Annotated in this window: 44 protein-coding genes; 32 read left to right on the top strand and 12 right to left on the bottom strand. The window is 56.5% G+C overall.

All coding sequences use genetic code 11. From position 1 onward, the window contains the following. The coding region (locus RRY12_09585) for a TolC family protein (GenBank protein MEG2184919.1) at window positions 1–596 on the top strand (596 nt) is incomplete at its 5' end. Between the two features lie 38 nt (window positions 597–634). Here the strand turns inward: RRY12_09585 and RRY12_09580 are convergent. Then, the gene (locus RRY12_09580) at window positions 635–1,540 is read right to left on the bottom strand and encodes a DMT family transporter (GenBank protein ID MEG2184918.1); all 906 of its coding nucleotides are present in this window, start codon (window positions 1,538–1,540) and stop codon (window positions 635–637) included. Window positions 1,541–1,728: 188 nt separating this feature from the next. Here RRY12_09580 and RRY12_09575 point away from each other — a divergent pair, with 188 nt between their 5' ends. The 3 genes from RRY12_09575 to mnmA all read left to right on the top strand — a co-directional run bounded on the left by RRY12_09575 (window position 1,729) and on the right by mnmA (window position 5,384). Beyond that, on the top strand, window positions 1,729–3,651 hold the full coding sequence (locus tag RRY12_09575) for a diguanylate cyclase (protein ID MEG2184917.1): 1,923 nt from the start codon (window positions 1,729–1,731) through the stop codon (window positions 3,649–3,651). Window positions 3,652–3,713: 62 nt separating this feature from the next. Next, window positions 3,714–4,301 (top strand): hydrolase, encoded by a 588-nt coding sequence (locus tag RRY12_09570; protein ID MEG2184916.1) that lies wholly within the window; start codon window positions 3,714–3,716, stop codon window positions 4,299–4,301. 24 nt (window positions 4,302–4,325) lie between these two features. Beyond that, on the top strand, window positions 4,326–5,384 hold the full coding sequence (mnmA, locus tag RRY12_09565; protein MEG2184915.1) for a tRNA 2-thiouridine(34) synthase MnmA: 1,059 nt from the start codon (window positions 4,326–4,328) through the stop codon (window positions 5,382–5,384). Window positions 5,385–5,405: 21 nt separating this feature from the next. Here the strand turns inward: mnmA and RRY12_09560 are convergent, their stop codons facing one another. From RRY12_09560 to RRY12_09550, 3 genes are all read right to left on the bottom strand, one after another. Beyond that, window positions 5,406–6,398 carry a Fic family protein gene (locus RRY12_09560; GenBank protein ID MEG2184914.1) on the bottom strand — a complete coding sequence of 331 codons (993 nt, stop codon included), beginning with the start codon at window positions 6,396–6,398 and terminating at the stop codon, window positions 5,406–5,408. 76 nt (window positions 6,399–6,474) lie between these two features. Beyond that, window positions 6,475–7,464 (bottom strand): UDP-glucose 4-epimerase GalE, encoded by a 990-nt coding sequence (galE, locus tag RRY12_09555; GenBank protein ID MEG2184913.1) that lies wholly within the window; start codon window positions 7,462–7,464, stop codon window positions 6,475–6,477. Window positions 7,465–7,578: 114 nt separating this feature from the next. Then, complete coding sequence (locus RRY12_09550) at window positions 7,579–8,355, bottom strand: MetQ/NlpA family ABC transporter substrate-binding protein (protein MEG2184912.1); 777 nt, start codon at window positions 8,353–8,355, stop codon at window positions 7,579–7,581. Between the two features lie 427 nt (window positions 8,356–8,782). Between RRY12_09550 and RRY12_09545 the strand changes: the two genes are divergently transcribed. From RRY12_09545 to RRY12_09525, 5 genes are all read left to right on the top strand, one after another. Further along, complete coding sequence (locus RRY12_09545; protein MEG2184911.1) at window positions 8,783–9,346, top strand: biotin transporter BioY; 564 nt, start codon at window positions 8,783–8,785, stop codon at window positions 9,344–9,346. Further along, window positions 9,333–10,301, top strand: a complete 969-nt coding sequence (gene bioB / locus RRY12_09540; GenBank protein MEG2184910.1) for a biotin synthase BioB — start codon at window positions 9,333–9,335, stop codon at window positions 10,299–10,301. The genes RRY12_09545 and bioB overlap by 14 nt, the downstream gene beginning before the upstream one ends. After that, window positions 10,294–10,977, top strand: a complete 684-nt coding sequence (gene bioD / locus RRY12_09535) for a dethiobiotin synthase (GenBank protein MEG2184909.1) — start codon at window positions 10,294–10,296, stop codon at window positions 10,975–10,977. Before bioB ends, bioD begins: the two co-directional genes overlap by 8 nt. An 11-nt stretch (window positions 10,978–10,988) precedes the next feature. Continuing rightward, window positions 10,989–12,329: an adenosylmethionine--8-amino-7-oxononanoate transaminase gene (gene bioA / locus RRY12_09530; protein ID MEG2184908.1), complete on the top strand. Its 1,341-nt coding sequence runs from the start codon at window positions 10,989–10,991 to the stop codon at window positions 12,327–12,329. A gap of 114 nt (window positions 12,330–12,443) precedes the next feature. Further along, entirely contained in the window at window positions 12,444–14,054 is a 1,611-nt protein-coding gene (locus tag RRY12_09525) for a gamma-glutamyltransferase family protein (protein MEG2184907.1), read from the top strand. Here the strand turns inward: RRY12_09525 and RRY12_09520 are convergent. Both RRY12_09520 and RRY12_09515 read right to left on the bottom strand, forming a co-directional pair. After that, a complete protein-coding gene (locus tag RRY12_09520; GenBank protein ID MEG2184906.1) occupies window positions 14,051–14,491 on the bottom strand; it encodes a DUF188 domain-containing protein in 441 nt (146 codons plus the stop codon). The two genes, RRY12_09525 and RRY12_09520, sit on opposite strands and share 4 nt — an antisense overlap. Before the next feature lie 2 nt (window positions 14,492–14,493). Beyond that, window positions 14,494–14,862 carry a hypothetical protein gene (locus tag RRY12_09515; protein ID MEG2184905.1) on the bottom strand — a complete coding sequence of 123 codons (369 nt, stop codon included), beginning with the start codon at window positions 14,860–14,862 and terminating at the stop codon, window positions 14,494–14,496. An 86-nt stretch (window positions 14,863–14,948) separates the two neighbouring features. Between RRY12_09515 and yfcE the strand changes: the two genes are divergently transcribed. The 13 genes from yfcE (at window position 14,949) to rpsI (ending at window position 25,661) form a co-directional block, all read left to right on the top strand. Next, a complete protein-coding gene (gene yfcE / locus RRY12_09510; GenBank protein MEG2184904.1) occupies window positions 14,949–15,521 on the top strand; it encodes a phosphodiesterase in 573 nt (190 codons plus the stop codon). 22 nt (window positions 15,522–15,543) lie between these two features. Next, complete coding sequence (locus RRY12_09505) at window positions 15,544–16,350, top strand: GAF domain-containing protein (protein MEG2184903.1); 807 nt, start codon at window positions 15,544–15,546, stop codon at window positions 16,348–16,350. Continuing rightward, window positions 16,350–17,174: a PHP domain-containing protein gene (locus RRY12_09500; protein MEG2184902.1), complete on the top strand. Its 825-nt coding sequence runs from the start codon at window positions 16,350–16,352 to the stop codon at window positions 17,172–17,174. The genes RRY12_09505 and RRY12_09500 overlap by 1 nt, the downstream gene beginning before the upstream one ends. A gap of 73 nt (window positions 17,175–17,247) precedes the next feature. Beyond that, on the top strand, window positions 17,248–18,282 hold the full coding sequence (locus tag RRY12_09495; GenBank protein MEG2184901.1) for a GntG family PLP-dependent aldolase: 1,035 nt from the start codon (window positions 17,248–17,250) through the stop codon (window positions 18,280–18,282). After that, window positions 18,282–19,643 carry a TldD/PmbA family protein gene (locus RRY12_09490; GenBank protein ID MEG2184900.1) on the top strand — a complete coding sequence of 454 codons (1,362 nt, stop codon included), beginning with the start codon at window positions 18,282–18,284 and terminating at the stop codon, window positions 19,641–19,643. Before RRY12_09495 ends, RRY12_09490 begins: the two co-directional genes overlap by 1 nt. Then, window positions 19,621–20,997: an N-acetylmuramoyl-L-alanine amidase gene (locus RRY12_09485; GenBank protein MEG2184899.1), complete on the top strand. Its 1,377-nt coding sequence runs from the start codon at window positions 19,621–19,623 to the stop codon at window positions 20,995–20,997. The genes RRY12_09490 and RRY12_09485 overlap by 23 nt, the downstream gene beginning before the upstream one ends. A gap of 73 nt (window positions 20,998–21,070) precedes the next feature. Continuing rightward, the gene (locus RRY12_09480) at window positions 21,071–21,937 is read left to right on the top strand and encodes a hypothetical protein (GenBank protein ID MEG2184898.1); all 867 of its coding nucleotides are present in this window, start codon (window positions 21,071–21,073) and stop codon (window positions 21,935–21,937) included. Then, window positions 21,934–22,698, top strand: coding sequence for a ribonuclease PH (rph, locus tag RRY12_09475; GenBank protein ID MEG2184897.1), 765 nt, complete (start codon window positions 21,934–21,936; stop codon window positions 22,696–22,698). The genes RRY12_09480 and rph overlap by 4 nt, the downstream gene beginning before the upstream one ends. Further along, window positions 22,689–23,294, top strand: coding sequence for an RdgB/HAM1 family non-canonical purine NTP pyrophosphatase (rdgB, locus tag RRY12_09470; GenBank protein MEG2184896.1), 606 nt, complete (start codon window positions 22,689–22,691; stop codon window positions 23,292–23,294). Before rph ends, rdgB begins: the two co-directional genes overlap by 10 nt. A gap of 62 nt (window positions 23,295–23,356) precedes the next feature. Further along, a complete protein-coding gene (gene secG / locus RRY12_09465) occupies window positions 23,357–23,584 on the top strand; it encodes a preprotein translocase subunit SecG (protein MEG2184895.1) in 228 nt (75 codons plus the stop codon). Between the two features lie 12 nt (window positions 23,585–23,596). Then, complete coding sequence (locus tag RRY12_09460; GenBank protein MEG2184894.1) at window positions 23,597–24,640, top strand: nicotinate phosphoribosyltransferase; 1,044 nt, start codon at window positions 23,597–23,599, stop codon at window positions 24,638–24,640. 166 nt (window positions 24,641–24,806) lie between these two features. Continuing rightward, window positions 24,807–25,241 carry a 50S ribosomal protein L13 gene (gene rplM, locus RRY12_09455; GenBank protein MEG2184893.1) on the top strand — a complete coding sequence of 145 codons (435 nt, stop codon included), beginning with the start codon at window positions 24,807–24,809 and terminating at the stop codon, window positions 25,239–25,241. Between the two features lie 18 nt (window positions 25,242–25,259). After that, the gene (rpsI, locus tag RRY12_09450; GenBank protein ID MEG2184892.1) at window positions 25,260–25,661 is read left to right on the top strand and encodes a 30S ribosomal protein S9; all 402 of its coding nucleotides are present in this window, start codon (window positions 25,260–25,262) and stop codon (window positions 25,659–25,661) included. A 157-nt stretch (window positions 25,662–25,818) separates the two neighbouring features. On the opposite strand, the gene RRY12_09445 is transcribed toward rpsI, so the two are convergent. Further along, a complete protein-coding gene (locus RRY12_09445) occupies window positions 25,819–26,382 on the bottom strand; it encodes a flavodoxin family protein (GenBank protein ID MEG2184891.1) in 564 nt (187 codons plus the stop codon). 169 nt (window positions 26,383–26,551) lie between these two features. Here RRY12_09445 and queD point away from each other — a divergent pair, with 169 nt between their 5' ends. The 8 genes from queD to recG are packed head-to-tail and all read left to right on the top strand — an operon-like array spanning window position 26,552 to window position 33,906. After that, the gene (gene queD, locus RRY12_09440) at window positions 26,552–26,923 is read left to right on the top strand and encodes a 6-carboxytetrahydropterin synthase QueD (protein MEG2184890.1); all 372 of its coding nucleotides are present in this window, start codon (window positions 26,552–26,554) and stop codon (window positions 26,921–26,923) included. Then, window positions 26,916–27,689: a GTP cyclohydrolase FolE2 gene (gene folE2 / locus RRY12_09435; GenBank protein MEG2184889.1), complete on the top strand. Its 774-nt coding sequence runs from the start codon at window positions 26,916–26,918 to the stop codon at window positions 27,687–27,689. Before queD ends, folE2 begins: the two co-directional genes overlap by 8 nt. Next, the gene (locus RRY12_09430) at window positions 27,689–28,882 is read left to right on the top strand and encodes a class I SAM-dependent rRNA methyltransferase (GenBank protein MEG2184888.1); all 1,194 of its coding nucleotides are present in this window, start codon (window positions 27,689–27,691) and stop codon (window positions 28,880–28,882) included. Before folE2 ends, RRY12_09430 begins: the two co-directional genes overlap by 1 nt. A gap of 3 nt (window positions 28,883–28,885) precedes the next feature. After that, window positions 28,886–29,527, top strand: a complete 642-nt coding sequence (locus RRY12_09425) for an HAD-IA family hydrolase (protein ID MEG2184887.1) — start codon at window positions 28,886–28,888, stop codon at window positions 29,525–29,527. Window positions 29,528–29,533: 6 nt separating this feature from the next. Beyond that, the gene (locus RRY12_09420) at window positions 29,534–30,469 is read left to right on the top strand and encodes an HlyD family efflux transporter periplasmic adaptor subunit (GenBank protein ID MEG2184886.1); all 936 of its coding nucleotides are present in this window, start codon (window positions 29,534–29,536) and stop codon (window positions 30,467–30,469) included. Further along, the gene (locus RRY12_09415) at window positions 30,463–31,197 is read left to right on the top strand and encodes a YggS family pyridoxal phosphate-dependent enzyme (GenBank protein ID MEG2184885.1); all 735 of its coding nucleotides are present in this window, start codon (window positions 30,463–30,465) and stop codon (window positions 31,195–31,197) included. Before RRY12_09420 ends, RRY12_09415 begins: the two co-directional genes overlap by 7 nt. Further along, window positions 31,198–31,836 (top strand): DivIVA domain-containing protein, encoded by a 639-nt coding sequence (locus tag RRY12_09410; protein ID MEG2184884.1) that lies wholly within the window; start codon window positions 31,198–31,200, stop codon window positions 31,834–31,836. Between the two features lie 21 nt (window positions 31,837–31,857). Then, window positions 31,858–33,906, top strand: a complete 2,049-nt coding sequence (gene recG / locus RRY12_09405) for an ATP-dependent DNA helicase RecG (protein ID MEG2184883.1) — start codon at window positions 31,858–31,860, stop codon at window positions 33,904–33,906. 128 nt (window positions 33,907–34,034) lie between these two features. Here the strand turns inward: recG and RRY12_09400 are convergent, their stop codons facing one another. The 3 genes from RRY12_09400 to pepF form a co-directional block, all read right to left on the bottom strand. Beyond that, on the bottom strand, window positions 34,035–34,631 hold the full coding sequence (locus RRY12_09400; GenBank protein MEG2184882.1) for a nitroreductase family protein: 597 nt from the start codon (window positions 34,629–34,631) through the stop codon (window positions 34,035–34,037). 139 nt (window positions 34,632–34,770) lie between these two features. After that, entirely contained in the window at window positions 34,771–35,703 is a 933-nt protein-coding gene (locus tag RRY12_09395; protein MEG2184881.1) for an MBL fold metallo-hydrolase, read from the bottom strand. 69 nt (window positions 35,704–35,772) lie between these two features. Continuing rightward, entirely contained in the window at window positions 35,773–37,626 is a 1,854-nt protein-coding gene (gene pepF / locus RRY12_09390) for an oligoendopeptidase F (GenBank protein MEG2184880.1), read from the bottom strand. A 173-nt stretch (window positions 37,627–37,799) separates the two neighbouring features. Between pepF and RRY12_09385 the strand changes: the two genes are divergently transcribed. Together RRY12_09385 and RRY12_09380 are read left to right on the top strand one after the other, a co-directional pair. Further along, window positions 37,800–38,981: a MalY/PatB family protein gene (locus RRY12_09385; GenBank protein ID MEG2184879.1), complete on the top strand. Its 1,182-nt coding sequence runs from the start codon at window positions 37,800–37,802 to the stop codon at window positions 38,979–38,981. A gap of 15 nt (window positions 38,982–38,996) precedes the next feature. Beyond that, complete coding sequence (locus tag RRY12_09380) at window positions 38,997–39,782, top strand: fumarylacetoacetate hydrolase family protein (GenBank protein ID MEG2184878.1); 786 nt, start codon at window positions 38,997–38,999, stop codon at window positions 39,780–39,782. 94 nt (window positions 39,783–39,876) lie between these two features. Here RRY12_09380 and RRY12_09375 read toward each other — a convergent pair whose 3' ends face one another. After that, entirely contained in the window at window positions 39,877–40,593 is a 717-nt protein-coding gene (locus RRY12_09375) for a response regulator transcription factor (GenBank protein ID MEG2184877.1), read from the bottom strand. Next, window positions 40,586–41,934, bottom strand: a 1,349-nt coding sequence (locus tag RRY12_09370) for an ATP-binding protein (GenBank protein ID MEG2184876.1), incomplete at its 5' end; no start/stop codon positions are given. The genes RRY12_09375 and RRY12_09370, both read right to left, overlap by 8 nt.

Below are 41,934 nucleotides of genomic sequence, written 5' to 3'. Positions count from 1 at the left end.
TTGCCGACGATGCCGGCTTTGACGTGAATACGGCCGGCGCGGACGTAGAGACCGCCTTTGAACGCCGGCAGGAACTTCGCGTCTACGCGCTGCTTGCAAAACAGGCTGAAAAGCTGGCGCGCGCGGCAAAGGGGCAAACGCTTCCGCAGGTGATAGGCTCCATAGGCTATGTGGCGGCCGACGATAAATTTTTTCCAACGGAGCAAAGCGAGCCGATAGCGGCTCTCGGCGCCTACTGGAACCTCTACGACGGCGGCGAAATGCGCGCGAAGACGGCTGAGGCCAAGGCAAAGGCTCAGGAGATGCTTTTTCTGCTTGAAGATATGAAAAACGGGATACGCATGGAAGTGACGCAGGCGGAGCTTAACATCCGCTCAGCGCAGAGCCGTCTTGAAACGGCGAGGAGGCAGCTCGCGTCGTCGCGCGAGGACTACCGCATCGCAGTGCGCCGCTACGACGAAAAGGTCGGCACGAACCTGGATACGCTGGACGCGCGCCTTGCGCTGACGGACAGCATGAGCGAAGTGATAAACGCCGTCTACGACATAAAAACCGCCGAAGCGGACCTCATCTACGCGGTCGGCGAACGGCGGTAAGCAGGGCAAATATAGCAATCAGTGATCAATAAGGTACTTTATACAGAAACGTCCTTCGTCTGTTGGGGACGTTTCTTTGTTAGAAGAGGCAGCGCTTCGACCGCAAGAACTCCGGCCATTATGAGCGAGGAGGCTATAAATATCCTCCACGTCATCGGCTCGCCTATGAAGATGACTCCGATGAGGCTCCCAAAGACGCCGGAGGTCGAAAGCAGTATCGCCGTGTGCGTTGATGTAGTGTATTTTTGCGCCGCCGTTTGAAGCACCAGCGTAAGCGCAAAGCCGATGGTCCCAGCGTATACTATCGCAGCCCAAACGGCGAAAGAAAGGTTTACGGGAAAAGGCTCAAAAAAGAGCGCGGCAACCGATGTGAAAATCAGGCAACCCGCCGCCTGCCAGCATGAAAGTCCGAGCGGATCTGAGTCCTTCACAAACCGCTGAACGAGCATTATATAGAAGCTGACGAAGCACATGGCAAGAAAAGAAAGCGCGTCCCCGGTGTTGACAGACATGTTGCCGTCAAGCACCAGCCCAGCCATTCCAAGGCAGCAGAGGACGACGGCCGCTATCACGTGCCATCCAGGAAATTTTCGCGTAAGCACCCACACAGTGAGAGGCACAAAGACTACGGACATTGAGATTATAAAAGACTGATTGCCGGCTGTGGTGTACAAAAGCCCGACCGCGCCCGCAAGATAGGCGAAGCTGAAAGCGGCGCCCGTGAAGACGCCTGAGAGCCGCTGTTTGGGTGACATGGCAAAGGCCCTGCGTCCGAAAAGCAGCATCATGGCCGCCGCCGCCGTCATAAAGCGCAGCGCGCAGAACCAAAACGGCGTGATGCCGGAGAGCGCGTCGCGCATCACAACATTGGTGGCTCCCCATATAAGCGCCACCATCAAAATTGCGATGTCGCCCATGATCATTTTGCTGTTTATATTTTTCATACAGACTCTCCTCTCAATACCATGAGGCTAATATATCACATAAAATGCTTAAAGGTTCAGCATATCCTAAATATAATTAGGGTATTGGTTAAAGGCCGTCCAGAGTTTATAATATGCCGCAAATTAACTGACAATTTTTCAAAGTTGGGATTTAAAGTCCAGAATGTAGAAGAGAGGTGTCCTGACCAATGTTTCATATACCGTTTCAAAAAAGATTTACAATACTATATATACCATGCGCGCTGAGCCTGCTTGGTTTTTTATGCGTCATCGCGGTGAGCGCGGTGCTTGCTCGCAGAACTGTCGACCAGGCCTATTCTTCTCTTATGTTTTCCGCAAAGGAACAGCAGAGCGTCTTCAATGTCGCGCTTAAGGGGCAGCGCCGCGTCCTGCGAACGCTTGCCGTGGGAGCGGCAAAGGAGATAGAGGCTGGAAGCTCCCCTAAAGAGGTATTAAGGTATATGGAGCTTCCGCCGGGCGCCTTTGACTTCACTAATATAGGAATTGTCGGCGCTGACGGCAAAGGATACCTCAGCAGCGGCAAAACCATAGATATATCACACCGCGATTATTTTATAAACGGCATGCTTGGACGCTCCTCCTTTATCAAAGTTGAAAGCGGCATAGTAAAGCGCGCGCCACGGTTTATAATAGCGGCTCCCCTTACCTATAAACAAAAAACTGTCGGCATAATATTCGGCAGCTTCTCAAACGACGCCTTCAAGCGCGTCGTGTGCCTGAGCCTGCTGCAGCACGACACCTACTCCTTTATAGTGGACGGCGCTGGCGGAGTGCTGCTTGACAGCGACAGCAGATTTTTCCTCCTGGGAAGAAACGAAAGCGCAAGAGCGCTCTTTAAAAATAATTTTCTAAGCTTGCTTGGCGGAAGCAAACTCGATGACGGCAAGACGCTTGTATCCGTAAAAAACGATTTTGCGTCAGAGCGCGGCGGCATCGTTGGCTATTCATACAGCGGCCATAGACGGTACGCCGCCTATATGCCGCTTGGCGTCAACAACTGGTTTCTCGTAAACGTCGTCTCCGCACACTCCATAGAAAAAGGCATAAAGAATACACTTTTGCTCATAGCCGCCATAATAGCCGTCATCCTCCTCTGCGCGCTGCTTTTGATAATTTTTATATATCTGTTCAACGCAAAAAAGAACCAAGAGTTGATGGAAGAAAAGGAGCAGCTTAGACAAAGCGAGGAACTCTACCGCATAGTGGAGGGTTTTTCCGAGGCTGTGATCTTTGAGGTCAATATGCAAAACGGTGAGATACGCTTCAACCGGAATTTCGCGGAGAAATTCGGCTACGAGCCGCGGCTCCATAATATCAATGAAATCGCGCAGTTTGGCAAAAGCCTGGTGAATCCGGAGGATTTTGAGCAGCTTATGAAAATCGTAGACGGCATAAAATCTCCTGACGGGGAAAACTGCGTTGAGTTCAGGCTGCGTCACTCTACGAGCGGTGAAAATTGGATGAGGCTGGAATTTACGAAGATACTTGACTCAAATAAAACGGTGCGGCGCGTCGTTGGAAGAATGGTGAACGTCGACGGTCAAAAGAAAAACATAGCGGAACTTCAGACTAAGGCGGAAAGCGATTCTCTGACGGGGCTTCTCAATCACAGGGCCGCGGCGGACCGCATCTCGGAATTTCTGCTTGACCGCGAATCGGACGGCATGTGCGCGCTGTTTGTTATCGACATTGACTATTTTAAAGAGATAAACGATAAGTTCGGCCATTTTGAGGGAGACTTGGTGCTTGATTCCGCCGCGAAAATCATGAAAGAGCTTTTTCGCGCCTCAGACGTAGTGGGACGCATCGGCGGAGACGAATTTATCGTGCTGATGAAGAACCTGCCGGCAAAAGAGACGGCGCGCGCAAAAGCGGAGGCTCTCTGCAGGCGGGTCCGCGCCATACGCTCCTCAGACGGACGAAGGCTCGGCATAACGGTGAGCGCGGGCGTCGCCTTTTCGCACGCGGGAGCCGGCTTTGAGCAGCTCTACAAAGAGGCGGACGCCGCGCTTTACGAGGCAAAAAAATCGGGCCGCGACGCCTGCCGCCTCTATTCGTCGGAGGAAGAGGAGGCTGGCGCGCCTAATTAAGGCTTTGCACGCATCGCCTGCTGGATATATAATTTAACGCAGTAAATTATGGAGGGATAATCATGGAAAGATGTATGACAAGAGATGCCGCGCTTGCGCTGCTTAAGAAATACAATAAAGAGGAGTTCCACCTTCTGCACGCGCTCACGGTCGAGGGTGTTATGAGATGGTATGCAAACGACGCCGGTTTCGCGGACGAAGCGGATTACTGGGCGACGGTGGGCCTTCTGCACGACATAGATTTTGAGCTCTACCCCGATCAGCACTGCAAAAAAGCGCCGGAATTGCTGGCTTGCGGCGGTGCGGACGAGGCAATGATCCGTTCGATATGCAGCCACGGGTACGGCCTCTGCTCTGACGTGAAGCCGGAGCATCTGATGGAAAAAATCCTCTTTGCCGCAGACGAACTGACAGGGCTGATAGGAGCCGCTGCGCTGATGCGTCCATCTAAGAGCGTGCAGGACATGGAGCTGAAAAGCCTTAAAAAGAAATACAAGGATAAAAAGTTTGCCGCCGGATGCTCTCGCGACGTAATAACGCAGGGCGCAGAGGCGCTTGGATGGGAGCTCGACGCTTTGCTGGAAAAGACGCTTGAGGCCATGCGTTCATGCGAGGAAAGCGTCGCCGCGGAGCTTGAAACTATAAAATAGATGAATAACAGGGCGCTTATTGCAATGAGCGGCGGGGTGGACAGCTCCGTCGCCGCTTTTTTAGTAAAGCAGCGCGGATACGACTGCGCGGGAGCCACGATGAAGCTCTTCACAAACGAGGAGATAGGCGTCTTGGGTGAAAGCCGCTGCTGCTCGCTGGACGACGTGGAAGATGCGCGCAGCGTCGCAAACCGCCTCAATATCCCTTATTACGTCTTTAATTTTTCGGATAATTTCAGGCGCGATGTCATAGAGCGTTTCGTAGACGCCTACGAGCGCGGCGAGACGCCGAACCCTTGCATCGACTGCAACAGGTTTCTTAAGTTTGAAAAGTTTTTCATTCGTTCGTGTGAAATGGAGATAGATCATATCGTCACCGGCCATTATGCCGTAATAGAGCGCGACGCGGCTTCCGGCCGCTGGCTGCTCAAAAAGGGCGCGGACGAAAACAAGGACCAGAGCTACGTGCTCTATTCTCTCACGCAGCGTCAGCTTGAACATACGCTGCTGCCGCTTGGCGCGATGAAAAAAAGCGAAGTACGCGAGATAGCCGCTGCAAACGGCTTCATAAACGCGAAAAAAAGCGAGAGCCAGGATATCTGCTTCGTGCCGGACGGCGATTACGCCTCCTTCATCGAACGCTACACGGGACGCGCGCTTGAACCGGGGCGTTTTGTCGACAAAGCGGGACATACGGTCGGAGAGCACAAGGGCTTTGTGAAATATACGATAGGGCAGCGGCGCGGTCTGGGCCTTTCACTGCGCGAGCCGCTCTACGTCTGCGCAAAATGCCGCGCGGACAACACGGTGGTGCTTGGGCCGCAGGAGGAACTTTTCTCAAAGAGCCTGGAAGCGTCAGGGCTGAACCTTATCGCCTGCCGTGAGATTTCCTCTCCGCTGCGCGTGAAGGCAAAAGTGCGCTACAAACAGAAAGAGCAGTGGGCGACGGCGGAGCAGACGGACGAGGGACGGCTGTGCCTTGTCTTCGACGAGCCGCAGCGCGCTGTGACGCCGGGGCAGGCCGTAGTCATGTACGACGGAGATACCGTAGTAGGCGGCGCAGTTATAGAAAGCGCGAAGTAATATAAAAACTTTTTTGCGGCGTCAGCGGACGACCCAGACGCCGTTCTTGTTTGCGCCGACCCGCATTATCAGGCCGTTTTTTTTCAGCGACGCAAAGAGCCTCTCCGCGTGCCTCTGTGTGACGGAGAGGCGCGCCGCAAGTTCTTTTGCCGTGATTTTAGGATTGTCTATAATAAGATAGAGCGCCTTTTCCTCGGTTGTACCGACAATTGTACCGACTTTTCTCCCGACATTAGAATGGCCGCCGCTGGAAACCCGGTTTGTCGGTTTACCCTTCAAAGAATCGAGTATCGCTTCAAGCATAAATTCTACAAATATCCCGGAGTCTGAGGCGGCGGTGCTTTCGTTGATGGCGTCGTAATATTCAAATTGCCGTTCGTATACGAGGTTTTCAATCGGAACGTGCGCGAAGAGGGGATTTTCCACTGAAAGCAGCAGCGTCTGCCACAGACGCCCCGTTCTGCCGTTGCCGTCGCTGAACGGGTGGATGAACTCAAACTCATAGTGGAAAACGGAGCTGCGTATGAGCATGTGGTCGTCCGCGCGGCGCGTCCATTCGATGAGGTCGTCAAGCTGCCCGCTTACGAGGTTTGCGGGAGGCGCGATATGGACGGCGCGCTCTCCGGCAAAAACGCCGACGCTGCCGCGGCGAAGGCGCCCCGCGTCCTCCGTGAGGCCTGACATGAGGCTTTCATGCGCTTTCAGCAGATCTTTTTTTGAGAAAGGTTCAAGCGAGGGCAGCAGGTCATAGGCTCTGACCGCGTTCTGCACCTCGCGTATCTCTCTCGCCGGCCCCAGCACCCTGCGGCCGTTTATGATGTCGCTCACCTGAGCTTCGGAAAGAGTGTTGCCCTCTATCGCAAGGGAGCCGCATATACTGCGTATCCTGTTTACTCTGCGAAGCAGAAGTTCGTCTTCGAGCTCCATGCGAAGCGCGAAATGTTCAAGTTGCGCGCTGATAGCAGCGACAAGGTTGATGCTCCTGCTTGTTACTTTGAATATCGGAGAATACATCGCGGTCACCTCTTAGGACATGTCGGTATATATTATAACCGACATGTCCTAAATACGGCGTGCGTTCTGAAAGTTTTTAAAGCCCTTTTTCAAATCTCCATGAATCGCGGCACATGTCGTCCACAGTGCGCTTTGCGCTCCAGCCCAGTTCACGCTCCGCCTTCTGTGCGTTTGCGTAGCATGTGGCAATGTCTCCCGCGCGGCGCGGCGTCACAGTGTACGGTATCTTTATTCCGTTGACGCGCTCAAAGCTGTGCAGCAGCTCCAGCACCGACGTGCCGCGGCCTGTGCCCAAGTTGTAGACGCACACGCCGTCGCTCATTTTTTCAAGCGCCGCTACGTGCCCTTCCGCAAGGTCCATGACGTGTATGTAGTCGCGGACGCCGGTTCCGTCGGGCGTGGGGTAGTCGTCGCCGAAGACGCGCAGCTCCGGCAGCTGCCCCTTTGCGACCTTTGTGATGTATGGCATGAGGTTGTTAGGTATTCCGTTCGGAGCCTCGCCGATCAGGCCGCTTTTGTGCGCTCCGATGGGGTTGAAGTATCTCAGAAGCGCCACGCAAAGGCTTGGGTGCGCGTGCGATGCGTCGGTGAGTATCCGCTCGCTTATCACCTTCGTTTCGCCGTACGGGTTGGTCGCAGGCAAAAGCGGCATAGTCTCAACGAAGGGAGCCTTGTTGTCGCCGTAGACCGTAGCGGACGAAGAAAAGACAAAGCGCGGCACGCCGTATTTAACGCAGGCGCGCGCAAGCTCGATGGTGCTCACCAGATTGTTGTAATAATACTGAAGGGGTTTTTCGACAGACTCGCCCACCGCCTTGAATCCCGCAAAATGGATCACGCCGTCAAGGCTGTTCTCGCAAAAGATGCGCTCTACCGCCTCCGGCTTTGTGACGTCGGCTTCGTAAAAGACAAAATCGCGTCCAGTTATTTTTTTGATATTATCAAGCGTCTCAGGTTTGCTGTTGGAAAAATCGTCCGCAATGACTACGGAATGTCCTGCGTCAAGCAGCGCCGCGCAGGTATGAGAGCCGATAAATCCGGCGCCGCCCGTAACGAGAATGTTCATGGTATGCCTCCGATAAAATATATTTTAAGCCGACCTAAGAATAGCATAACGCGCCCTGATTACGAAAGGGCGCGTTGTGCTGATATCAAATGCGAAAATATAGTGAGACGAAAGCTAGAACGAAGCGATGACGCCCTTTGATGCGAGCTTTTCTTTGATGAACTTCTTGACCTCAGGGGAGTTGAGCGCCTTTGCTAGGGCTTTGATCGGCGCCGAATTTTTGTCGCCGCTGCGGCAGGCGAGCACCACCGCGTAAGGGGAATCTTTGGATTCGAGCGCCAGCGCCTCTTTAGTTGGGTCGAGGCCAGCGTCCACCGCGAAATTCATGTTTATGACCGAAATCGTGGTGTCCGGCAATGTGCGCGGAAGCTGGGGAGCTTCAAGCTCGATTATTTTAAGGTTTTTTGGGTTGCTGGTGATGTCGCGCGCGGTCAGCTTGTTCCCTGGCTTCATCTTGAGCAGGCCTTCGCGTTCAAGCAGCTTATAGGCGCGAAACCCGTTTGTAGGGTCGCTCGGCACCGCGACAACCGCGCCGTTTTTAACCTCTTTGAGCGACTTTATCTTATGCGAGTATATGCCGATCGGCAGAAGATGAACTTTGACAAGCGGAACGATATCCAGCTTCTTTTCCGTCCTCATGTTTTCAAGATAGGGGATGTGCTGGAAAAAGTTCGCGTCGAGGCTCTTGTCTGCAAGCGCCAGATTTGGCTGGATGAAATCGGTGAACTCCTTGATGACGAGTTCGTACCCTTGTTTTGCAAGCACCGTCTTCGCAACCTCTGCGATCTCTTTAGCGGGGAACGGCGTCACGCCGAGCACTATTTTTTCGGCGGCAAAGCCCTGTGAAACGAATACCAAAACCAACGCAAACGCAAAAATTAACTTTCTCATAATAAAACCTCCAGATTTTTATAATTTGCCGTTGCAATTTAACGATACTCAAAACCCTGAAATAAAAACCGTCCTCCCCTCAAAATAAAAAAAAGACCGGAAAGAGCGCCGCGCTCCTCCCGGTCAATAAATGACAGCGATAGACTACGCCGCCTTATCGAAGGGAGAGCCGCGCATCACGCACATCATCATGTACATTATTGAGTGATCCTTTACAAACATGAGCCTCTCTCCTTCCTTAGCCGCGTATTGCGAAAGATTGTACACGCAAGTTTCATGTCGTGTCAATAGTGTCGTAAAAAATCGCCAAGAAAAAATGTGAAAGCATATGTCAACTATTTTTAATATTATAGTTGACATAATCGCAAAACTGGTGATAAATTCATTTGCATGACGGCAGAGCAGAGCCGTTTGGGGAGGCATTTTGATGGAGGTAAAGGGTTTTTCGGTTCGTGAGCTTGTTTTATGCGCCTTTTTTGTGGCGCTTGCGGCGGTCGGCGCGCGTATTCGCGTGCCTGTGCCAGTCGTTCCGTTCACGCTGCAGTTTTTGTTTACGACGCTTGCCGGCTTGACGCTCGGAGCGCGCGGCGGGGCCGCGGCGGTCGGCGTCTATATATTGCTTGGGCTTGCTGGTGTGCCGGTGTTTGCTGAAGGCGGAGGCCCAGCCTATATCCTGCAGCCGACCTTCGGCTACCTTATAGGCTTTGCGGCGGGTGCGTGGATATCTGGGCGCGTTGCGTATGCCGGCACGCCGTCGTTTCGGCGCTTTCTTGTTGCGTCGTTTGCAGGGCTTGGCGCGGTGTACGGCTGCGGTATGTTTTACTGCTGGCTCGTTTCAAACTTCGTCTTAGGTACGCCGATAGCGCTTGGGCCGCTTATCTTGTATTGCTTTGTGCTTGCAGTGCCCGGCGACCTCTTACTGTGTTTTGTGAGCGCGCAAATTGCGGTGCGCGTTTTGGAAAGGAGAGCTATATTTAATGTCCGTCCTTAGTATTCTAAAAAAAGACGTCATGGATGGACGTCTGCTTTCGCGCGCGGAGGCGTTGTCGCTTGCCTGCGTGCCGCTTGATGAACTTTGCGTCGATGCGGAGGAGATACGAAGCGCCTGTTGCGGCAATACGTTTGACCTTTGCGCGATAATCAACGCAAAGAGCGGGCGGTGCTCGGAGGACTGCGCCTTCTGCGCTCAGTCGGGCCGCCATCGCGCCGCCATAAGCGAATACGAACTACTTGACGCGGAAATCATTCTTGCGACGGCGCTTGAGGCCGAGGCGGCAGGCGTGCTTCGGTTTTCGATCGTAACCTCCGGCGGCTCGCTTTCAGACGAGGAGCTTGCCTCGGTCGCGCGCGCGGTGCGCCTAATAAGGGAACGCACGAGGCTTTCCGTCTGCATCTCTTTGGGGCTGCTTACCGAGGCGCAGTACCGTCGTCTTGGCGACGCCGGCGCAAGCCGCGTTCATAATAACCTTGAAACCGGCGAAAATTATTTCCCCAAAATTTGCACCACTCATAGTTGGCATGATAAGAGAGCGGCTGTCACAGCGGCAATCGCCGCTGGGCTTTCAGTATGCAGCGGCGGCATAATCGGGCTTGGCGAGAGCATGGAAGACCGTGTGGACATGGTGCTTGCGGCGCGTGAGCTTGGTGTTGATTCTATCCCGGTCAATATTTTAAACCCTATCGCGGGAACTCCGCTTGCCGGCGCGCCAAGGCTTCCGTATGACGAGATACGCCGCACGGTTGCGATTTTTCGTTTCATACTGCCGCACGCCGCCATTCGTATGGCCGGCGGCCGCGGCCTTCTGCCCGAGGCAGGGCTTGCCTGTTTTAAATCGGGCGCGAACGCAGCGATCACTGGCGATATGCTGACAACATCGGGCATAGCCGCCGCGCGCGACATCAGAATGATTTCCGAACTGGGCTTTGAGGTGAGAAAAAATGGGTAAAGCGATATTTGTCACTGGCACAGGAACCGAGGTCGGCAAGACCTACGTTACGGCGCTTATCGTGAAAAAATTGAGCGACGCGGGGATGAACGTTGGTTATTACAAGGCGGCGCTGAGCGGAGCCGAAATTTGCGGCGGCAGGCTTGTCCCGGGAGACGCCGAATATGTTTATCGCACAGCGGGGCTAACTGGAGATCCAGCCTGCGCCGTCTCTTATATCTACAAAGAGGCGTTCTCGCCGCATCTTGCGGCGCGCGTCGCAGGCGAGCCAGTTGAAATGGCGAAGGTAAAAGAAGATTTCAACAGGCGGCTTGCTCTCTTTGACTATCTTGTCGTCGAAGGCAGCGGCGGCGTCGTGTGCCCCATCCGTTGGGACGGTGCGACCCGCATCATGCTTGAAGATATCATAAAGGAATTTGGGCTGCGTTGTCTCATCGTGGGCGACGCGGGACTTGGCGCTATAAATTCAGCCGTGCTTACGGCAAGCTACATGAAGGAACGCGGCATTGAAACGGCGGGCGTCATTCTGAACAACTGGGAGCCGGAAAACCTCATCCACGCCGATAATAAAAAAATGATTGAAGAGCTGAGCGGCGTGCCAGTCCTCTGCGAGACGGTTCGCGGCGCGCGCGTGCTGCCGCTTTCCGCTTTGGCGCTTGCCGAGCTTTTCAGATAGGAGGCTCTGTCATGAACCTTGCACAGAGAGATTTAAAACATATCTGGCATCCCTGTTCGCAGATGAAGGATTACGAGGAGCTGGCGCCGATACCGATAGAGCGCGGGCGCGGCGTCTATCTTTACGATACGGACGGAAAAGAATATATCGACATCATCAGCTCTTGGTGGTGCAATCTGCTTGGGCACTGCCATCCAGCCATAAACGCCGCGGTGAAGGAGCAGATAGACCGCCTTGAACACGTCATATTCGCAAATTTCACGCATGAACCGGCCATACGGCTTTGTGAAGAACTTGCCGAAATAGTGCCCGACGGCCTTTCAAAATTCAATTTTTCGGACAACGGCTCCGCCGCCGTGGAGTGCGCGCTAAAGATGAGTTTTCAATATCAGCTTCAATGCGGGCATTCTGCAAAAAGACGCTTCATGTCTCTCTCTGGAGGCTATCACGGAGAGACGACGGGCGCGCTTTCCGTAGGCGCTATGGACCTTTACGCAAAAGTGTACGGGCCGATGCTGATGGATACGGTGAGAATAGAGGCGCCGGACTGTTACAGATGCCGCTACGGCAAAAGGCGCGGGGAATGCGCCTGCGAGTGCGCCACAGAGGCGGAACAGAGCTTCGCTAAGTACGGCCATGAATGCTGCGCGCTCATCGTGGAGCCGCTGCTGCAGGGAAGCGCCGGGATGCGGGTATATCCGCCGCTTTATCTGAAGAAGCTGCGCGCGCTCTGCGACAGCTACGGCCTGCTGCTGATAGCGGATGAAATAGCGACGGGCTTTGGGCGCACGGGGAAAATGTTCGCCTTTGAACACGCAGGCGTCAGCCCGGACATCATGTGCCTCTCAAAGGGGCTTACCGGAGGCTATATGCCCATGTCCATCACTGTGACGACGGATAGCGTGTACGACGCCTTTTACGCCGATTACGCAAGCGGACGCGCCTTCATGCACAGCCACACCTACAGCGGCAACCCGCTTGGCTGCGCGGCGGCTCTTGCCGTGCTGCGCGTGATGCGTGAAGAGGATGTCCTTGGAACGGCCTCGAAAACGGCGGCCGTCTTGACCCGTATCCTGCGCGAAAAGTTCGCGGACCATCCGAACGTCGGCGAGATACGAAGCATAGGCCTCATAAACGCAATAGAGCTTGTAGCGGACAAAAAGACGAAAGAGCCGCTTGCCGCCGCGCGCACGGGATATCAAATATTCAAAGAGGCGCTCAAACTGGGGCTGATTTTAAGACCGCTCGGCGACGTGCTTTACTTTAACCCGCCGCTTATAATCAGCGCAAGCGAGTGCGAAAGGGCGGCCTCGCTTGCGCGGGAGGCTCTGGTAAAAATACTGCCCGCGTGAGGTGCGCGTCTTTAAATTTTTCTGCGGGCGTGGCGGCGCCCTCGCGCCTGTTCTTTTTTATGCGGATAGTGTATAAATAAAAAAGAATTTTATTCTTTGAGGTGTGGTGTTGTTATGAAATTCAACGCAGAGAAATATTCCTATCCATCGCGGCGGACGCTTGTTTACGGCGCGCGCGGCATGACGGCGACCACTCAGCCGCTCGCGGCTCAGGCCGGGCTTGAAATGCTGCGGCGCGGCGGAAACGCCGTGGACGCGGCCGTGGCCGCGGCGGCATGTCTTACCGTGGTGGAGCCGACCAGCAACGGCATCGGCGGAGACGCGTTCGCTCTGGTATGGATGAAGGGGGAGCTGCACGGCCTGAATTCAAGCGGCTTTGCGCCGGCGCTTGCGGACGCCTCCGCGCTTTCCGCGCGCGGACTGAACAAAATGCCGCTCTACGGCTGGGAGGCAGTCACAGTGCCCGGTGCGCCCGGTGCGTGGGCCGAGCTGAACGCGCGGTTTGGACGGCTGCCGCTGCAAGAGGTGCTTGCTCCCGCCGTCTATTACGCGGAGAACGGTTTTCCGGTCTCGCCGACCGTGAGCCTTCTTTGGAAAAAGGCCTTCGCGGAATTTAAAAAAAATCTGAAAGGGGCGGAGTTCGCGCCGCTCTTTGACAGTTTCACAAAAGAAGGACGCGCGCCGGAGCCGGGCGAGCTGTGGCGCAGCCCGCAGCAGGGACAGACGCTGCGCAAAATAGCCGAAAGCGGCGCGCGCTCGTTTTATGCGGGCGAACTCGCCGCCGCCATAGACGCCTACTCGCGCCAGTACGGCGGATGGCTGCGCGCGGAAGACCTTGCGGCATTCGCGCCGGAATGGGTGAAGCCTATCTGCGCCGATTACCGCGGCTACAAGGTGTGGGAGATCCCGCCTAACGGACAGGGGATCGTGGCGCTCATGGCGCTCAATATACTTAAAAAATTTGAATTGACGGGGCGCGAGTGCGCGCGCAGCTATCATCTGCAAATAGAGGCGATAAAACTCGCCTTTGCGGAGGCGGTTGCAGAAGTAGGCGACCCTAGGCGCATGAAAAAGAGCGTGGAAGCTATGATCTCTGACGAACTGGCGGCGCGGAGCGCCGCGATGCTTGACGAACGGCGCGCTGGGCTTCCGACCTCAGAACGGCAGAGCTCAGGCGGCACCGTCTATCTTGCGGCGGCGGACGACGAGGGCAACATGGTATCCATGATACAGAGCAACTATCACGGTTTCGGCTCAGGCCTTTGCGTGCCTGGGACCGGGATAACGCTGCACAACCGCGGCAACAACTTCTCGCTTGACCCGGCCTCCCCGAATTTTCTGACGCCGGGTGTTAAGCCGTATCATACGATCATCCCCGGCTTCATCACAAAGAACGAGAGGGCGGTCGGGCCGTTTGGCGTAATGGGCGCCTTCATGCAGCCGCAGGGCCATCTTCAAATGATAGTCAACATGGTGGACTTCGCGCTCAACCCGCAGGAGTCGCTTGACGCACCGCGCTGGCAGTGGCTGGACGGAAGGCGCGTCGGCCTCGAACAGGGCGTAGACAACCATATCGCGAGGGAACTTTCAGCGATGGGGCACGACATACGCATAGATCACGACAGCACCTCATACGGCCGCGGCCAGATGATACTGCGCGACGAGGGCGGCTCGCTTGTCGGGGCTACCGAGCCGCGCGCCGACGGCTGCGTAGCCGTATATTAGAGCTCTTTTTCCTCAAGCATCTTTTCGAAGTTTTCCGCAAAGCGCCGGTCGTCCTCTTTTGTCCGTTTTGCAGGGCCTTTTGTCCGGCCTCCGGCGCGGCGGAACTTCGCCTTTATCTCGCGTTCCTCAAGGACGGCGTCCATTGTCTCTTCCTTATATTCAAAGCCGGTAGGCCCAATGGCGCGCGCGCCTTTTGCAAGCACGATGGCGGCAAGCCCGATGTCCTGCGTCACAACGATGTCGCCGCGCTCCGTGAGGTTCGCCGTCTTTATATCCGCCGCCTGAGAGTCGCCGCCGACCGTGATGTGACAGTCTGACTCTATCTCGTGGCTGAAGTTGGCCACGGTCGTTACGGCCGCGCCGGCTGCGCGGCTTTTGCGCAGCACCGCCTCAAGACAGCCGCGCGGACAGGCGTCCGCGTCTACGATTACCTTCACGGCTAGCCCTTAAGGCAGCCGCATATCTCCGTATTGCCGCAGCTGCTCGGCGTCGCCGTTATCTCCGTTATCCGGATGCGGCCCTCCCTGTGCAGCGTGAGCGCAAGCGATATTATTGTGGCGGGCGTCACGCCTATCGTGGCCGCAAGCTCGTCCGGAACGAGCGCGCGTCCCGCGTCCACTTCGCTCACTATCGATTCCGAAAGACAGTTGACCCATTCCGTGAAAAGCATCTGCATCTCCGGCGTGTACGACGAAGCTAGCTGATTGGTCTTGATGACGGAATCAAAGACGCGGGCGGAGACAAGTTCGAGAGATTTTACAAGCTGCTCCATATTTTGCTGTTCAAGATTTTTTATATCTAAATTCATAGAAATTCCTCCTTAATTATCTATGCCTATAACGCTGCTCTGAATTATAATATAAACTGAGATTTTAAGAGAGGGGATAGATTGCTGTGTGCGCTGAAATAATTAATGACGCGAAGATCGGGGTGCTCTCTGACACCCACGGGAGTCTGCCGGCGTGGCGCAAGGCGCTCGCTCTTTTTGGCGGCGACGTGAAGACGGTGCTGCACGCGGGCGACGTCCTCTACCACGGACCGCGAAACACCATACCGGGCGGATATACGCCGGCCGATCTCGCCTCCGCGATAAATGATTTTGCTCGTGACGGAGGCGCTGTAAAGATAGCGCAGGGCAACTGCGACGCGCCCGTCGATAAAATGATACTTGACCCGGAGGTACTGTTTTACATCTCGCTGCTTTGGAACGATAAAAAGATTCTTATGATGCACGGCGACAACTTTCCGCTGCTTCGGCAGATGGCGCTTGACTCAAAGGCCGACCTCGCGATTTCCGGCCACACTCACGTAGGTTCGCTTGTGCGCGAGGCGGGAACGATATTTTTGAACCCCGGCTCCACCACGATACCGAAGGGCCGCGACCCTGAGAGCGCGGCGCTGCTTGACTCGGAGGGCATCCGCATCATGACTTTGGACGGAGATGAACTGCATTTTGAAAAATGGTAACAGGGATGGAGGAAATACGAGAATGCCAAGAGCGCGCGCGATCTTCCGTCCGCGCAAGTTCTGGCCCTCCGCCTTCTGGCTTGTTTTTCTTGCGGCGGGCTCCGTCTTTTCGTGCGCCTTCGGCCTGTTCGCCTTCTTCACCGCAGTGCTTGTCGCCTCGTTCATCGGCCTCAACGAATTTGGCCGGTGGAGTTATAAAAAAAATCTGATAATCTGCGCCGGAGTGTCTGTCATCGTAGCTATAGCCGGAATATTCGCGTGGACGGAGATAGTTTCGCTTTTTGTGCTCTTCTTTGCCATATCGGCCTACCTGCTCCATTTCAGAGACCGCATGGCGCGCCTCATGCCGGAGCTTGAAGGCTTCGCAAAACGGCTTGCCGCGGCGAGAAGCAGCCGCGAGGCCATCGAGAACGCATGGGAGCACATGCAGGAGATGGCGCCTGACGCGGCTATCTTCATTATGCTTGCGGATATAGCGGGCGGCCTTTACATCCCGGAACATTTTGACGCGCCGGAGCGTCTGCTCAAACGCGGCGGAGGCACGCCGTGGAAGGTGATGGCCGCTGGGCGTGCGATAAATGTGCCGCGCGTAGTCACATCGCGCGACCAGCCGCTTGACCGCGACGCGCGTTCACTCGTCTCCGTGCCTATCATAGCGCACGGCGAAAAACTCGGAGTCTTACAGCTCGAGGCCGGCACCGCCGGCGCATTTTCGGAGGAGGACACGGCGACGCTATCGCTTGCCGCCATGATACTGGCTCACGAGCTGTACATGTTTGAAATATCGGGCGCGGGCTATGACGAGCCGGAAAGTTTGGAAGAAGAATAATGCGTATGATAGATATGCACGTCCACAGCACCTGTTCTGACGGAACCTACGCGCCTGAAAGACTTGCCTCAGCCGCCGCGAAGCGCGGGCTTTCGCTGCTTGCTCTGACTGACCACGACACCACCTCGGGGCTTGCGCGGTTTATGCAGGCCTGCCGGAAGGAGGGCGTCCGCGGCCTGTGCGGCGTAGAGCTTTCGGCGGAGGCGCCTTACACGCTTCACATCCTGGGATACAGGATAAGGCCGGGGAGCGCGGCGCTTGAGGGAAGGCTTTCCGAGGTAAGGGACTGCCGCAACAACAGAAACGTCAAAATATGCGCCAACCTGCACGCGCTTGGCTTTGATATAGAAATAGACGAAGTGGAAAAAATTTCCGGCGGCGAGGTGGTGGCGCGTCCGCACATTGCGCGGCTCATGGTCCAAAAGGGCTATGTGCCGACTGTGGGTATGGCCTTCATCAAATATCTGGACAGAAACGGTGCGGCCTACGTTCCGCGCGTCAGGCTCTCGGCTGAGGAGTGCATCTCGCTCATACGAGAGGCGGGCGGCGTCGCCGTGCTCGCGCATCCCGCGCAGTGTAGGCTGAACGACGCGGCGATGGACGCGCTGCTTGCGAGGCTCAAAGCGGCGGGGCTCTGGGGGCTTGAGGCCGTGTACGGGGCCAACGCTCCCGAACTTACGATGAGCCATCTAGCGCTCGCCGCAAAATTTGGGCTATACACGACGGCCGGCTCCGATTTTCACGGAGCGAACCGTCCTGAGATAGACCTTGGCATAGCGGTCGGCGACGCGCTGCTGCCGTGGGCCAGGCTGGAAAGCCGCTGATCATGCGCGCCATCAGCGCGCGCTTACAAATTGACTGATTGTCTTATAAAAAATAATTGAGGAGGTTTTTACAATGCATAAAATAATGGATTTTAGAAGCGATACGGTTACAAGGCCAAGTGACGAAATGAGGAAGGTCATTGCCTGCGCGGAGGTCGGGGACGACATCTTCGGCGACGACCCTTCGTCGAACGCGCTTTCAAAATACGCGGCCGAGGCGACCGGCAAAGAGGCGGCGATATTCGCCTGCTCAGGAACGATGGGCAACCTGCTCGCCTTCGCCACCGCGGGAAGACACGGTGAAAGCATCCTCTGCGGCAGACGTTCGCACGTCTGGAACTCCGAGGTGGGCGGCCTATCCGCCGTCGCGGGGCTCTGTCCCTATTCGCTTGACGACGGAGACGGCGTGCCGTCCCCGGAGGACATAGCGAAGTCAAGCCGCGCGGACGGAAACATCCATCACGCCGACACGACGATACTGGCGCTTGAAAACACTCATAACTACACGGGCGGCATAGCCGTCTCTCCTGAAAAATTCGCGGCGGCGGCGCGCGAGGGCAAACGCCTCGGCTTTCATGTGCATCTTGACGGAGCGCGCCTTTTCAACGCGGCGGTCTATTACGGCGTCGACGTGCGCCTCTTTGCGGACGAAGTCGATTCCGTGCAGTTCTGCCTCTCAAAGGGCCTTGGAGCGCCTCTTGGCTCTATGCTCTGCGGCTCGCACGACTTCATTGAACGCGCGAAAAAATGGCGCAAACGTTTGGGCGGAGCGCAGCGTCAGGTGGGGATCGCGGCGGCCGCCGGCCTTTACGCGCTGAAAAACAACGTAGCGCGCCTTGCGGACGACCACGCAAACGCGAAGCTCTTCGCGGAAACGCTGAAAGCGGGCGGCGTCGCAGTTGAGAACACCCCAAATATGACAAATATGGTATTCTTCCCGCTCACGGACGGACAGCCCTCCGACGCCGACTTTGTAGCGCGCTGCGAGGCGCGCGGGCTTCTCACCGAGGCCATAGAGCCGCGCCGTGTTCGTTTTGTGACGCACATAGACATCGACCGCGACGACATTGAACGCGCGGCGGACATCGTCCTTACGGTGCTTAAATAGTGCCGGCATTCATGGAACGCGGCTGCGTAGAGGCGCTCGCCGCGCACGCTCTTTGCGCCGCTCTTAAAAAGGGCGCGTCCGGCGCGGACGTGCTCTACAGCGAGGGCAGCGGCTGCGGCCTCGCGCTGAAGGACGGAGAGATAGAGGAATGCACCTCCGGCACCTCTTCAGGGCTTGGCATAAGAACTATATTTTCAGACGGAAGACAGGGAATAGCCTACGGCAGCCGGCTGGATTCGGCCTCCGTCGATGAACTTGTAGAATGGAGCCTGCACAACGCGCGGCTCTCCGAACCTGACGAAGGCGTGCTGCTCTACGACGGGCCGCTCGTGCGCGTCGATGAGCTGGAAGAGGAAGACCCCGCCATCGCCGAGATAACGCACGCGCAGCGCATGAAGCACTGCATGGAGATGACGGAGGCGGCGCGTGCCGCGGACAAAAGGATAATCTCCGTCCGTTCCGCCTCGTGGCGCGACGGACGCGGCGCTTCGTTTTTTGCAACCTCAAAGGGGCTTGCGGGATGGGAGAGCGGTTCCAGCGCAAGCTGCGGCCTGCTCGTGCTCGCTCAGGCGGGAGACTCCACCGAAATGGGCGGTTACGGCATGGACGGAATGCGCCTATTTGAGCTGGACACGCTAAAGACCGCCGCGCGCGCCGTGCGTGATACGACGGCGGCGCTTGGCGGGCGTCCGCTCCCCACCGGCGGCTACACGATAATGATAGAGCCAGAGGCCGCCTGCGCGATAGTAGATGTGCTTGGAGGACTTTTCTGCGCCTCCGACGTCTTGCGCGGACGTTCAATGATGAAGGGGCGTCTTGGCGAAATTGTAGCCTCTTCGTGCGTCAGCCTCACAGACAACGGACGCATCCCGTGGAAGCCTGGCAGTTCGTCATGGGATTCCGAGGGAGTGCCGACGCAGAAGACGGAACTTATAAAGAACGGCGTGGCGAACGCCTTTTTATATAATCTCCAATACGCGGCAAAAGACGGAACAAAATCGACTGGCAACTGCGCGCGCGGAATGTCGTCGCTGCCGGACGTAGGCGTGACGAACCTCATACTTGAGCCGGGCGCGGAGAGCGAAAGCCAGCTTATGAGCCGCGTCAAAAACGGCATGTACGTGACGGAGTTCATGGGCCTTCACACGATAGACCCGATAAGCGGGGATTTTTCGATAGGAGCGAAGGGGCTGCGCATCGAAAACGGCGAGCTGACCACTCCGGTGAGCGGCGTCACAATGGCCTCGAACCTGCTTCTGTTTATAAAAAATATTACGGCGGCGGCCTCGGAGCTGAAATTTTCAGGTTCTACGGCCTCTCCCGCGTTGGTGGTGGAAAATGTTGTCATTGCGGGTAATTAATAAAGCCGCAAGGCTAGCGGTGCTGCTGCTTGCTTTGTGCGCCGTCTTTGCCGCCTCGTCCGCCTGCGCCGCGGATACGCTTTCTTTGTGGAACGGCGAGGTAAAAAAAGGCGACATCTTGGTGCGTAAAAACGGAGCCGTCCAAGAGGCAGCCTTCGATCAGGTGGCCTCCGCGCTTGGACTTCTTTCAAAAGAGGTCCCCGGAACATTCGCCATAACGCTGGACGGCAAAAAGATAGAGGTCTGGAACGCCTCTAACGTCGTGAGAGCCTCCGGTACGATAATAAGCTCTCCCGTGCCGATAAGCGCAGCGGACGGCCACTGGTGGGTGGAAAGCGCGGCGGTAACTCAGGCGCTCAACCTTTTCTTCGCCTCACTGGGACGGCCCGCGGCCTTTGAATGGAAGGCGTCGTCATCGGATGGCGCCGCCGCGCAGCAGCAAGCGGCGCAGGAGACGCAAACGCCGCCAAGGCCTACGGTCCAGCTTCCGCCTCAGCAGCCTGCGCCAGTCGTCCAACCGGCCCAGCCGCCCGCGCAGGTAATCGCGCAGCAGACGCCTAAATCTAATGATGTCGTAAAAGTGGCGCCTCCCGCTGAAGAAAAAGAGACCTCAATGCCGCAGCAGCCGATAATGGCCGCGTTTACCGGAAAAGAACGTCCCGTCGTCGTGGTTGACGCGGGGCACGGCGGACATGACCCGGGAGCGGGCGCAAACAACCTGCGCGAAAAGGACATCAACCTCAAGGCCGCGCTGCAGCTTGGCGAGATACTGCGCCAGTACGGAATAGACGTAAGGCTCTCCCGAAAGACCGACGTCTATCTGAAACTGGCCGAACGCACCGCCTTTGCGAACCAGAACGACGCCGACGTCTTTTTGAGCCTGCACTGCAACGCGATGGGCAAAGGCGGCTCAAATATCTCTGGGCTTGAATACTACATCATGGCCTCCCCGTCGGACCGCGACGCGCTGAACCTGGCCATTGCTGAAAACAAGGAAATCTCCGTCGGCATGGACACGGCTAAAGACGCGCAGCGCGCGGATAAAAAGACGCAGCTTCTGCTTAAGATACTGGGCGACATGCAGCAGAACGATAAAATAAACGAAAGCACGACGCTCACCGAAGTGCTGCACAAAGCGGGGAAAGCGGCGGGGCTTCCGATACGCAAGGTCAAGCAGGCGCCTTTCTTCGTGCTGCGCGGCGCGGCAATGCCCGCCGTCCTCGTTGAAATGGGCTACATAACGAACGCCGCCGAGGCGCGCAAGCTCAACTCGGCCTCGTACCGCGAGGTGATGCTGCGCAGCGTAGCACAAGGCGTCGTCCAGTACATAAAAGAACACAGGGTAAACAAGTAAAGGCGGCGGAGCTTGACTATAAGCGCCGCATTTGCAACAATAGCGCAATACACGCGATGCTGGAGGATTATTGATGAAAGATTTTGATGGAAGAAAACGCCAGTTCGTCATACGTGACAGGAAAGACGACAACTATGACGACCCCGCGGTGAGCCGCAGAGGCTTTATGAAAGGCGGCCGCGCTGAAACGGAGGAGGCCGATGAGGCGCCGCGCGCGCCAAAGGTCAGAAAAAGCCTCCGCGAGCGTGAGATGGAAGAGGAAGAGGCGGCGCGCCGCTCAGTTCCCAGAGGACACTCCCGCAAGCGGTACGACGATTTTGAAGAGCCGGAAGAAGAACGTGAAGAACCGTCGTCAAAGGCGCCTAAGGTAGTTCGTATCTTTGCGTGGATAGCGCTCATGGCGATACTGTTCGCGGGCGGCTATCTTGCGGCCAACTATTTCTTCAGCTGGTCCGATAAAAAGGGCGGAGAACGCATAGGCAGCGTCTACGGAAGCGGCAGCGAGGTCAAAGAGGCGGAAAAGGGCGAAAGCGTAACGGCCGCCACCGGCGTCAAATATGTCATCTTCGTTCCCGACGGCGATCTTTTCAAGAGCCGCGAGATAGAGATAACGCGTGGAAATACGCGCGAAGAGGACATAAGCAAGGTCCTCTCCATGTACGTCGACAGCCTCAAAGAGATGAAGCTGCTGGATCCGGCGGTATCCGCTCAGGGACTGTACCAGAGCGGCGACTGGCTCTATGTTGACATGCCGCCCGCGTTCCAGAGTTCGTTAAAGGGCATAGGCAAGGCAAAGGCCCAGCAGGTGCTGAACGGCTTCGTAAAGACCGTCTCTGCAAATTTCCAGCCGATTTCTAAAATAAAATTTTACGCTAATTCCAAAGAGATACAGGATAAAGATCCTGTCGATCTCACGAAGCCCTGGGAGGGTTCCAAATGATGTACGGCCCAAGATTAGACGGCAGACCGCTTGAACAGATCCGCACTCTTACGTTTGAACGCGGCGTCAGCCGTTATGCGGAAGGCTCTGCGCTCGTGCGCTGCGGCAACACGCATGTGCTGTGCACCGCCTCCATCGACGAAAAGGTGCCGCCCTTCATGCGCGGCAACGGCGGCGGCTGGGTGACTGCGGAATATTCAATGCTCCCGCGCGCCACGCATCAGCGTTCGCTGCGCGACAGCAGCCGCGGCAAGGTCAACCCGCGTGCAAGCGAGATACAGAGGCTCATAGGCCGCTCGCTGCGCGCCGCGGTGTCTCTTGACAAGCTCGGCGAGCGCACCATCACAATAGACTGCGACGTCTTGCAGGCGGACGGCGGCACACGCACCGCGTCGATATCCGCCGGCTTCATCGCGCTCTTTGACGCTATGCGCTGGCTGCGCGACAACAAATGGCTCGACCGGATACCGCTCAAAAACCAGATAGCCGCGGTGAGCGTCGGCAAAGTGGCCAGCCTTTTGATGCTGGACCTCTGCTACGAAGAGGATTCTTCCGCTCAGGTCGACGCGAACCTCGTCATGACCGGCGCGGGTGACTTCATCGAACTGCAGGGCACCGGAGAGGGCGGTTCCTTCTCCATGGCGGAGCTTGCCGGAATAATCGACTTGGGTTGGAGCGGCATCTCCGAGATACAGCAGAAACAGCGCGACGCGCTTGAACTGACCGACGAAGAAAAGGCGCTCTTTGCCAAATGCTGCTGATATTGGCAAGCGGCAACCGAGGCAAATATAACGAAATGCGCGAGCTGCTTTCGCCATGCGGCGTAGAGCTTCTCTTTGGAGGAGAGATGCCGGCCCCTCTTGAAGTGGAGGAGACGGGAGACAGCTATCTAGAAAACGCCCTGCTCAAAGCCCGCGCCTGGTCGCTTGCGACCGGACTTCCGGCGCTTGCGGACGACAGCGGCATCGAGGTGCGCGCGCTTAACGGCGCGCCGGGCATCCACTCCGCGCGCGTAATAGACGGCAGCGACCGCGACAGGATGTTGTGGCTTGCCGCCCAGATGGAAGGAAAGAACGACCGCGCTGCGCGGTTTGCCTGTTCGATAGCCGTCGTCTTTCCCGACGCAAAAGAACCTCTTTCCATCACGGAATACTGTCCCGGCAGCATAGCAGACGCGCCCGCCGGGGTCTCCGGCTTCGGGTACGATCCGCTCTTCGTGCCGGACGGATATGATAAAACGTTTGCCGAGCTTGGAGACGAAATAAAAAATAAAATTTCTCATAGAGCAAAGGCGATAAAAGGTATAGCCGAAAGGCTGGTCTCTGTGGTAAAATCATACGCTGTACGCAGTATGTAAAATTACTAAGGCGAAGCAGTCGCCTTTGTCCTTTTATTTAGAAAATTTTGGAGGTGTGGCTTGTGAAAACCATTTTTGGTGTACTTCACATCCTAGTTTGTTTAGCTCTAATCGCCGTCGTAATGATGCAGCACAGAAAGACCGGCGGATTCTCCGGCTCCTTCGGCGGAGGCGGCACCCAGGCTGATATGGGCGGCACATGGCAGCGCATGACGGCGCTCACCAAGATAACCGCCTGTCTCATAGGCGCATTCATGGTCATCTCAATCATTCAGGTCGTCATCAGATAGCAGGGATATGATATGACCGTAAAACCTTTAGACAGCCAGAAGGATATTGCCTCGTTCAAACCGACGCCGGGGCGGCTTTTTTCAGCTACTCACGACGAGATACTAACGGGATGGACGACGGACATATATTTCCTTAAGACACGCGACGTTCTCCGGTCCGCGGGGCTGCTTGAGACGCCGGTGACGGCTGAGGTATTTACGCGCAAGGAAGGAACCTTTTCCGGCTCCGAAGAGGTGCTGAACCTCTTCCGCAGCCTTCCTGACCCGCCTCAGGTAGAGGCGCTTGAAGAGGGAGATAGCTTCGGTCCCAAAGAGGTGCTCATGCGTATCACAGGTACCTATGATTCCTTCGGGCTTTACGAAACGGTGCTGCTTGGAATGCTCGCTTCGTCAACAGGCTGGGCCACCGCCGCAAAAGAATGCGTAGAGGCCGCTGCGGGAAGAAACGTCCTCTGCTTCGGAGCGCGCCACGTCCATCCGGCTATCGCGCCGGTAATGGAGCGCGCGGCGAAGATCGCCGGATGCAGCGCGATGAGCTGCATACTTGCCGCGAAGCTCTGCGGTGAGGAACCAAAAGGCACTATTCCGCACGCAGCCATTCTGATGGTCGGCGACACTGTCAAGCTCGCGAAGCTCTACGACGCTCAGGTGCCAGCGGAGGAACCAAGAATAGTGCTAGTGGACACGTTCAAAGACGAAGCCGAAGAGACGCTTCGCGTGGCTGATGCGCTTGGCGGCAAGCTTTCCGGCATTCGGCTGGACACGCCGGGCGAACGCGGCGGCGTGACTCCCGATCTCGTTCGCGAGATACGCTGGAGGCTCGACAAGGCCGGCTTTGAAAAAGTACAAATAATCGCCACCGGCGGCCTCACTCCGGAACGCATCAAGATAATGAACGAGGCGGGAGCCGATGTTTACGGAGTAGGAAGCTACATAACGAACGGCGCTCAGCGCGATATGACGATGGACATCAAAATGGTGGACGGCAGACCCGTCGCAAAACGCGGCCGCCTTCCGGGGCTCATCCCCAACCCGAGACTTAAACGCGTTCTCTAACCCGCTTGCCGGCCTTCCCCCACGTTGTTCGGCAGGCGTCTTTCGCGGCCGCCCCAATGCTTCTTGAGAGGGCGTATGCCAGACCGCACGAAAGCAGGCAACAAGACGCTTTAGGAAAAATATAAAATAAAAATTTAAAGAAACATTCTCTTAAGGAGGAAGATCCATGATAGGTACACGTTCCTACATGGCCAAAGGTGAAGGAGTCGAGCGCAAGTGGTATGTACTCGACGCTTCAGAAAAGAACCTTGGCCGTCTCTCAGTTGAGGCAGCACGCATTCTTACAGGAAAGCACAAGCCCACATATACGCCCCACGTTGACACAGGCGATTTCGTCATAATCATCAACGCGGCTAAGGTCGGCCTTACAGGCAAAAAGCTGACGCAGTCGACGATCCAGAGGCACACCGGACATCCCGGCGGTCTTAAGACGCTCACATACAAGCAGGTGCTTGAGCGCCGTCCCGAGCAGCTCATCGAGCGCGTCATCTGGGGAATGCTTCCCAAGACGAAGCTCGGCCGCGACATGTACCGCAAGCTCAAGGTATACGCCGGCGAAGCGCATCCGCACGCGGCGCAGCAGCCCGAGAAGTTAGACTAAGGATAGGGGTGGAATAAAATGGCAGACAAAAAATCAGCTTTCCTCTGGGGCACAGGCAGAAGAAAGAACGCAATAGCCCGCGTCCGCATTTGCGAAGGCACAGGGCAGTTCCTCATCAACAATCGTGAAGTAAAAGACTACCTTCCCCGCGTCTACTGGGCGACACAGGCTATCCAGCCCGTTCAGGCCGCAGGCGTTGAAGGCAAGATCGACGTATTCGTGAACGCTCACGGCGGCGGTCTTACAGGTCAGGCCGGAGCTATCCGCATGGGCGTAGCCCGCGCGCTTCTGAAGCTCAACCCGAACCTTCGTCCCGTCCTCAAAAAGGCCGGCTTCCTCACGCGCGACTCCCGCATGGTAGAGCGCAAGAAGGTCGGACTCAAGGGCGCACGCGCGAACAAGCAGTTCTCAAAGCGTTAAAAAACCCGCCGAAGTTTTGTTCGGCAAGACAATACAAAAGCCCCGTTCTCTCGCAACAGGCGAGAGAACGGGGCTTTTGCTGTATTCTTTTATCGCGTCAGGCTGTGAAGGTCAGCACCCGCATAAAACGCGCGCGACAGGCCTCGCCGTCCGCGCCTTATAGATTTTTCCCCAGGTCGTACGCCTCAAAGAGGAACTTGCGGCCCTTGTCGGCCATGTCGGTCTTCGGATACATCGCGGGCGCGCAGATGATCCCGGCTATCGACCAGTCCGCGTAATTGCAGCAGCCCTTGAAGGAGGACTTGATGCCCTCAAAGCAGCTGTCGTCGTTGTCGCCGGCCACAGAAAGCAGCACCGCTTTTTTGCCTCTGAAGGTCTTCGGGCCGTCCTGCATGAAGTAGGGAAGCATTCTGTCCCATACCGGTTTGATCTGTGAGCTCCATGAATAGAAGTAGACTGGCGATACGAAGGCCAGCACGTCCGCCGCCTCCATATCAGGGTAGACTTTGTCCATATCGTCGTTCTGGACGCAGGGGGCGCCTGTGCTCCAACATTTGCGGCAGTCGACGCAGCCTTTCAGCGTAAGCGGCGCGAGGCGTACCTTCCTCACTTCATAGCCGGCTTCTTCCGCGCCCTTGGCGAGAGAGTCCGCCAACTGTTCGCTGTTGCCCTGGGCGCGCGGGCTTCCAAGCAGGATGGTCAAAACTTTTTTATCGCTCATAACAATTCTCCTCCTTGCTGCATAGGTATCCAATGTCTATATTATACGCTTTTGGCGGCGCGTAATCTCCCTCATTCTTATTTTTTATATATTTCATTTATTTACAGTCTACTAATCATTAGCTGCGTGGTACAATAAACACTATATATTCGCCCGGGAGGTTTTGTCGATGCTGTTGTGCCGTGACTTTAAATTTGATGCAGCGCATAATCTTATACATTATCATGGAAAGTGTGAACGTCTGCACGGGCATACCTACCATCTGAGGATCACGCTGGAAGGCGCTCCTGATTCAGAGGGGATGGTCTATGATTTTGTGGACCTTAAGAAGGCCGTAAACGAGCTGGTGCTTTCAAAGCTCGACCACGCCTACATAAACGATATCCTTCCGCAGCCTACCGCGGAGTATATCTCAATATGGATATTCAGACAGCTTGACGCCGCGCTTTCGCGCGACAACTGCCGCCTTTATTCTGTGAGGCTCTGGGAGACGGAAAGCTCTTCCGTCATCTGCCGCAGGGAGGATGCCGCCGATGCGTGACGTTCAGAATGAAACAGATACCAGACGCCTTGCGATAGACCGCGTAGGCATTCGGGACATTTCGTGGCCCATCTCCGTGCCGGACAGAACGAACGGGACGCAGGAGACCGTGGCCCAGGTGAGCCTTTCCGTCTCACTGCCGCAGGATTACCGAGGCACGCACATGAGCCGCTTTATAGAGGTCCTCAGCGCGCAGGAAAAGAGCGTCACCTTTCATAATATGGAGGGGCTGCTTTGCAGCCTTAAGGAACGCCTTAAGGCGCGCGACGCGCACACCATATTTTCTTTCCCATATTTCATTACAAAGACCGCGCCGGTGAGCGGAGCCAAAGGCCGCGTACGCTGCGACATACAGTTTGACGCAAAGCTCACAGACGACGTATTTGACCTTGTAACGACCGTGACGGCGCCTGTACAGACGCTATGCCCCTGTTCAAAGGAAATATCTGAATTTGGGGCGCACAATCAGCGCGCGCACGCCGAGATGGCTGTGCGTCTTTCAAATTTCGTCTGGCTTGAGGAACTTGTGCAGATGGCCGACGAATGCGCCTCGGCGCCAATTTACAGCCTGCTTAAGCGGGAAGATGAAAAATTTGTGACGGAGCTGGCCTACAGCAATCCACGCTTCGTAGAGGACTCAGTTCGGGAGCTTGCGTTAAAGATGCAGGCCGACGCCCGCGTAGTCTGGTACCGCGTCTCTGTGACAAGTCACGAGAGCATACACAATCACGATGCCTTTGCTGTAATAGAAAGGGACAAACGTTAATGACGGTTTCAAAAAAAGCAATGCGCCGCGCCGTGCTCAATGAGAGCGGCATCGAAAGGGTCAAGGCCCGTCATCCGTGGATTTTCCGCGGACATCTGAGCCAGGCCCCCTCATGCGCTCCGGGAGACATCGTCTCCTTTACGGATAGACGCGGGCAGATATTCGGCTGGGGACTGTGGAGCGACACAGCTCTCTGCATACGCGCTCTTTCCTTTGGCAGCCACGAGCCGAACCAGAAAGAGCTCCTTCGCAGGCGCATAGAATCGGCGCTCGACGTGCGCAAAAAATGGTGCCCCAACGATCAATCTTTCCGCTGGGTCCACGGCGAGGGAGACATGCTCCCCGGCATAACGGCAGACCTTTACGGCGACGTGCTCTCGCTCCAGCTTTCTGTCATGGGCTGGTACCGCCACGCTGAGGAGGTCGCGGCCACATTCCGCAAAGTAAAGAAACTCTCCGCGATAATCCTTCGCAACGACACGAAACATCTCGATAAAGAGGGCATACCGCACGAAATAAAACCGCTTCTTGGTGAAATGCCGGAAGGGCCTATCAAGGTGAAGATAGGCGATACGTTTGAGCTTGTAGACATCGCGGGCGGTCAGAAGACTGGCGCCTACCTCGACGTGCGCAACGTACCGGCGCTGCTTGACCCGCTCTACGCCGGAGCCGAAGTGCTAGACTGTTTCAGCTTCCAGGGCCATTTCGCGCTGCACGCGCTGAAAATGGGCGCGGCCTCCGTCACGGCCATCGACCAGTCTCAGCCCGCGCTCGACCGCGCGAAGGAAAACATGGCGCTGAACGACCTGCCGGACAAGACGGTCTTTCGCTGCGGCAACGCCTTTGACATCATGCGCGAAATGGACGCGGAGCGCAGGCGTTTTGACCTCGTCATAATGGACCCGCCGCCCTTCTCTCCGTCGCGTGACAAGCTGGACTCTGCGCGCCGCGGCTATAAGGAACTTGCAGTGCGCGGCTTTCGCAGACTCGAACAGGGAGGGCATCTCGCCTTCCTCTCATGCAGCCACGCCTTCACGCGCGACATGCTGCTTGATACTCTGAGAGACGCCGCAAAAGACGCGGAGAGGACATGCCGCGTCGTACACGAGATACACCAGCCTCAGGACCATCCAGCGCTGCTTGGAGTGCCTGAAACGGATTACCTCAAGGGTTTTGTAATGGGGGTAGAGTAACGAATGGCTACAGATATAGAAGCGGTGATTTTTGATTTTGACATGACGCTGGCCGACAGCAGCTACGCAATACATAAATGCACAAATCTGCTTGCCGCAGCCTACGGCCTGGCTACCGTCTCGCGTGAGGCGGTGCTTGCCGGCATAGGCCTTCCCATTGAAGACTGCTGGCAGCAGTACTGGGGCGACTATAAGGACGAGTGGATAGAATATTACCGGGCGCAATTTCGCGGAGTGGAGCAGGACGAGATCATCCTATTCCCGAACACGGAGGCGCTGCTTTCCAAGCTGCGCGCTGCTGGCATAAAGACCGGCGTCGTTTCAAACAGGCGTTTTGCGCGCAAGGTGCTTGATTCGACGAAGCTGACGCCGTTTATGGACGCGATCGTTGGGCTCGAAGACGTGACCAACGCGAAGCCGGACCCGGAGGCGCTTCTGCTCGGCATAGAACGTCTTGGCGTTTCTTGCGAAAAAACGCTCTACGTGGGCGACACCGACATCGACATGAAGACCGCGGCAGCGGCCGGAGTGCGCGGCGTGGGCATGACCACGGGAAATTTTGACGAGGACGGCCTTGCGGCGGCGGGCGCATGGCGCGTCTGCTCCGACCTTATAGAGATGGCGCCGCTTTGCGGGCTTAAATAAAAAAAGATGGTAAGACGCTTCGTCCCTGAAGGTAAAAAAAGGAATCTCCGCATCTCCTACTGGATAGGCGTCGTCATCATCGTAATCCTCTGGATCTGGGCCTTTAAGGAATATTTCGATCGCTATGAATACCTGCATCCTGAAATAACATGGGCTGTGCCCGGGATCGAGACGCAGGTCATAAAGGTGGACGGTCTTTTGCTGTGGAAGGAAAACGTGCTTCTGTCTCCGACAAACGGCGCGCTCAGCTATCCGCTGGGGCGCGGGCCTGTGCGCGTCGGGCGCGGCGCGGTCGTGGCGCGCGTCGGAGGACGCGAGGTGAAGGCCTATCAACAGGGCTATTTTGTAGCGGGGAAGGACGGACGCGAGTCAAAATGGCGTTATTCCGCTCTTTGGCCGGGCGACGGCAAACAGTTTAAAAAGCCGGTAAAGATCAACCTTTTTAACGACAATACGCAGGTCGCGCGCGGCCAGATAGTTGGCAAGATAATCGAACAGCCGCAGGAACTGCGCTTCATCGGCCTGATGCGGCCCGACGGCGACGTCGAGGAACAGCTGAAACGCAAAAAGGTAAAGATAAAATACGACATGGGCGACACCACCTCTATGGCGGATGTGCGAGTCACCCAGCAGACGGGGCCTCTTACAAAAATATACCTGACCATGCCGTGGTTCCCGCCTGACTTTGTAATGTCCAGAAACTACCAGCTTACAATAGACGCGGGGCAGACCGAAGGCGCGCTGGTGCCGTCTTCCGCGACAGTTGCCAAAGACGGTGTGCTTGGGGTATATCTCATTCGCGGCGCCCGCGTGGTTTTTGTCCCGATAGAGGGCAGGAAAATCGAAAACAACAGATTTATCGTGACGAAGGGCATTTCCGTGGGCGACGCCATAGTCGCGGACGCGTCGGAGGCCCGAGAGGGAAGGATCCAGCTATGGTGACGAACGTAAAAGAAAACATTGAAAAAATCAAGGCGGAGATCGCGGAGGCCGCGTCAAAGAGCGGGCGCTCGCCCTCTCAAATAAAACTGATGGGCGTCACGAAGTATCACCCAGTCGAACTGATGGTCGAAGCGGCAGGGCTGATAGACCTCATCGGAGAAAACCGCGTTCAGGAGGCGTACTCAAAGCGCGGCGAATGGCCCGAGGGTGTAAAAAGCTGCCCATGGCACCTCATAGGACACTTGCAGCGCAACAAGATACGGCGCGCGCTTGAATCTTTTCAGCTCATTGAAAGCATTGATTCGCTTGAGACGGCCGTCGCGCTCGATCGCGTACTCAACGAAGGAGATCATCTGCGCTTTCCGATTTTTATAGAGGTGAACATGTCGCGCGAGGCCGCAAAAAACGGCGTCGTACCGGAAGATGCCGAGGCGCTTATGCTCCATATTCTGAAGCATTGCCCGGCGCTTTCAATAGAGGGGCTCATGACAGTTGCGGCCAACACGGAAAACGAGACGGAACTGCGCGGCGCCTTCGGCGGCCTGCGAAAGCTGCGCGACAGCCTGAGCACGGCCACAGGCCTTGAGCTTCCTGAACTTTCAATGGGCATGAGCGGAGATTTCCGCACGGCGATAGAAGAAGGAAGCACCATCGTCCGTATAGGAAGCGCCATCTTCGGCGAACGCAGTTATGCTGAAACATCCTACCTGAAAAAGGAGTGTATATAAATGTCAGATCTTTTAACTTCGCTTGATGTTGTAAACCAGTCGTTCAAGAAGAGCCTTCGCGGTTACGACGCCACGGAGGTCGACGAGTTTCTCGACCATGTCGCGGAGACCCTCCAGAATTACAACCAGAAGAACAAAGAGCTGGAGCGTGAACTTGCCGCGAAACAGGAGAGCCTTGCGGAATTTGAGCGCATGAAGGACGTGCTCCATGAGGCGCTGCTGATGGCGCAGAAGAGCGCAGACGAGCGCGTAAAAAGCGCGCGAGACCAGGCAAATAAAATACTCTCCTCAGCGAAGGAAGAGGCGGAGAAGATCCGCGCCGAAGCCGCGCAGGAGGCCGAAGGACTGCGCTGCGGCGTCGCTCAGATAAAAAATATCCGCGAGATGTACGCGCAGGAGTTCCGCGGCATGCTTGCCAAGTTTGACGCTCAGCTCACTCAGTGCTTGACAGCCTCGGCTATGGCTGGTGCCGTAGAAAGCGTGCTTGAGGGAATGAACGAGACGGAATCGGCGGACGCGCCCTGCCCGGAAGAGGACGAAACTCCGCGCGCGCAGACGGGACGCAAAGATTTCGAGGCGGCCTGCGGCATACTCGGCGTTGACCCAAACGAACTCTTCGGCTCTGACCGCGCAAAATAGCGCGCGCCTCTCCTCCTCAGTTTGATAAAAACTCTGAAGGCGACGCCGGCATCGCCAATAACGAGCCTTAAAGGCGCAGGCCCCGGACGCTCCGCTAAGCTGGAACGGATGGGGCTTTGCACCGTCTATGACCTTCTTTATTTTTTCCCGCGCCGGTACGAGGACAGACGCCGCGTCACTAAAATATCGGAACTCGTGCCGGGCGCGCCATCCGTCGTCTTTGCCCGAGTCGTCTTTCTGGAAACCAGACGGCTTGTCGGCAACAACAAACTCATAACCACCTGCCGCCTGACAGACGGCACAGGCGAAATGGAGGCCGTGTGGTTCAACATACGCGGCCTCAATCGTATGCTGTGCGAAGGCGCGGAGGCCGCGCTCTTTGGAATGCCGCTCTTTCGCGGCTCCACGCTGCAGATGGCCTCTCCGGAATTTGCCGTGGGAGCGGCGCCCGAGGCCTTTGCGGGCATCGTTCCGGTCTATCCGCTTACGGAGGGGCTGACGCAGAAATGGCTGCGCCAGTTTACAAAAGACACGGCGGCGCGTTTTGCGCCGCTTCTTGAAGAACGCCTGCCCGCTTCGCTAATTGAAAAAAACAACCTTATGCCTATTGCGGCCGCAATATCCCAAATGCACGTTCCCGACTCGCCCGAAAGCTGGAAGGAGGCGCGGCGCAGGCTCGCCTACGAAGAACTCTTTACGCTTCAAGCGGCGCTTGCCGCGATGCGCGCCAAAAACTCCGAAAAAAACGCCGTCAAGGCCGCGCGCGGCCCAATATATGATGCGCTGATGAAATCTCTTCCCTTCACGCCGACCTCGGCGCAGACAAAGGCGATAGCGGAAATTTATGGAGACGCCTCACAGGGACGCCCAATGCGTCGTCTGCTCCAGGGCGACGTCGGCTGCGGTAAAAGTCTGGTCGCCGCAGCCTTTGCCGCGGGCCTCTGCGACAGCGGCGCGCAAACCGTCCTTCTTGCGCCGACGGAAACTTTGGCGGCTCAGCTTTACGCGGAGGCTGAAAAATATCTTGCGCCTCTTGGTGTAAGATGCGCTCTGCTCACCGCGTCGGTAAAGCCCGCCGCGCGCCGCGAGATACTTGCCGGCCTTGCGGACGGCGCGATAGAGGTAGCGGCAGGCACGCATTCGCTGCTCTCCGAAGAGGCGTCATTCCACATGCTGGGCGCCGCCATAATAGACGAGCAGCAGCGCTTCGGCGTGCGTCAGAGAGCTGCCCTCATCGAGCGCGCGCCGCGCGCCCACCTTCTTATGATGAGCGCTACCCCCATCCCCAGAACGACGGCGCAGACTATATACGGAGATCTTGAAATATCCGTAATAGACGAGATGCCGCCCGGCCGCACTCCCGTCGCCACCAGGATAATAACTTCACAACAGATGCCCGAACTGATGCGTTTTTTGATAAAAGAGACCGCATCGGGCGGCCGCACCTTTTGGATATGCCCGCGCGTTGAAGAAGATCCAGCGGCCGCGCTGCCCGCGGCGAAAAAACGTTTTGAGTGGCTGGTGAAAAAACTGCCGCCCATTCCCGCGTCGCTTATCCACGGCCAGATGGATTACGCGGAAAAAGAGGCGGCGCTTGATAAGTTCCGCGCAGGAGACGCCAAGATACTTGTCGGCACAACTGTGCTTGAAGTGGGAGTCAACGTGCCCGAGGCGAGCGTCATAATAATAGAGGCGCCGGAGCGTTACGGCCTCTCGCAGCTGCACCAGATGCGCGGCAGGGTCGGGCGCGGAAAAAGGCGCGGCCTCTGCGTGCTCATATCAGACGAGCAGCCGGCGCCGTCCAGACTTTCTCTGTTCGCACAGACGACGGACGGCTTTAAGATAGCGGAGGCGGACCTAGCCTTTCGCGGAGCGGGCGAGCTTACCGGAACGATGCAGCACGGAGCCCAGAGCTTCAAAGCGGCGGACCCAGTGAAGGACATAGACTTGGCACGGCAGGCAAAGGAAGACGTAGACTGGCTCATCCGCACAGAAGGCCTTGGGGCGGAAAAGCTCAAAGCTCTTGCAAACGACGCCTTCTTTGAGCAAAAAGAAAACCATGAAGCGTAGAGCCGGGCGCACCGATACCTCCCGGCGATAAACAAGGAGGACGATGCGGCATCGCCGACGCGTCCTCCTTGTGCGTGTAAAGTATCGTTAGTTGCGGCCAGATAAGAAAAGCCTGTTGCCGCTTTTTGCTATTTGACGGGATTTCCCCATTTTTCTTCGAAGACGAAGCTCTTAATGGGATTGCGTTCGCGCTGCGCGGTTTCTCGCGCCTTCAAATCGTCGTCCAGCATCTCGGGGCTGCCCTGGTATCCGACGGCGACGGCGGCGATAGGATCAAAATCGGCGGGCAGTCCGTATGTTTCACGGACGGCCTCGACAGAAAAGCCCGCCATCGGGTGCGCCTGCATGCCGAGGGCCGTCGCTTCAAGCAGCAGATTTTCAAGCGCAATGCCGCAGTCGTGTTTTGCCCATCTGTTTTCTTTTCCGTTATAGCTGAAATTATCCTCCGCCGCAAAGACGAGCAGAAGCTGCGCGTTCTTTGCCCATACCTGATTTGACGGCGCAAGACAATCCAGCATCTTCGCGAAGGCCTCCGCGTTCGCGCGCGGGGCGGCGATTATTCGCCACGGCTGCGCGTTGAAAGCGGAGGGCGCCCAGCGCGCCGCCTCAAATAATGAAAGCATATCCCCACGGCTCATCGCCTTGTCAGAAAAGGCGCGTGGACTCCACCTGTTGGCCGCTAAATCAAAAATCGCATGTTCCGCCGGCGCTCTGTTCTCCGCCATTTTGATCACTCCCGTTTATCTATTCTAATTTAAAATGTTTCTTGCTAACTCTTGCTAACGTTATTATAGATGAACTTCGGCAACTGTCAACGTAAAGAATACATATCGCGGCATAAAGTTTTTGCGCGTCCGCCGGCTGTCAACTGGCTCTTGCGGTTTTTGCGGCGTACCAGCAGGCGAGTCCCTGCGCGTTGAGCTCAGTGTCGATAGCAAGCGCGTTTTCGATGAAGGCGCGGTCCTTTTGGAGGCCGGTCCTTTGCGCGCAGTCTAAATAATGATCAAAGAGCGCGCGCTTTATTGAATCTTTATCGCCGCGCGACCTCGTCGCTATTTCGACATATTTTTCTATGTCGGCCTTTAACTGGGCGCCCGCTTTTTCAATGAAGCGAAGCTCGCCGAAGTGCGTAAGAAAAACGCTGCGCGGTTTTAGCGAAAGCACCGCGTCGATGGAGGCGCGGGCGTCGTCTGGTTCAAACTGCACCGGGGCGGCTGCGGGGAAGGCCCATTCGCCGCGGTGCATCCATTCGTAGGAGATGCCGAAGGCGTCTCCTGAAAAGAGCGCGCCAAGGCGGCTTATGAAAAAGACCATGTGATGCTTTGCGTGTCCTGCGGTGTGCAGGCAGCGCAGGCTTACGTCGCCAAGCGGCAGCTCAGTCCCGTCTTCCGGCGCGATGACGCGGGCTGCGTCCACCGGCAGTATCTCGCCGTAGAGCCGTTTTGTCTCGTCCTCGCCATAGACGGCCTTAACGCCCTCAATCAGTTTTTGCGGGTCGGTCATGTGGCGCGCGCCGCGCGGGTGGACCACCAGCGCGGCGTTTGGAAATTCGCGCATATAGGAGCCGGCTCCGCCCGCGTGGTCGAGGTGAACATGCGTGACGCAAAGATATTTTACACACTCTTTGTTTATTCCAAGCTCGCGCAGCGCTGAAAGCAGACGCGGCAGCGACGCGTTGTGCGCAGTCTCAATGACCGCGGCTTCGCCTCCGGCGCGCACGATATAGACCGCGGCGGCTCCGTCGTGCAGATAACCCGCGTCCACCGAAAAGATCCCATCTTTGAAGTCCGTGATCACATCAAGCCCTCACTTTCTTTTGTCTATGCCCTTATAGCGGCAGTTTCCCGTATGTGAATGTATTGGGGGCTACAGCAGCTCTTCCATTTCGTCAAGCGTCTCCGTGAACTGGCGCACTACGGCGTTTACCGGTTCCGGCGTGCTCATGTCGACTCCCGCTCCCTTTAGCAGCTCGATGGGATAGTCGGAGCCGCCCTTGGTGAGGAAGGCGAGGTATTTATCGCGCGCGGCCGCCCCGTTCTTTAAGATGCCTTCGGCAAGCGCCGTAGCGGCTGAGAAGCCCGTAGCGTACTGGTAGACGTAGAAGGGGCTGTAGAAGTGCGGTATGCGCGCCCATTCCATCTTCAGCGGTTCGTCTATCTTTATCATCTCTCCGTAATATTTCCTGTTCAGCTCGTACCAAAGCTGCTTGAGGCCGTCCGGCGTAGTGTCGCCGTCCTCCGCCGCGCGGCGGTGCGCCTCGCGTTCAAATGAGGCGAACATCGTTTGGCGGTAGACGGTCGTGCGTATATTTTCGAGCCTGCGGTTGAGCAGGTAGATGCGGCGTTTTTTGTCGGCCGTCTCCGAAAGCAGCCCGGAGAGAAAGAGCACTTCGTTCGTGGTGGAGGCCACCTCAGCCGTGAAGATACAGTAGTCCGCCGTGGCGAACGGCTGGTTTTTGCGCGAGTACCAGCTGTGCATCGAGTGCCCCATTTCGTGGACGAGCGTCATGACGTCGTTTAAATTATTTGTGTAGTTCATGAATATATAGGGATGAGTGCCGTAGCTGCCCCATGAGTAGGCGCCGCTGCGTTTGCCGCGGTTCGGGAAGACGTCGGCCCAGCCCTCCTCCAGCCCCGCCTTCACCTGCGCCAGATACGCGCCGCCAAGCGGTTCAAGCCCCTTGTACATCATGCGCTGCGCCTCGCTCCACGATACGGCGCCGAACGGGTCGTGTGAAAGCGGCACATAAAGGTCGTACATGTGCAGCTCGCTTACGCCGAGTATTTTTTTGCGCAGCTTCATGTAACGGTACATAGGAGCCAGGTTCGTCTCTATGGAATCGACCAGGCTGTCGTAGACGGAGATGGGAATGTTGTTGCCGTCGAGCGCCTCCGCGAGAGGCGACTCGTATTTGCGGCAGCCGGCGTAGAACTTCGAGCTTTTCAGCATTCCGTCGAAGGTGGCGCCCAGCGTGTTTTTCATCTCAGAGTACGGCTTGTAGAGCGAGGCGAAGGCGGCGCGGCGCACTGAGCGCTTTGGCGAGCGCAGGTAGGAGACGGCGCGTTCCTCTGAAAGCTCCACCTTTTCGCCCTTTTCGTCTCGTATCGACGGGAATTTCATATCCGCGTTCGTCAGCATTGAGAAGGTGTTGTCGGCGATGCCCGCCATATCGCCCGTGCGCGCAATTATCCTCTCTTCCGCCTCTGTGAGCACGTGCGGCTTCTGCCGCAGTATCTCGCGCAGCATGAAAGAATATTCCGCAAGCTCGGGCGACGCGGTGAAGCTCGTAAGTTTATCCTCCGGCATCTCCAGTATCTCGGGCGTGATGTAACTCTCCTCTGCGGAAAACTCCACGGAGAGCGCGGAGACGCGGTTTGCCGGCCCTTGGCACGCGGAGTCTCCCGTGTCTTCGTGGCTCTTCATGTTCGCGTAGACGAAGAGCTTTCCAAGCGTGATCGAAAGTTCCTCGCGCAGTTTGAAGAGCTGCGCAAGACGCTCCGGCGACTGCGAGAGCGTGCCTTTGTATTGCGCTATCTCGGGCAGGCGTTCCTTTATCTTTGCGAAGTCCTCTTCCCAGCTCTTTTGCGATGGGTAAATATCGCATAGCTTCCATTTATATTCCGCGGGCACCGCCTGACGGTCCGGCAGCGACGCGCCGCCTCCAAGTTCAAGCTCAAGCGCCTCTTCCTTTGATTTTCCGCTCTTGTGTTCTTTTGACATCTATATATCCTCCCGATTCCTGTGATCAGTTATTGTTTTACATCCGCCTTATATTTTACCTCAATTCAGCATTGATTAATGCTTGCATATCCGTCCGTTTAAGCGGAAAATAGAACAGGTATAATCAATGAGCGCGCCGGACTGCTCACAGGCGCGTAAAAGGAGAGTTCACGATGAAATACGACTTCGATAAATATTTGGAAAGACGCGGGACGGACTGCGAAAAGTGGGACGGCCTCAAGGACGACTTCGGACGCACAGACCTGCTTGCGATGTGGGTGGCAGACATGGATTTCCCAGCGCCGCCCGAGGTGCTTGAGGCGCTGCGCAAAAAATTAGAGCACGGCGCGCTCGGCTACCCGATGGCGACAGATTCTCTGAAAGAGGCGATCAAAAATTGGGAGAGCTCGCATTACGGATGGGATTTCGAGTGTGAGGCCATAAGCTGGGCGCCCGGCGTCGTGGCGGGCCTTTCTTTCGCCGTCATGGGCCTTACAAAGCCCGGAGACCAGATAATAATACAGACGCCCGTCTATATGCCCTTTTATAGGACCGTCCGCGAGGCGGGCCGTATAATAGCACCAAACCCGCTGAAATACGAAAACGGCCGCTACACGATGGACTTTGACGGTCTTGAAAAAATGATCACGCCGACCTGCCGCACGCTGATTTTGTGCAGCCCGCACAACCCCGTGGCTCGCGTGTGGAGCCGCGGAGAGCTTGAGCGGCTGGCCGACATCGCGGTCCGCAAAAATATGATAATAATTTCCGACGAAATACATCAGGACCTCGTCTACAGCGACGCAAAACATATCTGCATAGCGTCGCTGCCCGGCATGGACAAGCGCACCGTCACCTTCATCGCGCCCAGCAAGACCTTCAACATAGCGGGCCTCAAAGCTTCAGTCGCGATAATCCAGAACGAACTGCTGCGCGGGATATATGTCTCCGTGCTTGAGCGCTTCCATCTCAACTCCCTGAACATCATGGGCCTTGCCGCGATGGAGGCCGCCTACGGTCAGTGCGGCGAATGGCACAAAGAGCTTGTCGCCTACCTTGAAGGAAACCGCGACTACATGGAGGCCTTCATGAAAGAGCGTATGCCGAAGGCGCACATGGATCACCCTGAGGGCACCTATATCTTCTGGATCGACTTCCGCGGCTACGGCTTCAATGAAGAGCGGCTTACGGACTTCCTCGTAAACGAGGCTAAAGTGGCGCTTGACCCGGGCACGTGGTTCGGCGTGGAGGGCGACGGCTTTGCGCGGCTCAACATCGGAACAACACGCGCGCAGCTCAAAGAGGGACTTGAGCGCATAGCTGACGCGCTCGACAAAAGAGAAGGCAAAAAGTAGGGGACGGTGAACGTGATGACATTAAAAAAAGAAGCGCCTGTCCGTTTTTGTCGTTTTATGGTGGAAGGCCGCCAGTACAGCGGGACTTTGCGCGGGACTTCGGTCGATATAACAGAAGGGGATCCGTTTAAGGGCGGTCTTTCACCCATACGCCTCAGCTATCCAGCGGAGCGCGTGAAATTCCTGCCTCCGTTTTCACCCAAAAAGCTCTGGTGCATCGGCCGCAACTATGTCGGCCATGTGCGCGAGCTAGAGCACGACATACCGGCGGAACCGCTCGTCTTTTTAAAGGCGGCCTCCGCCGTCATCGGCGCGGCCGATTTTATCCGCATACCGACCTGGGCCGGCCCGATACACTATGAGGGCGAGCTCGCCGTCGTCATCGGACGCGGCGGCAAGAACATCAGCGAGGACGAGGCGCTGGACCACGTGCTCGGATACACTATAATGAACGACGTCACCGCCCGCGCGCTGCAAAACAAAGACGGACAGTGGACGCGCGCAAAGAGCTTTGACACCTTCGCGCCGCTCGGCCCAGCGCTGCTTTTGACAAACGAGCTGCCGCAGGAGACGCGCGTCGTGACGCGCCTCAACGGAAAAACCGTGCAGGACGGCGCTATATCGCAGATGATTTTCCCAATACCGCGCCTCATCTCGCACATCAGCCGCTTTGCCGCGCTTGAGGAGGGCGACGTCATCTCCACCGGCACCCCGCAGGGCGTAGGCGAGATAAAGCCCGGCGACCTCATAGAGGTAGAGATAGAGCAGATAGGAAAACTAAGAAACATCTGCGCTGAATAAATAATAAAAAATAATAAAAATAGGCGGAGCCTTTTATTTAGCTCCGCCTTTGCTGTATCTTGTCGTGCCTTCCGCGAAAAGGCGGCGAGGCTATTTACTGCTGGTTCTCGTTCTGTGTCCGCAGCATACGATAGCCTATGCCTATGTGCGTCTGTATGTATTTTGGCTCGGACGGCACCGGCTCTATCTTTTTTCGAAGCGTCGCCATGAAGACGCGCAGAGACGGAGTGTCGGAAGGAAAGGCGCTGCCCCAGAGTTTTTTTAAAATGAAGTTGTGAGTCAGAACCTTGCCCGTGTTCTGCGCAAGCAGACAGAGCAGTTTGTATTCCATCGGCGTCAGGTGTATCTCCTCTTCGCAGACAAAGGCGCAGCCGGCCGCATAGTCTATAGTAAGCGCGCCATTTTTGTACAGCGAAGCGTCGTTGCCCTTTTTTTCTCCGTCAAAGAGCACGCGGCGCAAAGCGACGCGCAGCCGGGCAAGCAGTTCGTCCACGCTGAACGGCTTCGTCAGATAGTCGTCCGCGCCGGCGTCAAGCGCCTCCACCTTGTCCGCGTCCTCGCTGCGCGCGCTCACCACTATTATTGGCACGGCGCTCCAGCCCCGCACCTTTTTTATTATATCCACGCCGTCCATGTCAGGCAGGCCGAGGTCCAGCAATATCACTTCAGGCTGGCACGAAAGCGCCTCAAGCACCCCGGCCGCGCCGGTCCTGGCCGTCTTGTATTGGTATCCCTGTGTTTCCAGCGTCGTCGTCATCAGATTCAAGATGGCGCCGTCATCCTCTATCACCAATATCTGCGGTCTATTCATAACTATGCACCTCCGCCGCTTTTAATGTGAACGCAAATTCCGTGCCGTGCGGCGCATGATCCCGCACCGATATTTTTCCTCCGTGGGCCTCTACGATGGATCTGCATATAGAAAGCCCTAGCCCGAGTCCTCTTCGGCTGTCCGTGCGCGCGCCGCCGGCCGTGTAAAACATTTCAAAGAGCCGTTTCTTCGCTTCGTCCGGGATGCCCGGGCCGTCGTCCGTCACTGTGACCACTATCCTGCGTCCCTCTTTTTTCGCGCCCAGACGAATCAAGGAGCCTGACGGCGTATATTTTACCGCGTTGTTCAGCAGGTTGACTACGACCTGAACGATGAGATGCGCGTCCATTTGCGCCATAAGCAGCTCGTCGTCCACATGGACGCTTATTTTATGCTCTGCGGCATGGCGGTCTAGGTGTTTCATGGCCTCGCGGAAGACGTCGCCCAGCAGCTCTGGCTCGATGGCGAGGCTCAATTTACCGTTTTCCGTCTTTGTTACGGAGAGCAGGTTTTCCACCAGGTTGATTAGCCACATGGAATCGTCGTAGATGTCCGTGCACAGTTTTTTTCTCTTTTCTTCGTCCAGCACGGCGGAGTTTGTCATTAAGATGCTGGCGCTTCCTGATATGCTGGTGAGCGGCGTGCGCAGATCGTGCGATATTGCGCGAAGAAGGTTTGCGCGAAGCTGTTCCTGGCGCGCGTTCATCTCAATGGTTTTTTTCTCTTCGCGCAGGCTCTGCCTCTCAAGCGCCAGCCCTCCTTCGCCGAGTATGGCGAGCAGAAGGTTCTTATCATAGGCATCAATGGCGCGCGCAGCGCTTCCCATATATACGCCGGCTACGGCAAATACCCCCTCCTGCCCTCTGAGCGCCAGATAAAGGCACTTTGCGCAGGGCAGAGTATTTGTCGTGGCTCCGGCGTGTTTGTTGTTTTTGAAGACCCATTCGGCCGCGCCCTTTTCTTCTTCTGCGCGGGCTTCCGCGGGAAATTCCTCGTTTTGCCGCGCGAAGCAGACGGGGCGTCCCAAATGGCCGTCCGCCTCCGCAGTGTAAAAGAGCACAGGGCGCTCCAGCAGTTTTTGCAGCTGCTCCGCAGTAACCTCCAAAATTTCCCGCACGCTGTCGGCCTTTTGAAGTTTTTGACTCGTCGTAAGCAGCACCTCCGTTCGGTAGGCCTTCTGCGCCGCAAGTTTACTCTGACCTTTGACGCGGAGGACGAGCGAGGTGGCGAGGCACGATGAGAGGAACATGACGGCGAAGGTGACGGGGTAGCCGGCGTCGTAAGCCGCGAGCGTGAACCTTGGCTCCGTGAAGAAGAAATTGAAGAAGAGCACGCTTATGA

The sequence above is a fragment of the Cloacibacillus sp. genome (assembly GCA_036655895.1).
GTDB lineage: Bacteria > Synergistota > Synergistia > Synergistales > Synergistaceae > JAVVPF01.
Note: the sequence above shows the minus strand (reverse complement) of the source record. Positions and strands in the feature narration are given on the sequence as shown.

What these genes read in the sequence shown, in the direction of transcription:
- RRY12_09580 (MEG2184918.1), bottom strand. Translation starts at nt 1,540, where the DNA reads ATGAAAAATATAAACAGCAAAATGATCATGGGCGACATCGCAATTTTG.
- RRY12_09575 (MEG2184917.1), top strand. Translation starts at nt 1,729, where the DNA reads ATGTTTCATATACCGTTTCAAAAAAGATTTACAATACTATATATACCA.
- RRY12_09570 (MEG2184916.1), top strand. Translation starts at nt 3,714, where the DNA reads ATGGAAAGATGTATGACAAGAGATGCCGCGCTTGCGCTGCTTAAGAAA.
- mnmA (MEG2184915.1), top strand. Translation starts at nt 4,326, where the DNA reads ATGAGCGGCGGGGTGGACAGCTCCGTCGCCGCTTTTTTAGTAAAGCAG.
- RRY12_09560 (MEG2184914.1), bottom strand. Translation starts at nt 6,398, where the DNA reads ATGTATTCTCCGATATTCAAAGTAACAAGCAGGAGCATCAACCTTGTC.
- galE (MEG2184913.1), bottom strand. Translation starts at nt 7,464, where the DNA reads ATGAACATTCTCGTTACGGGCGGCGCCGGATTTATCGGCTCTCATACC.
- RRY12_09550 (MEG2184912.1), bottom strand. Translation starts at nt 8,355, where the DNA reads ATGAGAAAGTTAATTTTTGCGTTTGCGTTGGTTTTGGTATTCGTTTCA.
- RRY12_09545 (MEG2184911.1), top strand. Translation starts at nt 8,783, where the DNA reads ATGGAGGTAAAGGGTTTTTCGGTTCGTGAGCTTGTTTTATGCGCCTTT.
- bioB (MEG2184910.1), top strand. Translation starts at nt 9,333, where the DNA reads ATGTCCGTCCTTAGTATTCTAAAAAAAGACGTCATGGATGGACGTCTG.
- bioD (MEG2184909.1), top strand. Translation starts at nt 10,294, where the DNA reads ATGGGTAAAGCGATATTTGTCACTGGCACAGGAACCGAGGTCGGCAAG.
- bioA (MEG2184908.1), top strand. Translation starts at nt 10,989, where the DNA reads ATGAACCTTGCACAGAGAGATTTAAAACATATCTGGCATCCCTGTTCG.
- RRY12_09525 (MEG2184907.1), top strand. Translation starts at nt 12,444, where the DNA reads ATGAAATTCAACGCAGAGAAATATTCCTATCCATCGCGGCGGACGCTT.
- RRY12_09515 (MEG2184905.1), bottom strand. Translation starts at nt 14,862, where the DNA reads ATGAATTTAGATATAAAAAATCTTGAACAGCAAAATATGGAGCAGCTT.
- RRY12_09505 (MEG2184903.1), top strand. Translation starts at nt 15,544, where the DNA reads ATGCCAAGAGCGCGCGCGATCTTCCGTCCGCGCAAGTTCTGGCCCTCC.
- RRY12_09500 (MEG2184902.1), top strand. Translation starts at nt 16,350, where the DNA reads ATGCGTATGATAGATATGCACGTCCACAGCACCTGTTCTGACGGAACC.
- RRY12_09495 (MEG2184901.1), top strand. Translation starts at nt 17,248, where the DNA reads ATGCATAAAATAATGGATTTTAGAAGCGATACGGTTACAAGGCCAAGT.
- RRY12_09485 (MEG2184899.1), top strand. Translation starts at nt 19,621, where the DNA reads ATGTTGTCATTGCGGGTAATTAATAAAGCCGCAAGGCTAGCGGTGCTG.
- RRY12_09480 (MEG2184898.1), top strand. Translation starts at nt 21,071, where the DNA reads ATGAAAGATTTTGATGGAAGAAAACGCCAGTTCGTCATACGTGACAGG.
- rph (MEG2184897.1), top strand. Translation starts at nt 21,934, where the DNA reads ATGATGTACGGCCCAAGATTAGACGGCAGACCGCTTGAACAGATCCGC.
- rdgB (MEG2184896.1), top strand. Translation starts at nt 22,689, where the DNA reads ATGCTGCTGATATTGGCAAGCGGCAACCGAGGCAAATATAACGAAATG.
- RRY12_09460 (MEG2184894.1), top strand. Translation starts at nt 23,597, where the DNA reads ATGACCGTAAAACCTTTAGACAGCCAGAAGGATATTGCCTCGTTCAAA.
- rplM (MEG2184893.1), top strand. Translation starts at nt 24,807, where the DNA reads ATGATAGGTACACGTTCCTACATGGCCAAAGGTGAAGGAGTCGAGCGC.
- rpsI (MEG2184892.1), top strand. Translation starts at nt 25,260, where the DNA reads ATGGCAGACAAAAAATCAGCTTTCCTCTGGGGCACAGGCAGAAGAAAG.
- RRY12_09445 (MEG2184891.1), bottom strand. Translation starts at nt 26,382, where the DNA reads ATGAGCGATAAAAAAGTTTTGACCATCCTGCTTGGAAGCCCGCGCGCC.
- queD (MEG2184890.1), top strand. Translation starts at nt 26,552, where the DNA reads ATGCTGTTGTGCCGTGACTTTAAATTTGATGCAGCGCATAATCTTATA.
- folE2 (MEG2184889.1), top strand. Translation starts at nt 26,916, where the DNA reads ATGCGTGACGTTCAGAATGAAACAGATACCAGACGCCTTGCGATAGAC.
- RRY12_09430 (MEG2184888.1), top strand. Translation starts at nt 27,689, where the DNA reads ATGACGGTTTCAAAAAAAGCAATGCGCCGCGCCGTGCTCAATGAGAGC.
- RRY12_09425 (MEG2184887.1), top strand. Translation starts at nt 28,886, where the DNA reads ATGGCTACAGATATAGAAGCGGTGATTTTTGATTTTGACATGACGCTG.
- RRY12_09420 (MEG2184886.1), top strand. Translation starts at nt 29,534, where the DNA reads ATGGTAAGACGCTTCGTCCCTGAAGGTAAAAAAAGGAATCTCCGCATC.
- RRY12_09415 (MEG2184885.1), top strand. Translation starts at nt 30,463, where the DNA reads ATGGTGACGAACGTAAAAGAAAACATTGAAAAAATCAAGGCGGAGATC.
- RRY12_09410 (MEG2184884.1), top strand. Translation starts at nt 31,198, where the DNA reads ATGTCAGATCTTTTAACTTCGCTTGATGTTGTAAACCAGTCGTTCAAG.
- RRY12_09400 (MEG2184882.1), bottom strand. Translation starts at nt 34,631, where the DNA reads ATGGCGGAGAACAGAGCGCCGGCGGAACATGCGATTTTTGATTTAGCG.
- pepF (MEG2184880.1), bottom strand. Translation starts at nt 37,626, where the DNA reads ATGTCAAAAGAACACAAGAGCGGAAAATCAAAGGAAGAGGCGCTTGAG.
- RRY12_09385 (MEG2184879.1), top strand. Translation starts at nt 37,800, where the DNA reads ATGAAATACGACTTCGATAAATATTTGGAAAGACGCGGGACGGACTGC.
- RRY12_09380 (MEG2184878.1), top strand. Translation starts at nt 38,997, where the DNA reads ATGACATTAAAAAAAGAAGCGCCTGTCCGTTTTTGTCGTTTTATGGTG.
- RRY12_09375 (MEG2184877.1), bottom strand. Translation starts at nt 40,593, where the DNA reads ATGAATAGACCGCAGATATTGGTGATAGAGGATGACGGCGCCATCTTG.